The sequence below is a fragment of the Streptomyces sp. NPDC094034 genome (assembly GCF_040303865.1).
In the GTDB taxonomy this organism is placed as follows: domain Bacteria; phylum Actinomycetota; class Actinomycetes; order Streptomycetales; family Streptomycetaceae; genus Streptomyces.
On the sequence record NZ_JBEOUD010000020.1, the window covers coordinates 1 to 55594 of the forward strand.

56 protein-coding genes (1 of these 56 cut by a window edge) are annotated in these 55594 nt (G+C 70.6%); 38 read left to right on the forward strand and 18 right to left on the reverse strand.

The genetic code is table 11. The features are described 5' to 3' along the window. Both ABTZ59_RS19170 and ABTZ59_RS19175 read right to left on the reverse strand, forming a co-directional pair. Nucleotides 1-926: cytochrome P450 family protein (locus tag ABTZ59_RS19170; protein ID WP_351402834.1), on the reverse strand; the 926-nt coding region annotated here is incomplete at its 3' end. Nucleotides 927-1135: 209 nt separating this feature from the next. Then, the gene (locus ABTZ59_RS19175; protein ID WP_351402839.1) at nt 1136-5200 is read right to left on the reverse strand and encodes a bifunctional nitrate reductase/sulfite reductase flavoprotein subunit alpha; all 4065 of its coding nucleotides are present in this window, start codon (nt 5198-5200) and stop codon (nt 1136-1138) included. A 723-nt stretch (nt 5201-5923) separates the two neighbouring features. Between ABTZ59_RS19175 and ABTZ59_RS19180 the strand changes: the two genes are divergently transcribed. From ABTZ59_RS19180 to ABTZ59_RS19225, 10 genes are all read left to right on the forward strand, one after another. Then, the gene (locus tag ABTZ59_RS19180) at nt 5924-7066 is read left to right on the forward strand and encodes a type III polyketide synthase (protein WP_351402843.1); all 1143 of its coding nucleotides are present in this window, start codon (nt 5924-5926) and stop codon (nt 7064-7066) included. A gap of 138 nt (nt 7067-7204) precedes the next feature. Continuing rightward, on the forward strand, nt 7205-7792 hold the full coding sequence (locus ABTZ59_RS19185) for a cupin domain-containing protein (RefSeq protein WP_249950386.1): 588 nt from the start codon (nt 7205-7207) through the stop codon (nt 7790-7792). A gap of 37 nt (nt 7793-7829) precedes the next feature. Beyond that, nucleotides 7830-8432, forward strand: a complete 603-nt coding sequence (locus ABTZ59_RS19190; protein WP_351402853.1) for a hypothetical protein — start codon at nt 7830-7832, stop codon at nt 8430-8432. After that, on the forward strand, nt 8429-9511 hold the full coding sequence (locus tag ABTZ59_RS19195; protein ID WP_351402860.1) for a PrsW family intramembrane metalloprotease: 1083 nt from the start codon (nt 8429-8431) through the stop codon (nt 9509-9511). The genes ABTZ59_RS19190 and ABTZ59_RS19195 overlap by 4 nt, the downstream gene beginning before the upstream one ends. Further along, entirely contained in the window at nt 9508-10146 is a 639-nt protein-coding gene (locus tag ABTZ59_RS19200) for a ScbR family autoregulator-binding transcription factor (RefSeq protein WP_351402872.1), read from the forward strand. The genes ABTZ59_RS19195 and ABTZ59_RS19200 overlap by 4 nt, the downstream gene beginning before the upstream one ends. A gap of 317 nt (nt 10147-10463) precedes the next feature. Next, nucleotides 10464-11249 (forward strand): SDR family NAD(P)-dependent oxidoreductase, encoded by a 786-nt coding sequence (locus ABTZ59_RS19205; protein WP_351402885.1) that lies wholly within the window; start codon nt 10464-10466, stop codon nt 11247-11249. Nucleotides 11250-11339: 90 nt separating this feature from the next. Continuing rightward, complete coding sequence (locus ABTZ59_RS19210) at nt 11340-12179, forward strand: NAD(P)H-binding protein (RefSeq protein WP_351402892.1); 840 nt, start codon at nt 11340-11342, stop codon at nt 12177-12179. 87 nt (nt 12180-12266) lie between these two features. Next, on the forward strand, nt 12267-12920 hold the full coding sequence (locus ABTZ59_RS19215; RefSeq protein ID WP_351402897.1) for a hemerythrin domain-containing protein: 654 nt from the start codon (nt 12267-12269) through the stop codon (nt 12918-12920). Between the two features lie 70 nt (nt 12921-12990). Then, the gene (locus tag ABTZ59_RS19220; RefSeq protein ID WP_351402901.1) at nt 12991-13512 is read left to right on the forward strand and encodes an anthrone oxygenase family protein; all 522 of its coding nucleotides are present in this window, start codon (nt 12991-12993) and stop codon (nt 13510-13512) included. Nucleotides 13513-13645: 133 nt separating this feature from the next. Further along, nucleotides 13646-14638, forward strand: coding sequence for an AraC family transcriptional regulator (locus tag ABTZ59_RS19225; protein WP_351402911.1), 993 nt, complete (start codon nt 13646-13648; stop codon nt 14636-14638). 112 nt (nt 14639-14750) lie between these two features. Here ABTZ59_RS19225 and ABTZ59_RS19230 read toward each other — a convergent pair whose 3' ends face one another. From ABTZ59_RS19230 to ABTZ59_RS19255, 6 genes are all read right to left on the reverse strand, one after another. Further along, complete coding sequence (locus ABTZ59_RS19230; protein WP_351402928.1) at nt 14751-15479, reverse strand: 4'-phosphopantetheinyl transferase family protein; 729 nt, start codon at nt 15477-15479, stop codon at nt 14751-14753. A gap of 4 nt (nt 15480-15483) precedes the next feature. Then, nucleotides 15484-16332 (reverse strand): alpha/beta fold hydrolase, encoded by an 849-nt coding sequence (locus ABTZ59_RS19235; RefSeq protein WP_351402938.1) that lies wholly within the window; start codon nt 16330-16332, stop codon nt 15484-15486. Next, nucleotides 16329-16817, reverse strand: coding sequence for an SRPBCC family protein (locus tag ABTZ59_RS19240; RefSeq protein WP_351402945.1), 489 nt, complete (start codon nt 16815-16817; stop codon nt 16329-16331). Before ABTZ59_RS19240 ends, ABTZ59_RS19235 begins: the two co-directional genes overlap by 4 nt. 86 nt (nt 16818-16903) lie before the next feature. Further along, the gene (locus ABTZ59_RS19245) at nt 16904-18409 is read right to left on the reverse strand and encodes an FAD-binding protein (RefSeq protein WP_351402953.1); all 1506 of its coding nucleotides are present in this window, start codon (nt 18407-18409) and stop codon (nt 16904-16906) included. A 20-nt stretch (nt 18410-18429) separates the two neighbouring features. Further along, entirely contained in the window at nt 18430-19998 is a 1569-nt protein-coding gene (locus ABTZ59_RS19250; protein WP_351402958.1) for a flavin-containing monooxygenase, read from the reverse strand. A 10-nt stretch (nt 19999-20008) separates the two neighbouring features. Beyond that, nucleotides 20009-20893 carry a class I SAM-dependent methyltransferase gene (locus tag ABTZ59_RS19255; RefSeq protein WP_351402966.1) on the reverse strand — a complete coding sequence of 295 codons (885 nt, stop codon included), beginning with the start codon at nt 20891-20893 and terminating at the stop codon, nt 20009-20011. 189 nt (nt 20894-21082) lie between these two features. On the opposite strand from ABTZ59_RS19255, the gene ABTZ59_RS19260 reads away from it, so the two are divergent. The 3 genes from ABTZ59_RS19260 to ABTZ59_RS19270 are packed head-to-tail and all read left to right on the forward strand — an operon-like array spanning nt 21083 to nt 23093. Beyond that, nucleotides 21083-21343 carry a hypothetical protein gene (locus ABTZ59_RS19260; RefSeq protein WP_030355857.1) on the forward strand — a complete coding sequence of 87 codons (261 nt, stop codon included), beginning with the start codon at nt 21083-21085 and terminating at the stop codon, nt 21341-21343. 11 nt (nt 21344-21354) lie between these two features. Continuing rightward, nucleotides 21355-22341, forward strand: a complete 987-nt coding sequence (locus ABTZ59_RS19265; protein ID WP_249950401.1) for a 3-oxoacyl-ACP synthase III family protein — start codon at nt 21355-21357, stop codon at nt 22339-22341. After that, entirely contained in the window at nt 22338-23093 is a 756-nt protein-coding gene (locus tag ABTZ59_RS19270) for an SDR family NAD(P)-dependent oxidoreductase (protein WP_249950402.1), read from the forward strand. Before ABTZ59_RS19265 ends, ABTZ59_RS19270 begins: the two co-directional genes overlap by 4 nt. 70 nt (nt 23094-23163) lie before the next feature. Here ABTZ59_RS19270 and ABTZ59_RS19275 read toward each other — a convergent pair whose 3' ends face one another. After that, entirely contained in the window at nt 23164-24090 is a 927-nt protein-coding gene (locus ABTZ59_RS19275; RefSeq protein WP_351402980.1) for an AfsR/SARP family transcriptional regulator, read from the reverse strand. A 392-nt stretch (nt 24091-24482) separates the two neighbouring features. Here ABTZ59_RS19275 and ABTZ59_RS19280 point away from each other — a divergent pair, with 392 nt between their 5' ends. From ABTZ59_RS19280 to ABTZ59_RS19345, 14 genes are all read left to right on the forward strand, one after another. Beyond that, entirely contained in the window at nt 24483-25700 is a 1218-nt protein-coding gene (locus ABTZ59_RS19280) for an aminotransferase class I/II-fold pyridoxal phosphate-dependent enzyme (protein WP_351402992.1), read from the forward strand. A gap of 113 nt (nt 25701-25813) precedes the next feature. Beyond that, the gene (locus tag ABTZ59_RS19285) at nt 25814-27064 is read left to right on the forward strand and encodes a beta-ketoacyl-[acyl-carrier-protein] synthase family protein (protein WP_351403000.1); all 1251 of its coding nucleotides are present in this window, start codon (nt 25814-25816) and stop codon (nt 27062-27064) included. After that, nucleotides 27061-27993, forward strand: coding sequence for a MaoC/PaaZ C-terminal domain-containing protein (locus tag ABTZ59_RS19290; RefSeq protein ID WP_351403011.1), 933 nt, complete (start codon nt 27061-27063; stop codon nt 27991-27993). Before ABTZ59_RS19285 ends, ABTZ59_RS19290 begins: the two co-directional genes overlap by 4 nt. After that, nucleotides 27983-29515 (forward strand): AMP-binding protein, encoded by a 1533-nt coding sequence (locus tag ABTZ59_RS19295; RefSeq protein WP_351403020.1) that lies wholly within the window; start codon nt 27983-27985, stop codon nt 29513-29515. The genes ABTZ59_RS19290 and ABTZ59_RS19295 overlap by 11 nt, the downstream gene beginning before the upstream one ends. Continuing rightward, entirely contained in the window at nt 29512-29775 is a 264-nt protein-coding gene (locus tag ABTZ59_RS19300; RefSeq protein WP_351403024.1) for an acyl carrier protein, read from the forward strand. Before ABTZ59_RS19295 ends, ABTZ59_RS19300 begins: the two co-directional genes overlap by 4 nt. A gap of 2 nt (nt 29776-29777) precedes the next feature. Further along, nucleotides 29778-30845 carry an anthranilate phosphoribosyltransferase gene (locus ABTZ59_RS19305; protein ID WP_351403027.1) on the forward strand — a complete coding sequence of 356 codons (1068 nt, stop codon included), beginning with the start codon at nt 29778-29780 and terminating at the stop codon, nt 30843-30845. Continuing rightward, complete coding sequence (gene trpA, locus ABTZ59_RS19310; protein ID WP_351403036.1) at nt 30838-31677, forward strand: tryptophan synthase subunit alpha; 840 nt, start codon at nt 30838-30840, stop codon at nt 31675-31677. The genes ABTZ59_RS19305 and trpA overlap by 8 nt, the downstream gene beginning before the upstream one ends. 2 nt (nt 31678-31679) lie before the next feature. After that, the gene (locus ABTZ59_RS19315) at nt 31680-32054 is read left to right on the forward strand and encodes an ectoine synthase (RefSeq protein ID WP_249950410.1); all 375 of its coding nucleotides are present in this window, start codon (nt 31680-31682) and stop codon (nt 32052-32054) included. A gap of 56 nt (nt 32055-32110) precedes the next feature. Further along, nucleotides 32111-33256 (forward strand): acyl-CoA dehydrogenase family protein, encoded by a 1146-nt coding sequence (locus ABTZ59_RS19320; RefSeq protein ID WP_351403765.1) that lies wholly within the window; start codon nt 32111-32113, stop codon nt 33254-33256. Then, a complete protein-coding gene (locus ABTZ59_RS19325; RefSeq protein ID WP_351403044.1) occupies nt 33253-33999 on the forward strand; it encodes a phosphoribosylanthranilate isomerase in 747 nt (248 codons plus the stop codon). The genes ABTZ59_RS19320 and ABTZ59_RS19325 overlap by 4 nt, the downstream gene beginning before the upstream one ends. Continuing rightward, nucleotides 33996-34715 carry a beta/alpha barrel domain-containing protein gene (locus ABTZ59_RS19330; RefSeq protein WP_351403050.1) on the forward strand — a complete coding sequence of 240 codons (720 nt, stop codon included), beginning with the start codon at nt 33996-33998 and terminating at the stop codon, nt 34713-34715. Before ABTZ59_RS19325 ends, ABTZ59_RS19330 begins: the two co-directional genes overlap by 4 nt. Beyond that, entirely contained in the window at nt 34712-35623 is a 912-nt protein-coding gene (locus ABTZ59_RS19335; protein WP_351403058.1) for an alpha/beta hydrolase, read from the forward strand. Before ABTZ59_RS19330 ends, ABTZ59_RS19335 begins: the two co-directional genes overlap by 4 nt. A 158-nt stretch (nt 35624-35781) precedes the next feature. Continuing rightward, nucleotides 35782-36726 (forward strand): methylenetetrahydrofolate reductase [NAD(P)H], encoded by a 945-nt coding sequence (metF, locus tag ABTZ59_RS19340; RefSeq protein WP_503003140.1) that lies wholly within the window; start codon nt 35782-35784, stop codon nt 36724-36726. 227 nt (nt 36727-36953) lie between these two features. After that, nucleotides 36954-37562, forward strand: a complete 609-nt coding sequence (locus ABTZ59_RS19345; RefSeq protein ID WP_351403063.1) for an anthrone oxygenase family protein — start codon at nt 36954-36956, stop codon at nt 37560-37562. 77 nt (nt 37563-37639) lie between these two features. Here the strand turns inward: ABTZ59_RS19345 and ABTZ59_RS19350 are convergent, their stop codons facing one another. The 3 genes from ABTZ59_RS19350 to rpmF form a co-directional block, all read right to left on the reverse strand. After that, the gene (locus tag ABTZ59_RS19350) at nt 37640-38032 is read right to left on the reverse strand and encodes an SCO5389 family protein (RefSeq protein ID WP_351403070.1); all 393 of its coding nucleotides are present in this window, start codon (nt 38030-38032) and stop codon (nt 37640-37642) included. A 74-nt stretch (nt 38033-38106) separates the two neighbouring features. Beyond that, on the reverse strand, nt 38107-39060 hold the full coding sequence (locus ABTZ59_RS19355; RefSeq protein WP_351403075.1) for an ATP-binding protein: 954 nt from the start codon (nt 39058-39060) through the stop codon (nt 38107-38109). Nucleotides 39061-39063: 3 nt separating this feature from the next. After that, the gene (rpmF, locus tag ABTZ59_RS19360; RefSeq protein ID WP_351403079.1) at nt 39064-39234 is read right to left on the reverse strand and encodes a 50S ribosomal protein L32; all 171 of its coding nucleotides are present in this window, start codon (nt 39232-39234) and stop codon (nt 39064-39066) included. Nucleotides 39235-39362: 128 nt separating this feature from the next. Between rpmF and ABTZ59_RS19365 the strand changes: the two genes are divergently transcribed. Continuing rightward, the gene (locus ABTZ59_RS19365; RefSeq protein WP_351403083.1) at nt 39363-39659 is read left to right on the forward strand and encodes a hypothetical protein; all 297 of its coding nucleotides are present in this window, start codon (nt 39363-39365) and stop codon (nt 39657-39659) included. A 93-nt stretch (nt 39660-39752) separates the two neighbouring features. Here the strand turns inward: ABTZ59_RS19365 and ABTZ59_RS19370 are convergent, their stop codons facing one another. After that, nucleotides 39753-41318 carry an MDR family MFS transporter gene (locus ABTZ59_RS19370; protein WP_503003176.1) on the reverse strand — a complete coding sequence of 522 codons (1566 nt, stop codon included), beginning with the start codon at nt 41316-41318 and terminating at the stop codon, nt 39753-39755. 103 nt (nt 41319-41421) lie between these two features. Continuing rightward, the gene (locus ABTZ59_RS19375) at nt 41422-42132 is read right to left on the reverse strand and encodes a TetR/AcrR family transcriptional regulator (RefSeq protein WP_503003143.1); all 711 of its coding nucleotides are present in this window, start codon (nt 42130-42132) and stop codon (nt 41422-41424) included. 46 nt (nt 42133-42178) lie between these two features. On the opposite strand from ABTZ59_RS19375, the gene ABTZ59_RS19380 reads away from it, so the two are divergent. From ABTZ59_RS19380 to ABTZ59_RS19390, 3 genes are all read left to right on the forward strand, one after another. Next, entirely contained in the window at nt 42179-43171 is a 993-nt protein-coding gene (locus ABTZ59_RS19380; protein ID WP_351403117.1) for an aldo/keto reductase, read from the forward strand. Between the two features lie 274 nt (nt 43172-43445). Beyond that, nucleotides 43446-43649 carry a cold-shock protein gene (locus tag ABTZ59_RS19385; protein WP_041994569.1) on the forward strand — a complete coding sequence of 68 codons (204 nt, stop codon included), beginning with the start codon at nt 43446-43448 and terminating at the stop codon, nt 43647-43649. A 199-nt stretch (nt 43650-43848) separates the two neighbouring features. Further along, nucleotides 43849-44274, forward strand: coding sequence for a pyridoxamine 5'-phosphate oxidase family protein (locus ABTZ59_RS19390; RefSeq protein WP_351403133.1), 426 nt, complete (start codon nt 43849-43851; stop codon nt 44272-44274). 21 nt (nt 44275-44295) lie between these two features. On the opposite strand, the gene ABTZ59_RS19395 is transcribed toward ABTZ59_RS19390, so the two are convergent. Further along, complete coding sequence (locus ABTZ59_RS19395; protein ID WP_351403138.1) at nt 44296-44931, reverse strand: histidine phosphatase family protein; 636 nt, start codon at nt 44929-44931, stop codon at nt 44296-44298. A 261-nt stretch (nt 44932-45192) separates the two neighbouring features. Here ABTZ59_RS19395 and ABTZ59_RS19400 point away from each other — a divergent pair, with 261 nt between their 5' ends. Continuing rightward, nucleotides 45193-45456 (forward strand): type B 50S ribosomal protein L31, encoded by a 264-nt coding sequence (locus tag ABTZ59_RS19400; RefSeq protein ID WP_351403152.1) that lies wholly within the window; start codon nt 45193-45195, stop codon nt 45454-45456. A gap of 124 nt (nt 45457-45580) precedes the next feature. On the opposite strand, the gene ABTZ59_RS19405 is transcribed toward ABTZ59_RS19400, so the two are convergent. Further along, nucleotides 45581-46039: a MarR family winged helix-turn-helix transcriptional regulator gene (locus ABTZ59_RS19405; RefSeq protein WP_351403176.1), complete on the reverse strand. Its 459-nt coding sequence runs from the start codon at nt 46037-46039 to the stop codon at nt 45581-45583. Between the two features lie 162 nt (nt 46040-46201). Here ABTZ59_RS19405 and ABTZ59_RS19410 point away from each other — a divergent pair, with 162 nt between their 5' ends. Next, a complete protein-coding gene (locus ABTZ59_RS19410; protein WP_351403188.1) occupies nt 46202-47422 on the forward strand; it encodes an MFS transporter in 1221 nt (406 codons plus the stop codon). A gap of 172 nt (nt 47423-47594) precedes the next feature. Next, nucleotides 47595-48419, forward strand: coding sequence for an aldo/keto reductase (locus ABTZ59_RS19415; protein ID WP_351403196.1), 825 nt, complete (start codon nt 47595-47597; stop codon nt 48417-48419). A gap of 6 nt (nt 48420-48425) precedes the next feature. Here ABTZ59_RS19415 and ABTZ59_RS19420 read toward each other — a convergent pair whose 3' ends face one another. Both ABTZ59_RS19420 and ABTZ59_RS19425 read right to left on the reverse strand, forming a co-directional pair. After that, entirely contained in the window at nt 48426-49298 is an 873-nt protein-coding gene (locus ABTZ59_RS19420) for a ThuA domain-containing protein (protein ID WP_351403200.1), read from the reverse strand. A 222-nt stretch (nt 49299-49520) separates the two neighbouring features. Next, entirely contained in the window at nt 49521-50228 is a 708-nt protein-coding gene (locus tag ABTZ59_RS19425) for a FadR/GntR family transcriptional regulator (RefSeq protein ID WP_351403205.1), read from the reverse strand. Nucleotides 50229-50439: 211 nt separating this feature from the next. On the opposite strand from ABTZ59_RS19425, the gene ABTZ59_RS19430 reads away from it, so the two are divergent. The 4 genes from ABTZ59_RS19430 to ABTZ59_RS19445 all read left to right on the forward strand — a co-directional run. After that, entirely contained in the window at nt 50440-51735 is a 1296-nt protein-coding gene (locus ABTZ59_RS19430; protein WP_351403211.1) for an SLC13 family permease, read from the forward strand. 62 nt (nt 51736-51797) lie between these two features. Beyond that, a complete protein-coding gene (locus tag ABTZ59_RS19435; protein WP_351403215.1) occupies nt 51798-53258 on the forward strand; it encodes an acyl-CoA synthetase in 1461 nt (486 codons plus the stop codon). Next, a complete protein-coding gene (locus ABTZ59_RS19440) occupies nt 53251-54663 on the forward strand; it encodes a carboxyl transferase domain-containing protein (protein ID WP_351403223.1) in 1413 nt (470 codons plus the stop codon). Before ABTZ59_RS19435 ends, ABTZ59_RS19440 begins: the two co-directional genes overlap by 8 nt. 95 nt (nt 54664-54758) lie before the next feature. Next, nucleotides 54759-55594, forward strand: partial view of a DUF2510 domain-containing protein gene (locus tag ABTZ59_RS19445; RefSeq protein ID WP_351403228.1) — the 5' portion only. 196 nt of this gene lie beyond the right edge of the window; the window shows 836 of its 1032 coding nt (coding positions 1-836); it begins with the start codon at nt 54759-54761; the stop codon falls past the right edge of the window.

A 55594-nucleotide genomic window follows, 5' to 3' on the forward strand; every position in this document is an offset into this window, starting at 1 on the left:
CGCAGTGCGTAGCGGGCGGGCATGTTGTTCATGGGCGGGTCGCGCCAGAGGGCTTCGTCGAGGGCGTCGTCCACACCGAGCCGGCCGCCGTGCATACGGGCGGCGAAACGCGGATCGGTGAGCATCAGCCGCAGCGTCAGCGATGTCCAGGCGTTGACGCCCTCGGTACCCGAAGAGATCATCACCGCCATCGACTGGATGCGTTCCGACTCGTTGCGCAGATTGGGGTGGTTGATGAACGCCGTCGTCAGATCGTCGGTCGGGCACTCCTGGCGACGGCGCAACGCGTCGACCAGGATCTCCTCGAAGTGGCGGTTGCCGTCCTGTGAGTCGTCGGCGCTGCCGAACAGCGCGATGAGCGCCCGCAGCAGCTCCTGGCCCTCCGCGCTGTCCAGGCCGAACAGGGACGCGATGGAGAGCAACGGCACGATCGTGGCGTAGTCGTTCACCAGATCCGCCCGGCCCCGCTGGGAGAAGCGCGCGATCAACTCCGTACACACCGACTGGACCTGGCGGCGCGCCCGGCGCTGGTCGATCCGCGCCACACCGTCGTCCAGCGGCTGGCGCAGCCGACGGTGCTCGGGGCCGTCCGCGCCGATGACATTGGCACGCCAGGCCATCATCGGCAGCAGCCCCGAATGCGGCGGAACCACCCCCTCGTTGAGATCGCGCCAGTTGCGCGCGTCGCGGGAGAAGACCTGTTCCTGCCGGGTGATCGTCAGCAACTCCCGGTATCCCATGACGAGCCAGGCCGGTACGCCCGGTTCCAGCTCGACGCGGGCGACATTGCCCCACTGTTCGCGCAGTCTGCGGTAGACCTCGCGGGGTTCGGACGCGCCGGTCGCGGCCGACAGGGGAAGCACTTCCGCACCCGGAGAGTGGGCCGGACACTCCGGCTGCGGGGAGAGCGGGGAGGGATGGTTCATGAGGCGGTCTCCTTGGCACGCACCGCGCCGGCGTGCGGCGCGCATTCGACAAGGCTGATCAGGGCGTCCACCGACGGAGCATGTCCACGCATGTGAGGCATCACCAAAGTCGTTTCCTCCGCTGGGCAAACGACCCACTCGGCAAGGAGGACACGGGCATCGGCCGGCGCGCGGGCGCTCGATGTCCGCCCGCGGCGGCGAACCGGGTGTCAGTACACGTCGCGGACGTAGCGCCGGTCGGCGGCGAGCTGCTGGACGTACGCCCCGGCCGTCTCCTCGTCCAGCCCGCCATGGGCGGCGGCGATGTCGCGCAGCGCGCGGTCGACATCCTTGGCCATACGGGAGGCGTCGCCGCAGACATAGAAATGGGCGCCCTCCTGGAGCCAGGCCCAGAGCCGGGCGCCGTGCTCGCGCATACGGTCCTGCACGTAGACCTTGACGCGCTGGTCGCGGGAGAAGGCGGTGTCCAGCCGGGTCAGTGTGCCGTCCGTGCGCAACGCGTCGAGTTCGTCCCGGTAGTAGAAGTCGGTGGCGCGGCGCTGCTCGCCGAAGAAGAGCCAGTTGGGGGCCCGATGACCACGGGCCCGCCGTTCTTCGAGGAAACCGAGGAAGGGCGCGACGCCGGTGCCGGGTCCCACCATCACCATGGGGGTGGCGGGGTCGGCGGGCGGGCGGAAGCGGGCGGCGCGTCGCACATACACCGGTACGGCGCTGCCGGCCGGGGCGTCCGCCAGGAACCCGGAGGCGACGCCCTTGCGCGCGCGGCCCTGACGGTTCTCGTACCGGACCACGGAGACCGTCAGCCGGAGGTGTCCGGGGTCGGTCAACGGGCTGGACGAGATGGAGTAGAGACGCGGCCGAAGGCGCCCGAGGACCGTCGTCCACTCCGCCGCGGTGGCCCGGACAGGGTGTTCGGCGAGGACATCGACCGCCTGTCTGCCCCAAGTCCACTGCGCCAGCTCACCCTTGTTGTCCGGGCGCAGGAGCTTTCTGAGGGTCCGGTCGCGACCGCGCTCGGCGACGAGGCGGAGCAGAGCGGGGGTGATCGACGTGATGTCCAGATGGCGGTGCAGGGCGTCGTGCAGCGGCACCGGACCGGCTCCGGGCACCTCCACGGTGACCGTGGGATCGAGACCGGTGACATCCAGCCATTCCGCCACCAGACCGGGGCAGTTCAGCGGTCGCACACCGAGGGCGTCCCCGGCCTCGTAGGGGAGGAGAGGGGTGGCGCGGTCGCAGGAGTCATATGTGTCGAAGGTGAACTCGCGTACCTCCTTCGCTGAACCGGGAAGGCTCAGCAGGCGGTTGCCGGTCAACCGCGCGAGAGCCGGGGACGCCTCGCGGGGGCGGCTGTCGGCGGGAAGGGGACCGGGGACCGGGGCGGTGGCGCGTACGGCGGGCGCGCCGTCCGGCGCGGTGGCCGGTTCCCCTTCCGCCGGGGCACGCAGAGCGGCGGCCATCTGATCGAGCCACTGACCCGCGGATCGCTCGTACTCCGGCTCGCAGTCGGTGCGCGGGGCCAGCCGGACCGCGCCCAACTCGTAGAACCGCTCGTCGAGTCGTCGGCCGTGGCCGCAGAAATCGGCGTACGAGGAGTCGCCGAGGGCGAGGACGGCGTAGCGCACACCGTCCAGCCGCGGCAGGCCGGGCGCGCCGAGGGTCTGCCAGAACCGGGCGCCGTTGTCGGGCGCCTCGCCATCACCGAAGGTGCTGGTGACGAGGAGCAGATCGGCGGCGCGCGGCAGCGCCTCGGGTGTGATGTCGTCCATGGCGAGGAGTCTCGGGGCCCGGCCGTCGTCGGTCAGTCGCCGTGCGGCGGACGCGGCGATCTCCTCGGCGTTGCCGGTCTGTGAGGCCCACAGGACGACGATCTCGCGGCCGGGCCCGGAGTGTCCGGGCGTCATGTCTCCGAGCGCGGCGCCGGGGTCCGCGAGCACGCCGGACGCGGACGTGGACGCGGGCAGGGGTACGGACGCGGGCGCGGGCGACGACAGGGGTACGGGCGCGGGCCTGTCGTCCCGGTGCGAGGACCGCGCCGCGAGCCTGACGAGGGATACCGCGCTCACTTTGAACTCGGGCTGGAACGAGACCGGATCGACCGCGTCGTTGGTGACCGCGTTGACGCTCAGATCCGCGCCGAACAGATCGTTCCAGTGGAAGGGCGCGAAGCACTCCCCCTGCCGGACCCGGTCGGTCACGACGGCGGGCAGCACCGCCCGGCCCCGCCGGGACGCCACCTCGACCGAGTCGCCTTCCTCGACCCCCAGCACCCGCGCGTCCTGAGGATGGATCTCCACGAAGGGGCCGGGCGCGAGCCGGTTGAGCTTGGCGACCTTCCCGGTCTTGGTGAGCGTGTGCCACTGGTGCTGGAGACGGCCGGTGTTGAGGATGAACGGAAACGCGGTGTCCGGCAGCTCGGCCGCCGGAAGATGCGGGCGCGGGAAGAACACGGCGCGGCCGGAGGCCGTGGGGAAGGCCAGCCGGGGCCTGGTGCCGTCCGCCCGTTCGATCAGCGTCTGGCTGACACCGTCGTTGAGATAACGGACCGGGTTGCGGTCAGGTCCGGCCGGGGACGCGCTGGGCCACTGCACAGGGGTACGGCGCAGCCGCTCATAGGTCACCCCGCGCAGGTCGTAGCCGGTCCTCGGGTTCCAGGCGCGGGTGATCTCGTCGAAGATCTCCTCGGCGCAGCTGTAGCCGAACGCGTCCTCGTACCCCATTTCGCAGGCGATCCGGGCGATGATCCGCCAGTCCGGCCAGGCGTCGCCCGGCGGGTCGGCCGCTCGCGCGCCGAGCGTCAGCGTGCGCTCCGAGTTGACGAATACACCGTCGGCCTCCGACCACAGCGCGGCCGGGAGGACGACATCGGCGTGCGCGTTGGTCTCGGTGTGGGTGAAGACGTCCTGGGTGACGACGAGTTCCGCGGCCGCCAGCCCCTGGACGACGGTCGTGCGGTTGGCCACGGACGCGACGGGGTTGGTGCAGATGATCCAGCACGCCTTGATGTCCCCGTCGGCCATCCGCCGGAACATCTCCACGGTGCCCTCGGCGGACCGGTCCGCGCCGGACCCGTCCTCGCCCGGCCGTCGCGCGCCCGACACGTCCGCCCGCAGGGCGCCGGGCTCGATGCCCCACAGCTTCTCGACGAAGGTCCGCTCCTCGGCCACGAGAAGCGAACGCTGCCCCGGCAGTCCCGGACCCAGATAGCCCATCTCCCGGCCGCCCATGGCGTTGGGCTGACCCGTCAGAGAGAACGGACCGCTCCCCGGGCGGCAGATGGCGCCGGTCGCCAGATGCAGATTGACCAGCGCGTTGGTGTTCCAGGTGCCGTGTGTGCTCTGGTTCAGGCCCATGGTCCAGCAGCTCATCCACTCGCTCGCGCCGCCGATCCACTCGGCGGCCCGGCGCAGGTCCTCCTCCGGCACACCGGTGATCTCCGCGACCGTGGCGGGCGGATAGTCCTGGAGGAAGGCGGGCATCGCCTCCCAGCCCTCGGTGTGCTCGGCGATGAACCCCGGGTCGGTGTGGCCGTTGTCGACCAGCAGCCGCAGCAGCCCATTGAGCAGCGCCAGATCCGTCCCCGGTCTGACCGGCAGGAACAGATCGGCCTTGGCCGCGGTGGCGGTGCGGCGCGGGTCGACCACGATCAGCTTCGCGCCCGCCCTGACCCGCTCCATGAGCCGCAGGAAGAGGACCGGGTGGCAGTCGGCCATGTTGGAGCCGATGACGAGGAAGACATCGGCGTGGTCGAAGTCCTGATAGGAACCGGGGGGTCCGTCCGCGCCGAGCGACAGTTTGTAGCCGCTGCCCGCGCTCGCCATGCACAGCCGGGAGTTGGACTCGATCCAACGGGTACGCACGAACCCCTTCGCCAGCTTGTTGGCCAGATACTGGGCCTCCAGGGTCATTTGCCCGGAGACATAGAGGGCCAGCGCGTCCGGGCCGTGTTCGTCGACGATCGCGCGCAACCCGCGCGCGGTCTCCTTGATCGCCGTATCCATCGCCGACGGCGCGAGTTCGCCGCCGCGGTCCTGCCGTACCAGCGCACTCGTCAGCCGCCCGGGGGCGGCGAGCATGTCGGCGCTCGTCGCGCCCTTGGTGCAGAGCCGGCCCGCGTTGGCGGGGTGCGCGGTGTCACCGGCCGCCCTGACCACGGATCTGCGGCCGTGGGCGTCCGTCGCGACATCGAGGACGAGCCCGCAGCCGACACCGCAGTACGAGCAGACGGTGCGCACCTTGGCGACGGCGTCGGCCCGCTGATCCGGTGCGGTCACGTGCGTGCCCCTTCGTGGTCGGACGGTCGGGCCCTGACTGTACGTAGCGCTCGTTACCCGGATGTCACGCCGGGTGATCGCGCCCGGTTACGCCCGCCACACAACCGTCAGGACAGGGGCGTGAGGAGCCACACGTCCGACGGTGTTCGCGAGAGCCGTCCGCCGGATTCCCCGGCCCGCGAGGGAACTTGCGGATCCGCGGTGGACGAACGGCCGTGGCACGTCCCCGCCCCCGCGGCACGTCCCGGCCCCCGCGGTACGTGCTCAGGCGCTCCTACGACGGGACGGCGGACTCCGCTCTTCGCACGACCCGAACGGGCGTACGCTCGACGGCTTCCTGGACAGGGTTCGCCGGACGCGAGGGCGCCGCCCGAACCCACGCTCGTGGCGGCCGACGACCACGACGACAGGACTGACAATCAGTGACGTGTCGGGGCATGTCGCGGCCACCCCGGGAGCACAGTGAGTCACCGATCAGGTGGGCCGCCGGGGGTGCCCCGCATCGGGCGGGTGTCACCCGGATGGACGAGGCGGCCCGGCCCCCCGGGTCACGTTCCGTAGTCACCGCGCGAGCCCCGAAGGTTCTTCGGATCCCGCGCCTTACCCTTCAGGGCAGCCGTCGCCGCCTCCTTCCGCCTCCCCCTCCCGGGTTGCGGGGCGGGGGACCACCGGTGAGTGTGGGCCGCAGTTCACAGCGAACACGGATGAAGGAGAGAGAGCGTCGTGGCGACTCTGTGTAAACCCGCGGTCTCGGTTCCCCAGTATGTGATCACCATGGAGGACACACTCGCTCTCGCGCGCTCGCTGCACGCGGACCATCCTCAACTGCCCCTGGCACTGCGGCTGATCCGGAACACCGGAGTGGCCAAACGGCATATCGTCCAGCCGATCGAGGACACGCTCCGGCATCCCGGCTTCGAAGACCGGAACATGCTGTACGAGGCGGAGGCGAAGGCACGCGTCCCCGAGGTGGTCGAGCGCGCCCTCGACCACGCCGAGCTGCGCCCCGCGGACATCGACATGATCGTCTATGTTTCCTGCACCGGCTTCATGATGCCGTCGCTGACCGCCTGGCTGATCAACACCATGGGTTTCCCCGGCCACACCAGGCAGCTCCCGATCGCCCAACTCGGCTGCGCCGCCGGTGGCGCGGCCATCAACAGGGCGCACGACTTCTGCCGCTCGTACCCCGGCGCCAACGTACTCATCGTCGCCTGCGAGTTCTGCTCGCTCTGCTACCAGCCGACCGACCTCGGGGTCGGATCGCTGCTGTCCAACGGGCTGTTCGGCGACGCGGTCGCCGCCGCCGTCGTACGCGGGGAGGGCGGCACCGGGATCGCGCTGGAGCGCAACGGCTCCCACCTCGTGCCCGACACCATCGACTGGATCGCCTACAGCGTCCGGGCCACCGGCTTCCACTTCCTGCTGGACAAGCGGGTACCCACCACCATGGAGCCGCTGGCGCCCGCCCTGCGGACCATCGCCGACCAGCACGGCTGGGACGCCACCGGACTCGACTTCTACATCATCCACGCGGGCGGCCCGCGCATCCTGGACGACCTCAGCCACTTCCTCGAAGTGCCGCCGGAAGCATTCCGGTTCAGCCGGGGCACGCTCACCGAGTACGGCAACATCGCCAGCGCCGTCGTCCTCGACGCGGTGCGCCGGCTCTTCGACGAGGGCGGCGTGGCCGACGGCGCGCGCGGTATCGTCGCCGGCTTCGGGCCCGGCATCACCGCCGAGATGGCACTGGGGCGCTGGACGACCACCGGCGCCTCCTTCGACACCGCGATGACCGGAGGCGGGCTGCTGGAAAGACTGGAGCGCGAAAGCGGGCCGTCGCCCGTGAGCGAACCGGTGAGATGACGACGGCGGCGAGCGCCGACCCCACGGGCGCGCGGACCGGCGTCACCCGAACGGCCCCGGGCCCCCGCACCGCCGTACGACCGCCCCGCGCCACCGCACCGCCGCACGACCACCACCCCCACCGTCACGGAGCGCCGCATGACCCAGCTGACCCAGGCCGAGGGGCTCATCGTCCCTCCGGGCGGGGGCACCACCATCCTCACCGAGGCGCAGCAGGTGACCTTCAAGGTCACCGGCGAGCACTCCCGGGTCTCCTCCAGCTTCGAGGTCGTCGTACCGCCCGGCTTCGACGTCGGCGCCCACCGCCACACCCACAGCGAGGAGCTGTTCTACATCCTCGACGGTGAGCTGGACGTGCTGGCCTTCGAACCGCGGGTGCTCAGCGAGGACTGGCGGCACTGGGAGTCCGCGTCGGGGCTGAAGTCGGTACGCGCCACACCGGGTACGGTCATCGTCGTGCCGCCCGGCTGCCCGCACGCGTTCGCCAACCGGGGCGACGGCCCGGCCAAGATGTTCTTCCAGTCGTCCCCGCCCGCCGACCACGAGCGATACTTCGAGGAACTGCTCGACATCCTCAAGGACGGCGGGACGCCCGATCCCGCCGCCATCGCCGATCTCCGGCTGCGCTATGACATCGAGCAGCTCACCCCGCTGCGCCACGATGCCCAGGGCCGTCCCGGCGGGGACGTGGGCGCCGGTTCCGGGGCCACTCGTATGAGTCACTGACGCTGCGTGAACGCGGCAGCTGACTGACCGTAGGGAGATGGACTCCGCAACGGACATCAGGCGCCCATCGCGGCGAACCTCCCGGCGGGCCCGGTCGTCGGTCATCGGCGTCCTGCTCGTCATGGCCGCTCTGACCGCGGGCTGGCCACTGATCGGCCGGGCGCTGAACGATCACGAGCGGCTGCCGGACGGGACGCTGCTGGAGCTGGGGCCCGATGACGACATCGCGGTGCTGCGGGTGACCGGTGCGGGCTGGGCGCTCAGCAAGGCGGAGAGCGATCCGGACTCGATGTACGTACTGACCCGTGACGGCGTCGATCTGGTCGCCGGGTATGTCGCCCTCACCGCGCCCCGTGAGGTCGAGGAGCTGTGGGAGGGCCTGCGCAAGGTCCAGTCGGTCGGTGACGAGAACGCCCGGCTCGGCGCTCCGCGCCCGGTCACCAGCGCCGGGGGCGCGGCGGGCGAGACGGGCACACTGACCCGTGGCGGGCGTACGGGCACGGCCTCCGTGTGGCTGGCGCCCGACAAGTCCTACGCGGTCGAGATCACCGTACTGGCCGGGCCGGACGCGGAGCCGCGCGTCTCGGCGGACGCCGCGGCGACGGTCCGTTCCATCGCCTTTCCCCGGGAGGCGCCATGACGGCGGCCGTCGCCTCCGCGTACACCGGACTGCGCGGCTCCGTCCGACGACGGCCGGTGGGCTGGCTGTGCGGTGTCCTGTGCGCTCTCGGTCTCGCGCTGCTCGTCCTCGAATTCGCCCCGGCCATCCGGGTGTTCCCCGGCTCGGCGCTGCTGGCCTTCGTGCTGCTGCTGGTCACGCTGGGGATCGGGGTGGCCGTCCTGGGGCGCGTACGACCGTTCCAGGCGCCGCCGCGCGGCTGGGCCTGGAGCGGGGTCGCCTGGGGGGCCACCGCGGCGACGGGCTGCGCGATCGTGGCCAACGGCGGGCTCCAGGGGATCTGGTTCAAGGCGGCCGGTATCGACTTCGGCTCGCGGTGGGGCGCCGCCCTCACCGCGCCGCTCAACGAGGAACTGCTCAAGGTGTCCGGCGTCGCGCTGATCGCCCTCGGAGCACGGCAGTTGGTGCGCGGCCCGCTCGACGGCTTCTTCCTCGGCGCCTTCACCGGACTCGGCTTCCAGGTCATGGAGAACTGGACCTACGCGATGAACTCCATCCTCAGCGGTGGGGGAGTGAACGCCGACAACGACGTCTTCCAGTCCTTCGTCACCCGGGTCGGGCTGACGGGTCTCGGCTCGCACTGGGCGATGACCGCCGTCGCGGGGACGGGCGTCGGCATCCTGCTCGCCCACACCGAGCGGCCGGTGCGCCGACGGCTCGTACCGGCGGCACTCTGTCTGCTGACCGCCATGGCGATGCACTGGTTCTTCGACTCCCCCCTGCTCGGCTCCACCGCGGGACTCGCCGTCAAGGTGGCCGTCAACTTCTTTGTCGCCGTGGGGTTCTATGTCGTCCTGCGGCGCCGCGCGCGGCGCCGGGCCCGCGCCTTCCTGCTCTCGCCCGAGTCCCCGTTCTCCATCGATCTGCTCACGCGCGGCTCGCGCAGGCGAGCCCTGCGCCGGCTACCCCTGGCACGCCGCCCGGTCGCGGGCCTGCGGGCCGCCCGCCATCTCGCGGTGGTCGAGGAGTACGCGGCCGGAACACACGGACCGGCCGGTTCGGCAGGTGCCCTCGACAGCGAACGAAGGGGAAGCCGGTGACAGCCGGAACACGCGCGGCGATCCTGGAAGCGGCGGCCTCCGTCTTCGAGCGGTACGGCTACGACGCCGCGACGGTCACGGAGATCATGGCACGCTCCGGGACGACCAAGGGCGCCCTGCACTCCCACTTCTCGTCCAAGGAGGAGTTGGCCCGGGGTGTGCTGCGCGAGCTGACCGGGGATCTCGCCGTGGAACCGGCGGACTCCCCCGTCCAGGAACTGGTCGACATGACGATGGCCGTCGCGTACCGCTCGCTGCACGACCCGATCGTCAGGGCCGGTCTCCGGCTGGCCCTGGAGCCGGGGTCGGTCGACTTCTCCGAGGTCAGCCCCTTCCCGGCGTGGGCGGGGCTGAGCGAGGACCTGCTGCTGCGGGCGGATGAGCGGGGCGAACTGCTGCCGCATGTCGTGCCCCGGGAGACGGCCGAACTGGTGGTCAGCGCCTGGGCGGGGATCGAGCTCCGCGCCCGCGCCGTGGCAGGCGGCCGTGATGTGGAACGCCGGATGTCGGTGATGTGGGCGCATCTGCTGCCCAGCGTGGTGATCCCGCGCCTGCTGCTCGAACTGGACGTGGCACCCGACCGTGGCGCGCGCGTCGAGGCCGTCCGCGCTCTTCGGTCGTCAAGCGGCTCCTGAGTCCCAGCGGCTCCCGAGTCCTGAGGGAGCGTGCGCCGTGCGCACCCGACGATCGGGGCACGGAGTTTCCCCATTGTTCGCACGGCGTTGCTCCACCGCGCTTTTCGACGGTTGTCGTGCACCCCAATTCCTCCGCCGTGCCCGGTAAAGGGAGGCGTGGGAGATGTGCTCGACGGTTACTCAAGAATTCAAGAAGCGCGGCCCGCGCGGGACTAACATTCCTGGCGTCGAAGAGTCATTCGGCGGGGATTCGACGAGGTGTGGAGGAAAGCCGTGGAGATTCAGGTTCTGGGGTCACTGCGAACCAGGAAAGACCGATGAAGGCCCCGAGAAATCCGGTGGCCCTGATCACGGGCGCGACACGGGGGATCGGGCTCGGGGTGGCACGGGAGCTCGGTGGCCGGGGGCACCGGGTCTTCATCTGCGCGCGCACGGCGCAGGAGGTCAAGCAGACGGTCGAGGATCTACGCGCGGAGGGGATGGAGGCCGAGGGCGCGGTCGCCGACGTCCGGGACCGCGCGTCGGTGTCCGCGCTGGTGGCGAGCGTCGTCGGGCAGTTCGGCCCGCTCAACATCCTGGTCAACAACGCGGGCAGGGGCGGCGGCGGGCCCACCGCGGAGATAGCCGACGAGCTCTGGTACGACGTGATGGACACCAACCTCAACGGAGTGTTCCTGCTGACCCGCGAGGCACTGGCCAACGGCGGCCTGCTGGAGTCGGGCTACGGACGCATCATCAACATCGCCTCGACCGCCGGGAAGCAGGGTGTCCTGATGGGCGCCCCCTACTCCGCCTCCAAGCATGGCGTCGTCGGCTTCACCAGGTCCCTCGGCAAGGAGCTGGCGCCCCTCGGCATCACCGTGAACGCGGTCTGCCCGGGGTACGTGGAGACCCCGACGGCCGAGCGGGTCCGCCAGGGATACGCCGCGGCCTGGGGTACCACCGAGGACTTCGTCCAGGAGCAGTTCGAGGCGAAGATCCCGCTCGGCCGCTACTCCACCCCGGAGGAGGTGGCGGGTCTGGTCGGCTATCTCACGACGGTCAGCGCCGCCTCGATCACCGCGCAGGCGATCAACGTCTGCGGCGGCATGGGCTACTCCTGAGCGTTTCCGCGAGGCGACCGTAGACGTACGCGTATGGAACTGAGCTTCGTGGCTATGTTCCGTCTCACCGGAGTGGACTTGACTGTACGCATGACACAGACCACGCAGAACGCCCAGGCAGAGACGAAGACGACGCTCGTCATCGGTGGCACCGGCAAGACCGGACGGAAGGTCGCCGAGCGACTCGCCGGCAAGGGCCTTCCGGTACGCATCGGTTCGCGCACCGCCGAACGTCCCTTCGTGTGGGAGGACCGGGCGACCTGGGAGGGCGCGCTGGAGGGCATCTCGGCCGTCTACATCACCTACTACCCCGACCTCGGTTTCCCCGGGGCCGCCGAGGTCGTCGGCGAGTTCTCCGCGTTCGCCGTCGCCCACGGCGCCCGCCGTCTGGTGCTGCTCTCCGGCCGCGGCGAGGAGGGCGCCCAGGTCGCCGAGGAGAAGATGAAGGAGTCCGGCGCCGACTGGACCGTGGTCCGGGCCAGCTGGTTCAACCAGAACTTCAACGAGAGCTTCTTCCTCGACCCCGTACTCGCCGGGGAGCTGGCGCTGCCGACCGGTGACGCCGTCGAGCCCTTCGTGGACACCGACGACATCGCCGATGTGGCCGTCGCCGCGCTGACCGGGGACCAGCACATCGGCAAGACCTATGAACTGTCCGGCCCCCGGCTGCTCAGCTTCCAGGACGTCGCCGCCGAGCTGTCCAAGGCCACCGGCCGGGACATCAGCTACATCCCGGTCTCGATCGACGACTACCGCGCCGCGCTGGCGGAGCACGGGCAGCCGGTCGAGTTCGCCGACCTGTTCGGGCTGATCCTCGACGGCCGCAACGCGTTCCTGGTGCACGGAGTGGAGGAAGCCCTCGGCCGCAAGCCCCGTGACTTCTCCGACTTCGCCCGGGAGGCCGCCGCCAGCGGCGTCTGGAACGTCTGATCCCGCACGGCGAACGGCCGGGCGTCACCGGTACGCGGACGACTCCGCGCCGATGGCGCCCGGCGCACCATCGGCGAGGAGGCCGCCATGAGTACCCCCATGTCCAGCGAGTACGGACTCGCGTCCCTGCCCGGTCACTTCCATGGATTCGCGCTGATGCACATCGCGATGCGCCGGGACGCCCGCCGGCTGCTCGCCGCCGCGCCCGCCCTGACTCCGGCGGGGCTCGGCGCCGCCGCCGCGTGGTGGCGGCAGTTGCGCGGCATCATCGACTGGCACCACCACAGCGAGGACGAGGTGCTCTGGCCGGGACTGCTGAGCAGGGCACCGCAGTTCACCGACGAGGCGCGGCGGCTCGGTGACGACCACGCGGTGCTCGACCGTGCCATGGAAGCGGTCACGGCCGCACTGCGGCCCGGCGCGAACCCCGCCGCCGTCGCCCCCGCGGCCACCCGCTTCGAGTCCGTGCTCCGCGATCATCTGCGGGACGAGGAAGCCGTCTCGTTCCCCGTCTTCGCCCGGCTCTCCCCGGACGAATACCTCGCCGTCGAACGGAAGGTGATCGCCAGTGCCCCGTTCACCGTCATGACGCGTCTCCAGCCCTGGATGTTCGACGGCGCGGACAAGCGGTCGGTGGCGCATGTCGCCGCCACCATCCCGCCGCCCGTGCGGCTGATCGGCGCTACGGTGCTGCGCCGACGGTACGAACGGACCCTCACCGGCGTGACCCGCCCCCGCTGACCCGCCGCCGTTGCAACGCCCCTGTTGCCCCGCCCGCCCTGTGACCGCCCGACCGGATGAGGAAGCCCCGATGCGGACCGCTCAAGCAGTCGCCGGCCCCGTGCTCACCGCCGCCACCATCGGCACCGGGCTGATGGCGGGGCTCTACTACGCCTTCGACGTCTCGGTCATGCCGGGACTCGCCGACGCCGACGACCGTACGTTCGTCACCGTGATGAGCACCATCAACCAGATCATCGACAACAGCGCCCTGTTCGGCCTGCTCTTCGTCGGGGTGTTTCTCGCCACGGGCGTCGCCGCCGTACTCCAACGTCGCCTGGGCAGGTCGGACGCCGCACGCTGGACCCGGACCGCCTTCGCCCTCTACGCCCTGTCCGTCGGGATCACCGTGTGCGTCAACGTTCCGCTGAACAGGATGCTGGCCCGCGCCGTATCAATGGGCGGCACCACCGACCTGGGCGTGGTACGCGGCCGCTTCGAACGGCCGTGGACCTCGGCCAACATCGTCAGGACCCTGGCCTGCACGGCGGCCCTCGGCGCCCTCGGCCGCGCCCTGGTCCTGCACGGCAGGGGAGGGGCCCAGCCGCTCTGACGTCCCCCGGCCCACCCGGAACCGCGCCCGCCCTCTCAACTCGTTCCCCCGCGGGGAGGGCGGGCGCGCCTCACCCTGAGACGGATTCACAGGAAACGGTGATCCGGCATACGGCATCGTCTAAGGTGATGACATGGACACACTGACCGGTCTGCTCGAAGGTCCGAAGGCCCGCGGCGCGTTCCTGCTCAAGTCGGTCTTCAGCCCGCCGTGGTCCCTGCGGGTCGAGGACCGGGCGCCCATCTCCGTCGTCACGATGGTCCGCGGCGACGCCTGGGTACTCCCCGACTACGGTCGACCGGCGCGGCTCTGCCCCGGAGACGTCGCCGTGATGCGCGGTCCCGACGCGTACACCATCGCGGACCGGCCCGACACCCCCGTCCAGATCGTCGTGGGCCCCGAACAACGCTGCAACACCACGGAGGGCGAGGACGTCACCGACACGATGGCCCTGGGCGTACGGACCTGGGGCGACGACAGCCGGGCCGGCTCCTCGGTCATGCTCAGCGGTACGTACCAGGCCCCCAGCGAGATCGGCCGCCGACTGCTGGCGGCGCTTCCCGTACTGCTCGTGCGCCCGGCGGAAGTGGGCGACAACCCGCTGGTACGCATCCTCGCGGACGAGATCGGCAAGGACGAAATCGGCCAGGAGCTGGTCCTCGACCGGCTGCTCGACCTGCTCCTCGTCAGTGTCCTGCGCACCTGGCTCGCGATCCCCGAGTCCGGCGCGCCCGCCTGGTACCGCGCGCAGAGCGACCCGGTGGTCGGCCCGGCGCTGCGGCTGCTGCACGAACAGCCGGGCAAGGCGTGGACGGTGGCCTCGCTCGCGGACAACGTCGGCGTCTCCCGCGCGGGTCTGGCCCGGCACTTCACGACGCTCGTCGGCGAGCCGCCGATGGCGTACCTCACGGAGTGGCGGCTCACCCTCGCGGCGGACCTGCTGCGCGAGCCGGACGCGACGGTGGCGACGGTGGCGCGACGGGTGGGGTACAGCGGGGCGTTCGCGCTGAGCGCGGCCTTCAAGCGGGTGCGGGGGCTGAGTCCGCAGGAGTTCCGGAAGGGCGGGCGGGGAGAGCCGGTGGAGCGTCAGGGGGCGGTGAGGCAGACGGTGGTCCTGGACCGTTGAGCCGGTGGCGCCGTCCGGCGGGGGGCGTGCAGGGGGGCGCGTCCGGGACGTAGAGCGTGATGTGTGGCGCGCGAACGCCCGAACCAACGAACGGCCAGAACCGCGCCGTCAATCACGCGATCCCGGGTGCGAGCCCCGGAGCGCCCCCCGGCGACAACCCGCTCCCGGCCACGCCCCCGTGCTCCACCGGAGGCGTACCGCACCCGCACCCCGCCAGGACACCCACCATCGTCAGGACGAGATCCGCTCGCTGTAGCCAGCGCCCCTCGAACCGCAAAGCCGTCGCCGGGCGCAGCGTTGCCGTGAACGTGCCTGTCGGGGCGAGGCGGACCTCCGCATCCCCGAAGCCGAGCCACATCCCCGTGGCCGGGAACCACGCCTTGTAGACCGACTCCTTCGCGGAGAACAGCAGGCGGTCCCAGCACACCCCGGGCGCCTGCGCGCCCAGCCGTTCCAGCGCGGCGCGTTCCGTGGCGGAGGAGATCAGGCCCAGTACCCCGCGCGGCAGCGGCCCCGCCGGCTCCGCGTCGATGCCCAGCGCGGACACGTCGCTCGCTCTGGCCGCCACCGCCGCTCGATAGCCGTCGCAGTGGGTGATGCTGCCGACCACCCCGTCGGGCCACCGGGGCGCACCGCCCGCGCCCGGCAGGATGGGCGCGGGCGGCAGGCCCAGTTCGGCCAGGGCGCGGCGCGCGCAGGCGCGGGCCGTGGCGAACTGCGCGCGCCTGCGCTGCCGTCGGCCCGCCATCAGCGCCGCCTCCTCGGGGAACAGCGGCGCGGGCGCCAGATCGTCGAACGCTTCGGCCGATCTGACGCCCGGGGGCAGAATCTCCTCGATCACGGTCTCAGCGAGGGCGGTCGATGAGGCCCGACACCGCGCGTACGATCTCCGCCGGCCGCTCCAGCGGCAGCATATGACCGGCGCCGGGGAGGCGTTCGAACCGCGCGTCGGGCAGCGCCTTGGCCAGCGCGTCGCCGAGCTCCGGCTTCACGACCCGGTCGTGCTCGCCCGCGAGTACCACGGCGGGCACCTCGACGGTGGCCAGGGCGGCGCGCAGATCCATGCCGCGGGATGAGGCGAAGCAGTCGGCGCGTACCCGCGGGGAAGCCGCCGCGAACATCTGGCGGTTGACTTCGAGGGCGTACGGGTCGACCCCTCTGCCCATCGTCTGGGCCAGCAGCCGTCGGCCGAGGGCCGGCCGCCGCAGGGCCCGGGAGAACAGCGCGCTGCCCATCATGCGCACCTCGCTGTCCGGGGTGTCCTGGTCGTGCGCGGCGGTGCCCAGCAGGACGAGACCGCGCAGCCGGTGCGCGGCGGCCGGGTCGGCGGTGACGTACGACAGGGCCGCGAAGCCGCCGCCGGAGTGTCCGACCAGGAGCGCGTCGCGCGAACCGGTCTCGCCCAGCACCGCCGCCAGGTCCGCGCCGAACCGGCGGATGGCGACCGGCTCCTTGCCCAGGCCCGACGCGCCGTGCCCGCGCTGGTCGTACAGCACCACCCGGTGGCCGGAGCGGATCAGCCGGTCGGCGACCGTACCCCAGACCCGGCGGCCCGCGGCCCAGCCGTGCGAGAGTACGACGGTCGCGCCGGTCGGTGCCCGCAGCGGGGCGAGGACGGTGACGGCGAGCGCGGCGCCGTCATCCGTGCGTACTGTCGTCTCCTCGGTGCGGGAGAGGGACACCGTGGGGTTCACCGCGTCCTCCCGGCCAGCGGTCGGGTCAGCAGCGTGTTGAGCGCGACGAAGGCCGCCAGCGTCGCCTTCGAGTGCTCGGCGCCGATGTCGGCGACCTTGGACAGGAGCTTCAGTTTGCCGTGCGGGCGCCCCTGGAAGTGCATGGTGACGCGAGTGCGGTGGCCGTCGTCCAGCGGCTCCAGGCGGAAGTCGGCCGGGCCGCGGAAGACTCCGTCGACATACTCGACGGTCAGTCGGCGGCCCGGCACGACGGCCACCGTACGGGCGGTGAAGCGGAGCTTGAGCCCGCCCTTGTCGACGCCCTTGGTGTGAACCGTCACGCCGACCTCGCCGCCCACCTCGTCGGGCGTGCCGGAGACGGTCGCGAAGGTGTTGGCGGGCACCCACCAGCGGGCGGCGCCGCGGAACTCGGCGATGAGCGCGTCCCAGACGACGTCCGCGGGGGCGTCGACCACCGCCTCGTCGATGATGTCGTAGCCGTTCATGCCAGTCTCCCTGTGTGGGGCGGCGGATGGGAAGGCCGGGAAGCGGGGCCCGGGGAGGGGCCCCGCTCCGGGGCGGCCGGGCCGGATCAGGCGAAGAAGCCCTGACCGGGCGTGAGGATGCCGGCCGGGTCGTAACGCCGCTTGGCGTTGCAGAGGTCGGAGTAGCGGTTGCCGAAGTGCTTCTTCCAGTCCGCGGGCGTCATCCGCGGGATGGCACCGACCAGATAGCGCTTGGCGCCGAGCGCCACGGCCTTGTCGTACAGCCGCCGGTTCTGCTCCAGCATCCCCGCGATGTCCGGCTCACCGGGGTGCGGGAAGCGCAGCAGGTCGAAGAGGTAGCCCACCGAGTCGTTCGGCTGCACCGCCATCGGACGCTTGAGCTTCGAGGTGCGGTACGGGTACGTCAGCACGAAGCCGATGCCCAGGTCGTTCGCGGTCAGGTCGGCCTCGACGATCTGGAGGAACTGCTTCACCTTGGCGGCCGGCAGGAACAGGCTCAGCCAGGGCTTGGGCTGGTCCCAGTAGTCCGCCTCCTTGTAGTACTCGACATAGGCGTCGAACCGGTAGACGTAGTCGAGGAACGCCATGTCGTCGATGACGGCCTCGGCGCGGACGTCCCGCAGCCCCGCGATCAGCGGATCCCGGGCGGGAGCGGTGCCGGTGTAGGTCGCACCCAGCTCCATCTTGTAACGCCAGCCCGAGTCGTCCGGCCTGCGCTGGAGCTCCCCGGCCTGGACCTCGAACCGGCCCTCCGCCAGGACCTTCTCCGCGTCGGCGAGGTAGGTCGCCGCGTCGTTGTAGACGAGGTTGAAGACGACCACCCGCTCCTTGGGCGGGACGATCTTCACCGTGGCGCGGACGATGATGCCCACCTGGCCGCCGCCGGCCAGCGCGGCGTTGAACAGGTCGGGGCGGACCGAGGGGGAGGCGGTGAGGAGCTGCCCGGCACCCGTGACGATGTCGATCGACTCGATGGTGTCGACCGCCAGGCCGTACTTGCCGACCGTGCCGCCGATGCCACCGACACTGATCGTGCCGCCGATCGACAGATGCATGTAGTCGGGCATGGCCGGCGGCATCTTGCCCTTGGTCAGGGCCGCTTCGGTGAGCTGGTGCCAGGTGACACCCGCCTCGACCACGGCCGTGTTCGCACCGATGCCGACGATCTTCGACAGACCGCGCGAGTCGATCGAGATACCGCCCGGGACCGCCGCCTGGCCGTAGTTGGAGTGTGACTCCAGATCGTCACCGGTGCCGCTGCGCCCGTTCGCGGCGATCTTCAGATTGTTGGACCGGGCGAAGTTGACCATCTTGACGATGTCATTGATGGAGCCGGGCACCAGCACGGCCCAGGGAGTGATGTCCGACACCAGATTGCCGAAATCCTTGCTGAACTGCACAAGGTCGGCCGCCGAGGTCGTGAGCGTGCCGTCCAGCGCCGGTACGGGCGACACCTTGCCGCCGCCCTGACCGCGGCTCGCCTCGGCCGCGGTGGCCCACGTCTGCGTGGCCACGTTCCAGCCCACGACGGTCGCGGCGGTCGCGGCCATGGAGCCCAGGACTCTGCGCCGGGAAGGGGTGTTGGTGCTCATCTGGTCCGTTCTCCCGTTCGTCATGCGTGGTTGACGGCCGGTCGCCCGGCGCCCACGGTGGTGGCGAGCTGGTACTCACCCAGGTCGAAGTGCTTGGTGCCGTTGCGGAACCGCCAGGTGTACGTGGGCCAGATCGACGGGTTGCGCCCGGCGCTGTCCAGGTACCAGCTCTTGCAGCCGCCGGCGCTCCAGACCGCGCGCGCCTGGCGCTTGTCGAGCGTGGCGTTGTACGCCCGCTGCGCCTCCGGCCGTACCTCGACGCTGGACAGCCCGCGCTTGTCCATCTGCTTGAGCGCGTCCATGACGTAGGCGATCTGGGACTCGATCATCACGGTCTGCGAGGAGTGCCCCAGCGTCGTGTTCGGGCCGAGCAGCATGAAGAGATTGGGGAAACCGGCGATGGTGGTGCCGCGGTGCGCGGACATCCCCTCGCTCCAGGCATCCCGGAGCTGGACCCCGTCCCGGCCCCAGATCCGCCGTGCGATCGGACGGTCCGTGGCGAGGAAGCCGGTACCCATGATGATGGTGTCCACCTCGCGCTCCCGGCCGTCCTTGGTGACGATGGACGTGGCCCGGATCTGGTCGATGGAGTCGCTGACGATGTCGACGTTCGGCTGCTGGATCGCCGGGTACCAGGTGTTCGAGAACAGCAGCCGCTTGCAGGCCACGACATAGTCGGGGGTGAGCCGCTCCCGCAGCGCCGGGTCCTCGACGCTCTTCTTGAGATGGTCCGAGGCCATCTTCTGGACCTTCTCGGCGACCTTGGGCCGGGCGAAGGCGAAGGCCAGGACCTCCCGGCCCCACATGTTGAAGTTGCGCCGGAAGCCCTGGTAGCCGGGGAAGCCGCGCAGCATCTTCGTGTGGAAGGCGCTGTTCTCCTTGTCGTTCTTGGGGCCCACCCACGGAGGCGTGCGCTGGTAGAGGTCGAGGTGCCCGACCTCGGGCTGGATCTTCGGCACGAACTGGATGGCCGAGGCTCCCGTACCGATCACGGCGACGCGCCTGCCGGTCAGATCGTGGTCGTGGTCCCAGCGCGCCGAGTGGAAGACCTTCCCCTCGAAGTCACCGAGCCCCGGCAGATCGGGGACGGCCGGCTCACTGAGATAGCCGGCGCCCGTGACCAGGACCTGGGCGGTGTACTCGCCGCCCGAGGTCTCGATGTGCCAGCACCGGGTGTTCTCGTCCCAGCGGGCCGCGATCAGCTCGTGGTTGAAGCGGATGTGCGGGCGCACCCCGAAGCGGTCGGCGCAGTCCCGCAGATACGCGAACACCTCGTCGCGCTTGGCGAAGGTGCTCTTCCACTCCGGGTTGCGGGCGAAGGAGAAGGAGTAGAGATGGGCCTGGACGTCACAGGCGCACCCGGGGTAGTCGTTGTCGCGCCAGGTACCGCCCACCTCCTCGGCCCGTTCGAAGACCAGGAAGTCGTCGATGCCCCGCTGGAGCAGCCGGATGGCCGTTCCCAGGCCGGAGAAACCGGTGCCGATGACCGCGACCCGCAGATGACGGGTCGGTCCCCGGCCCGCCGGGCGCTCCGGCTCCGTACCGTTGCTCACCCCGTCTTCGCGGGCGGGTTCGAGAATGCTCGTCACGGCGGCCTCCTCAGCCCCTGCGCGCGATGGTGACGCGGAAGTTGTTGAAGAACTTGTCTTCGAGCGTGTAGGCGAAGATGTCGAGGTAGCGCTCGAAGCGGGCCACGACCTCCTCGCCCTCCAGGGCGACCGCCGTCGCACGGTCCTCGGCCAGCCGCTTCAGCCAGGCGCGGCACGCCATCGCGAAGGACTCCCGCTCGTTGACGATCTCCACGACCTCGAACTGGCCCTCGGCCGCGGCGGTCAGCTCGTGGAGATGCGGGATGTGCATCCCCTCGAACTCGGAGCGCTGGAGGAACTTCAGATCGGCGAGCAGCTCCCGGTTCATGGGCTGGGCCTCGGCCGTCATCGTGTGCAGGACGAACTTCGCGCCCGGGTTCAGCGCCTTGTACACCTGGGAGAAGAAGAAGCGGTAGCGCTTGGTGCGCTCACGCGGCGGCAGGTTGGAGGAGACGAAGTGCTCCAGCGCGTTGATGCAGAACGCCGCGTCGTACTTCTCGTCCGTCGCGTGGTCCGCCCAGCTCTCCACCCGCGTGGTGATCCGCGGGTTGTCCAGGCCGGCGATGAACGCCTCCTGGGTGCGGCTCAGCGTGAGTCCGACCGCCTCCTCCACCCCGTGCACGGTGGTGAGCCGGTTGAGCATGGTGCCCCAGCCGCAGCCGATGTCCAGCACCCGGCGGGCGCCCTGCGCCCCGGCCAGCTCGGCGAACATGTCGAGCTTGCGCTCCTGTGCCTCGTCCAGTGTCGCGACGAGATCCTCGTCCTGCTCCCAGTAGCCGCCGGAGTACATCATGGTCGGGCCCAGCAGGAGCCGGTAGAAATCGTTGCTGACCTCGTAGTGGTGTCTGACCGCGTCGACCTCGGGGTCCACCGACCTGGGTGCGACCGTTGTCATCCTCGACCTCTTTCCTGATCCTGTCGCTGCGCCGCTCGTACCGACCGTGTGATGCGGTCACGAGATAACCGCGTGGCTCGCAACAGATGTGCAAGACGGCCACGCGTCACCGGTGTTGCGTCCGGATTGCGCGCGCCGCGCTTCCATGCCTCTCGACACCGGATGCACCGCGAGAGAGGACCGAAGCTCATGACGCTCCCCACCATCGAAGAACTGGCGAGCCAGCTGGAGGCCGTGTCGGGCGCGCAGGAGGTCAGCCCCGACGCACCGCTCCAGCACATCGCGGACGTCGACTCGCTGGACCTGATGGAGTGGCTGTACGGGTTCCAGAACCAGTACCCGCACATCCCCGCCGACGAGTCGCTGTTCGCGGATCTCGATGACACGACCACGCTGCGGCATGTGTACGAGCGGATCGTCGCGCTCGTCCCGCAGCCGGCGCAGGCGTAGCGAGAGCGCCCGTGAACGGCTTCGACATCACCGGGTGGGGCATGGCCGTACCCGAGCGCAAGGTCACCAGCGTGGAGCTCGCGGAGCGGTTCGGTGTCGACGAGAACTGGATCGTCAGCCGCTGTGGCATCCGGGAGCGCCGCGCCGTGGGGCCGGGACAGACGACCGCCTCGCTGGCTGTCGAGGCCGGCCGGCGCGCGCTGGAGAAGGCGGGCCTGAGCGGTGGCGACATCGCCCATCTGATCGTCGCCACCGCCACGCCCGAGCAGCCCTCACCGGCCACGTCCGCTTTCGTCCACCACGATCTGGGCATCGCGGGCAGCGCGCACGACGTCAACTCGGAGTGCGCGGGCTTTGTCTACGGTCTGGTGTCGGCGATGGCGCTGATCGCCATCGATCCCCGGCCCATCCTGCTGATCGGCTCCGACACCCATACCCTGACGGCCAACCCCGCCGACCGCGATCTGTCGATCCTGGTCGGCGACGGGGCCGGTGCGGTCGTGCTCCAGCCTGGCCCGGAGAACCGGGTGAAGGCATGGAACCTCGGCGCGGACGGCTCGTGCACCGGCAGTCTGAAGGTGCTGGCGGGCGGCAGCAGGATGCCGACCACCGAGGAGACGGTCCGCGAGGGGCTGCACTTCGCCAAGATCAACGGCAACGAGATCTATCTCAACGCCGTGCGCTACACGGTCCGTACGGTCCGGGAGACGCTGGAGAGCGCCAAGGTCGACGCCGCCGATGTCGACCACATCATCCCGCACCAGGCCAATATCCGGATCATCAACTCCATCCTCAGCCACACCGGTCTGCGGCCGGAGGCGCTGGTCACCAACCTGGAGCGGTACGGCAACACCGCGTCGGCGTCCATCCCGATCGCGCTCACCGAGGCGTTGGAGGACGGCCGGATCCGCCCCGGCGACCAGGTGCTGCTGGCCGGCTTCGGCGCGGGAATGACCTGGGGATCGATGCTCCTTGAGTGGGGCGGGGAGAGGAAATGAGCCGTAACAGCGAGCCGGGCACCCGTCCCGAGCGGCCGGTCGCCCTCGTCACAGGGGCGTCCGGCGGGCTCGGGCAGGCGCTGGCACTCGAACTCGACGCGCTCGGCTGCCGGGTCGCCGTCCACTACAACAGCTCGGAGGCGGCGGCCCACGCCGTACGGGAGAAGCTGAGCAACGACTCGGCCGTCGTCACCGGCGATGTCGGCTCCTGGGACGCCGTCACCGCGATGTACGCCGAGATCGGTGAGCGGCTCGGCCCGGTCGACGTGCTCGTCAACAACGGCGCCATCCGCAAGGACGCGCTGATGGCGATGCAGTCGCCGACGGACTGGCAGCAGGTCATCCAGACCAATCTGATCGGTTCGTTCCACACCGCGCGGGTGTCCGTTCCGTACATGCTCAGGCAGCGGTGGGGCCGGATCATCAATGTGGTGTCGCCCTCCGGGCTGATCGCGACGGCGGGTCAGACGGCCTACTCCGCCTCGAAGGCTGGTCTTATCGGCCTCACCCGCACCCTGGCCGCTGAGTGCGGCAGACGCGGGGTGACGGTGAACGCGCTCTCCCCGGGGTTCATGATCACGGGAATGACGGAGAACCTGCCGGGACACGTCATCGAGGGGATGGAGGGCAAGGCACCCATTCCGCGCTTCGTCACGGTCGAGGAGGTGGCGCGCAGCGCCGCCCTGTTCCTTGACCAGGACTGTATGACGGGCCAGGTCATCAGCATCGACAGCGGCGTCTCGATCACCTGAGAACGGCTTGTACGCACAGAGAGGCGGCCCGGCGTATCTCGCCGGGCCGCCCGCGTATGTTCCCCCGCCGTCAGGCCACACGCCGGTCGGGTACCGGGGGCGCGGGGTGGGTGAGGCAGCCGCCCGCCGCCAATAAGCAGGGTCCCGGCGGCGCCGGCCGCGGGCACGGCGCCTCGAACATCCCCATCAGCAGCGGGTCGAGACGCGGCGCGGCGCCGTTGTCGGGCGTCGGTCTTCGGGGGGTGTCGGGGCCCCGCAGCAGCTCCAGATAGGCGGCCTGGCTCTCCGGCGCCGGGTCGATCCCCAGCTCCTCGGCGAGCACCTCCCTCAGCTGCTGATACGTGCGCAGCGCCTCGGCCCGGTTGCCGGCCGTACGGTGCGCGGCCATCCGGCACCGGTAGGCGCTCTCCCGGAACGGCGCCCGCCGTACGGCCTCCTCGGCGTACCGCAGCGCGTGATGCTCGTCGCCCAGGGCCGCCGAGGCGAGACTCGCGGTCTCCAGCGCCGACAGCCGCAGCTCGTCGAGCCATTCCCGTACGCCGTTGACCCACTCGCCCTCGTGGGCGGGCAGGAACGACCCGCGTAGATTCGACACGGCCGCGGCGGCGAGCTGCTGGGCGACGGCGAACGAGCCCGTGGCGTACGCCTCGGCCGCCTCCCTCGCCGCCGCCTCCGCGCACTCGACGTCGACGGCCGCGTCGTCCGGCAGCCGCAGCAGATAGCGGCCGCCCTGGGCGACCAGTGGTGTGACCCCGGGCCGCTGCTGGGGGAACGTGACGAACGTACGGACCCGGCTGACAACACTGCGCAGGGCCGAGGCCCAGGTGTCCGGCAGTCCGTCGGGCCAGACGGTGTCGGCGAGTTGATCGCGACTGGTGCCGCCGGACCGTTCGAGGATCAGCCTGGCGAACGCGACTTGAGCCTGAGCGCTGGACAGATGCTGTGGCGGAACCCCTTCGGGTTCGATCGTGACAAGGCCAGCGAGTCTGATGAGCAAGCTGTACTCCCCGATGCGGTCGGCCCTGGGCCGGTTGCACCGACGGCGGCTGCCGCCGGCGAGGGTGTCGACATCACGCCAGGGGGCCCCGCCACAGTGGTCCTTGTGAAGGAGTCCGGGACACTCTGTGCATGCCCCCTGCACAGAAATTGGACGATATCAATCGGCCATCTCGGTGTGTCAATAGTGGCCGGGGATCATTCCCCTGGATTTCTCTGGAGACCTTCATTCCGCTTGCGTAAAGCTGACGCGATGTTCTTGCGCTCCCTCCTTTTCCCATTTCAGTGCCGTGTTGCGCGCGGCTTGCGCGGCTGTCGTTGAATTGCGTCGGCACTCTGAGTCCAGGTTGAGCGGACTCCGGTAATTGTCCGAAACGTGGTGAGGAGACGTACGTGAACACATCCGGGGGCTGGGATCGTCTCGCGCCGAAACTGGCCGCGACACACCGCCGCGTGCGGGCCCTGGAGTGGGAGCCCGCCCGCCGCAACAGCTTTGTGACGTACACGGTCGAGCGCGACACCGCCTACGCCGACCTCGACGGCGAGCGCCTCCTGATGATGTCGGGCTACAGCTATCTGGGCCTGGCGGGCGACGAGCGCGTGGTCGCCGCCGCCAAGGCAGCCGTCGATCTGTACGGCACCGGCAACCACGGAGTGCGGGCGCTGGCGGGCTCGATCCCGCTGCACGAGGAACTGGAGGCGGAGGTCGCCCGGTTCGCCGGCCGCCAGGAGGCACTGGTGTTCGGCTCCGGGTACGCCGCCAACGTCGGCACGGTCGGCGCGCTGGTCGGCGCCGGGGACACCGTACTGATCGACAAGTACGACCACGCCAGCATCGTGGACGGCTGCCGGCTCAGCGGCGCCACCGTCACCCGCTTCCGGCACAACGACGTCGGCCATCTCGACCGCAGGCTCGCCGCCGCGAGCCCGGACGGGATCCGGCTCGTCATCGTCGACAGCGTCTACTCCATGGACGGCGACATCGCGCCGCTGCCGGAGCTGCGCCGGGTGTGCGACGCCCACAACGCGCTGCTGATGGTGGACGAGGCCCACGCGCTCGGTGTCATCGGCGCCACCGGCAAGGGCATCGAGGAGCACTTCGACTACACCGCGCGGGTCGACGTCAAGCTGGGCACGCTCTCCAAGGCCATCCCCTCGATGGGCGGCTGGGTGGCGGGACCGAGCGAGCTGATCGGCCATCTCAAGTACGCGGCACGGCCGTTCCTCTTCTCCGCGGCCCTCGGCCCTGCCCAGTCGGGCGCGGCGCTCGAATCGCTGCGGATCCTGGAGCGCGAGCCCGAGCGGGTCCGCCATATCCAGCAGGAGTCCGCGCGCTTCCGCCAGATGCTGAACGACGGCGGGATGCGCACCGGCGACAGCGAGACCGCCGTCGTCCCCGTCATCGCCGGCTCCGACGACGCCGCGTACGACTACGCCACGGCCTGCCGCGCGGCGGGGGTCATCGGACTGCCGGTGGTCACCCCGGCCGTCCCCAACGACCTGGCCAGGCTGCGGATCGCCATCACCGCACGCCACACCAAGAGCGACATCGACTTCGCCGCGGAGGCCTTCCTCAAGGCGGCCCGGGTGTGCGGGCTCATCCCGGACTGACGGCCGGTCAGCCCGCCCCCTCACCGCCGTCCTTCGCCCCTCCGCCCGCCGCTTTCGCCCCTCCGCCCTTTGCCCTCCGCCCTCCGACGTTCGTACGGGATACGGGATCCGAGATGCCAACCTCACCGAGGCACGCACCGCCACAAGAGCCTGTCGCGATCACCGGCATGGGTGTCGTCACCCCGGCCGGCTGCACCCCTGACGATCTGTGGACCGCGCTGCGAGCGGGCAGGTCCACCGCCGCCGCGCTGACCCATCTCGACCTGGCGCGCCACCGGGTGCGCATCGGCTGCCGGGTCACCGGGCTCGACTCCCTCGGTTTCGTGCCCGCCAAGGACGCCCGCAGGATGGACCCGTTCGCGCTGTACGGGACGACCGCCGCCCTCGCCGCGCACCAGGACGCGGGCGGGCCCACCGCCGATCCCGGCCGTACGGCGATCGTCGTCGGCAACGCCGTCGGCGGCCGGGCCACCAGCGACCAGGAGTCCCGGCACTTCACCGAGTCGGGACCGCACCGGGTCAACCCGTTGATGCCACTGATGACGATGCCCAACGCGGCGGCGGCCCAGATCTCGATGCGGCTCGGCTGGCAGGGCCCCGCCCTGACCATCGCCACCACCTGCGCCAGCGGCGCCGACGCCGTCGGCCACGCGCTCACACTGCTGCGAACCCACCGGGCGGATGTCGTCCTGGCCGGCGGCTGCGAGTCGACCCTCACCCCCGTCACCCTCGCCGGATTCGGCAACCTCAACGCCGTATCGCTGCGCAACGACGACCCGGAGCACGCGTCCAGGCCGTTCGACGCCGACCGCGACGGCTTCGTGATGGGGGAGGGCGCCGGGTTCGTCGTCCTCGAACGCCTCGACGACGCGCGGGCGCGCGGCGCCCGTACGTACGCGACCGTGGCCGGTTACGCCGCCACCTCCGACGCGTACCACCTGGCCATGCCGTTGCCGGACGGCGGCGCCGCCGTCGGCGCCATGTCGGGAGCCATCGCCGACGCGGGTCTGACCCCCTCCGACATCGTCCATGTCAACGCGCACGGCACCTCGACCCCGCACAACGACCGGGCCGAAGCACTCGCGCTGGCCAAGGTGTTCGGCACGGACGGGCCGCCGGTGACCGCGAGCAAGAGCGTCATCGGCCATCTCATCGGGGCCGCGGGCGCCGTCGAACTGATCGCCACCGTGCAGGCGATGGGCCGGTGCGAGGTCCCTCCCACCGCCAACCACGAACAACTGGAGCCAGGTATGGAAATCGATGTGGTCCATGGCGCCCCGCGAGCCGTCGCGTCCGGTCCCGCGCTCTCCAACTCCTTCGGCTTCGGCGGCCACAACTCCAGCCTGGTGGTGGCCCCGATATGACCACCGCCCCCGCCCCGACGGCGACGCGTACCGTCACCGCGGAAGAGATCGCGGCCTACCGGGGCGCCGTCCGCGCCGCGCTGCCCGCCGCGCGTGACCAACTCGCCTCGCCCGTCCACGCGTTCGTCCTCGCCCACGCCGTCGCCGAACGTACGGTGGCCGCGCTGACCGCCGACGAGCCCGGCCCCGTGTCGGTCGTCCACCTCGGTCAGGACATCCGCTGCCGGCGGCTCGTACGCCCCGGTGAACAGGTCACCGTACGGCTGGATGTGCTCGGCGCCCGCCGTGAACCGCGCGGGACACGGGTCGCGCTGCGCTCCCGGCTGACCGGCGACGGCGCGAACCTCACGGACCACATGGGCTCCACGGATCCCATGAGCTCCATGGATTCCACGGGCTCCACGGACCCGGGTGGTGGTGCCGAGCCGTTCGCCGAACTGGTCACCAGCGCCCTGCTCGTGGGCGCGACCGCCCTCGAACCCTTCGGGGAGATCTCCGGCGGCGCCGCCGTCCCCGCGCCCGCCGGAGCGGCCGAGCCCGCCACCGTCATCCACGAGCCGACCGTGGAGTGGATCCGCCGCTACGCGCTGGCCTCCGGCGACGAGAACCCCATCCATCTCGACGCCGACGCGGCCCGCGCCGCCGGTTTCACCTCCGTCATCGCACACGGGATGAGCGTGCTGGCCCTGGCCGTGGAGGAGATCACCGACCGGTACGCGGACGGAGACGCCGCCCGGATACGGGGGATCGGCGGACGCTTCTCGGCGCCCGTCACACCCGGAGAGCCGCTCCGGTTCGACCTTCAGCCGGACACGGCCCGCCGCGTGGTGCGCTTCGGCTGCCGCACCCCCGCGGGACCCGCCGTCAAGAGCGGCTGGGTCGAACTGACCGAACACCCGGGAAGAGCGGGAGGCGGACATGACGACTGACGGCCTCGGCCTGGTGGGCGGATTCCTCTCCCAGGTCCGTGCACGGCCCGACGCCACCGCCCTGGTGTGGAACGGCGAGGAGACCACCTACCGCGAGCTGTACGAATGGGCCGGACGCGAGCGCGACCGGCTGCCCCGGCTGGGGCTCACCCCCGGCGAGCCCGTCGGTGTCCTGGCCACCAAATCGCCCGCGGCCATCGCGCTGGTGCTGGCCTGTCTGCTGGCCAGACGCCCCTTCCTGCTGCCGTCGCCCGCGCTCGCCGACTCCCTGCTCGCGGATCTCTTCGCGCAGGCGGGCTGCCGCCGGGTGATCACGGCCGACGGCACGGACGCCGCGGTGACGCCGAACCCCGAGGTCACCGCGCAGCCGCTGGCACCCCGCGAGGCCGCCGAGGTGTCGTTCATGCTCACCACCTCCGGCTCCACCAGCCTGCCCAAGATCGTCCCCCTGGGCCGGGGCGCCGTGAACCGGTTCGTCGCCTGGGCCGCCCCCGCCTTCGGCATCGGGCCCGGCGTCACCGTACTCAACTACGCGCCGCTCAACTTCGACCTGTGCCTCCTGGACATCTGGACGACCCTCGCGCACGGCGGCCGGGTGGTCCTGGTGGATCCCGCACTCGCCGCCCGGGGCGCGCATCTGCTCGACCTTCTCGTCCGCCATGACGTACGGGTGGTCCAGGCGGTGCCGATGTTCTACGGGCTGGTGCTCGACGAGGCCGAGCGGCGCGGGGTGACGCTCCCCGGGGTCGGCCAGGTGATGTTCAGCGGCGATGTCATACCCGACCGCACCTTCGCCGCCCTGCCCCGGCTGTTTCCCGGGGCGCGGATCCACAACATCTACGGCTGCACCGAGACCAACGACAGCTTCGTCCATGAGGTCGACACCGGCGCCACCGAATTCCCGCCGGTGCCGATCGGCCGCCCGCTGCCGGGAGTCGAGGCCCTGATCCTCACCCCGGACGGCGCGGCCGTCGAGGGACCGGGCTCCGGCGAACTGTATGTCTCCACCCCCTTCCAGTCGGCCGGCTATCTCGACCGGACCCGGCACGCCGACAAGTTCACCGGCCACCCGCTGGGACGCGACGACCGGCGCTGGTTCCGCACCGGCGATCTGGTACGTCGCGACGCCGACGGCAGGCTCCATCTCACCGGCCGCTCCGACCACCAGGTCAAGGTCCGCGGGGTCGCCGTGAACACCGCGGAGATCGAACGGATACTGCTCGACCACCCCGCCGTACGCGAAGCGGGGGTGGCCGCCGTACCCGACCCGGTCGAGGGCCGCCGGCTCATCGCCGCCGTACAGAGCGAACCGGGCAGCGGACTCAACTCCCTGACGTTGCGTCAGCACTGCGCGAGACGGCTGCCCAGGGCGGCCGTTCCCGCCACGCTGCGGATCGTCGACGCGCCGCTGCCGAAGACCGCCACGGGAAAGGTCGACCGCAAGGCGCTCGACCGACTCGACGGGCTGTCCACCGTCTCCACCGTCACATCAGCCACAACCGCCCAGGGAAGGACGTCATGAGCCACACCGGCACCATCAAGCAGTTCGTCATCGAGGAGTTCCTGCCGGACATCACCGCCCAGGAGCTGGCGGACGACCACGATCTGCTCTCGGACGGTGTCATCGACAGCCTCGGTGTGCTGAAGCTGATCGCCTGGGTCGAGGACCGCTTCGAGCTGCCCATCGGCGACACCGATCTCGACCCCGACAACTTCCGTAGTGTGGCGGCCATCGACGCGTTCATCGCCGGCGCGCGCCGTCCCGAGGTGGCGGGCGGATAACGGTGCATGACGCACTCACCGGCCTGCTGGAGCGGCGCGCGCCCGTCGGGCGCGATACCTGGCGCTCGTTCTGGGACCAGCTCGGCGACGGCGGCGTCGACCGGGCGGAGGCCCTCGCCCTGCTGGCCTGCCTGGCCACCACGCTGCCCGGCCACGAGACGCTGCGTCCGCTGCTCGACTCGCTCGCCGAGCGGCGGCCCGCCCGGCCGGCGGGCCGCTGGCCGGGAACGGTCAACGTGGTGGGCACCGGCGGCGGACCGAAGACCTTCAACATCTCCACCGCGTCGGCGTTCGTCGCCGCCGCGACCGGGGTGCGGGTCGTCAAGACGGGCTCGCGCGCGTACACCAGCTCGCTCGGCTCCGTCGATCTGCTGGAACGTCTCGGCGTCCGGCTGACCTCCTCCTACGACCAGACCGCCGACACCCTGGACCGGTACGGCATCGCCTTCGCCGGACCGTTCGTCTACCCGGCGCAGCTGACCCGGCTGGCCAGGACCATCGCGCCGACGAGCATGAAACCCTTCGGCCGCTTCCTCAACGCCCTCGGTCCGTTCCTCGCGGACCTGCCCGTCACGGCGCAGGTCACCGGGGTCTCGGCGGGCGCGCCCCTGGCCGAACTCCGCGCGCTCGCCGAGAGCGAGGCGAAGAGCGGGAACAGGCCCGGCCGCACCTTCTGGCTGACCACCAACGACCGCGGCGCCGACGAACTGCTCGGCTTCGCCGACAACACCATCCACACCCCCGGCGGCCATGAACTGCGTCTGACCGCAGGCGAGTTGGTCCCGCCCGACGGAGGCTTCGACGATCTCGGACCCGCCCCCGACCCCGCCTCGGCACCCGCGCACTTCCTGTCCGTCCTCGCGGGCACCGGGGGAGAGGTGGCCACCCGTACGGTCTGCCTCAACGCGGCGGCGCTGGCCGTCGCGAGCGGTCACACCAGTGACTGGACGGGGGCCGTCGCCGCCGCCCTGGAGGCGGTACGCGGCGGAGCCGCCCGCGAACTCGCCGAGCGCGTGAGGACCGGGGCGTCGCGCCCGCCCGGCCGCACGGAGGAGATGACCCATGGCTGACTTCTTCTCCCGCGTCGGACCCGGCGAAGGACCGGGACTGGCCCTCTTCCTCAACGCCGGGGACCCGCCGCTCGATGTCCTCGCCGACCTCGTTCTCATGCTGGACGAGGAGGGCGTCGACTGCCTCGAACTCGCCGTGCCCTTCCCCGACTCCGTCACCGACGGGCCCGTGATCCGCCGCTCCGCCCGCCGAGCCCTCGATCAGGGGGTCGGGCTCGACGATGTCCTCGCCTTCATCGCCGCCGTACGCCCGCGCCTGCGCCGACTGCGGATCGCACTGCTCGCCGACTGGAGCCACACACTCAAGCACCGGGAGCGCGAGCACGGCGGCCCCGCGCGCACACTCCGTGCGATCGCCGGTTCCGGCGCGGACGGACTGCTCGTCCACGCGCTGCCGCCCCGGCTGCGCACCGCACACCACGCGGCGGCCCGCGAGGCCCAACTGCCCGTCGTCACCACCTGTTACCAGCAGAGCCCGCCGTCGACCATGGCCGAGGCCGCGGCCGGGGCGAGCGCCTATCTCTATCTCGTCGCCCACTACGGACGCAGCGGCACCGCCCCCGCCGGCGGACACGCCGCGCTGGCGACCACCGTCGCCGCGCTCCGGGCGCACACGGAATCCCCGATCGCCATCGGCTTCGGGGTCAGGACCAGACAGGACGTGGAGACCGTGGGCGCCTGCGGAGCCGATGCGGTCATCATCGGCTCCGCGGGTGTCGCCCGGATCGAGCGGTCGCTCGCCCAGGAGAGCGACGTCGTCGACGGCTTTCGCGCCTTCGTCAGGTCCGTATCGCCCAACCGTTCCATCACACCTGAGAGAACCGGGAGTTGAACATGTTCGTCCGTGACCTGGAGAGCGTGAAGACGGTCGAGTGGGGCAACGGCCTGAGCCGTCGCTTCATCGTGGCCGCCGACGGCCTCGACTACAGCATCACCGACACTACCGTGCGCGCGGGCACCAAGTCCCGTCTGGAATACCGCAATCACATCGAATCCTGCTACTGCATCGAGGGTTCGGGAGAGGTGATCGAGCTGGACGGCACCTCGCACCCGATCGTGCCCGGCCGTCTCTACTCGCTCAACGAGAACGACGCCCACTACCTCGTGGCCAGCCCGCACGAGGATCTGCGCCTGGTGTGCGTCTTCTCCCCGGCACTCCGGGGCGACGAGGTGCACCAGCTCGACGAGCAGGTCTCCTCGGCGTACTGACCGCACACCGCGGTCCCCCGACCGCCCGTCAACCAACCCTCGTGGAAAGGCTCGCCGTGATCCGCTGGAACGCCGACCAGGCCGAACTGCGCGAAGGTCTGGCCCGGTGGGGTGAGGCGCTCAGCGTCGGCCACATAGAACAGGACGAACAGGCCACGTTCTCCTGGGACAAGTGGAAACTGATCCGGGAGACCGGCATCCTCGGACTGCCCTTCGAAGAGCGCTGGGGCGGCCTCGGCCAGTCCCTGCTCACCACCATGTATCTGCTCGAAGGGCTGGGCGAGCACTGCCGCGATTCCGGGCTGAGCTTCTCGGTCACCACCACCATGGCCAGTACCGGTGTGCCACTCGCGCGATTCGGCACGGACGCGCAGAAGGAGCGGTATCTGACCCGGATCTGCTCGGGCGAGGTGATCGGCGCCCATGCCATCACCGAGGCCGAGGGCGGCTCGGACGCCATGGCGATGACCACCAGAGCGGTACGGGACGGCGACCATTTCGTCCTGCACGGCTCGAAGATCTTCGTCAGCAACGGCCCGGTCGCCGATGTGTTCGTCGTCTACGCGCGTACGCATCCGGACGGCGGCCCACTCGGGGTCACCGCGTTCCTCGTGGACCGGGACACCCCGGGGCTCACGATCGGCACACCGACCAAGAAGATGGGACTGCGCACCTCGCCGCTCAGCGAGTTGTTCTTCGACGAGTGCCGTGTTCCGAGGACCCAGGTCCTCGGCCGGGTCGGCGGCGGATTCATCGTGCTCGACCATGTGATGAAGCGGGAGATCCTCTTCTCCTTCATCGTGAACGTGGGAGAGATGCGGTACCGGCTCGACCGCTGCCTCGACCACGCGAAGACCCGCCGTTCCTTCGGCAGGCCGATCGGCTCGTACCAGTCCGTCGCCAACAAGATCGTCGACATGAGGATCCGGCTGGAGACGGCGGGCAAGTGGCTGTACGACACCGGTGAACGTCTCGCGGCCGGCGAGAACGTCACGGTGGATCTGGCCATCGCCAAACTGGTCACGAGCGAGAGCAATGTGGCGACCAGTCTGATGGCCGTGCAACTCTTCGGCGGGCACGGCTATATGACCGAGTACGGCCTGGAGAAGGACGTGCGCAACGCCGTCGCGGGCACGATCTACTCCGGCACCACGGAAATCCAGTACAACCGCATCGCCTCGATGCTGGGTCTGGGCACATGAGCCCGGAGCCCGCCTCCGGGCACCCGGCGGGAGACTCGGCCGCACCCGAGGCCCGCCGGGTTCTGAAGGTCTGCGGTGCCACCTCCGTCGACGACATCACCACGCTCGCCGCCGCGGGCGCGGACTGTGTCGGCCTGTGGCACGGCATACCCGGCGGCCACGCCGAACTTCCCGCGCGACGTCTGACCGAACTCGTCACGGCCGCCCGCGCCACCGGCCGGCTCGAACCGGTCCTTGTCACCTTCCTCGGCGACCCCGAAGCACTTGCCGGGCTTGCCCGCCGCACCGGTCTGCGCTGGCTGCAACTGCACGCCTACCAGCCACCCGCGGTGGTACGGGCGCTGCGCGCCGCCCTGCCCGACGCGATCCTGGTCAAGGTCCTTCATCTGCGCGGCGGCGGCTGTCCTGAACGTCCGCTGATCGGCGCGTACGAGCGGGCGGGCACCGACCTGTTCCTGCTCGACACGGCCACCGAGGACGGCCGGGTCGGCAGTACGGGACATCAACTCCCCGAGCGTGATGTGCTGGGCCTGCTGCCCCGGCTCACCCGGCCGTTCCTGCTCGCCGGGGGCATCTCCCCGGACAACCGTCCCGCCTACGGGTCCGTCGTCGCCCACCCCGGCTTCCGCGGTATCGATGTCGACACCGCGGCCCGTGACGCACACGGACGTTTCTCGGCGCCCGCCGTCACCGCTCTGGCCCGCGCCTGGCGGACCGGCACGTCCCCTGAGGAGCCCCGATGACCACCCGATTCCTGGAAACCCTGCTGGCCGCCGATCGCCCGCTGGTCATGGAGATCAAACGGCGCGACGCACACGGCCACGACCTGCTCGGCGGCCGGACGCCCGCCGCGATCGTGGCGTCCTACGAAGCGGCGGGCGCGCCCTGTGTCTCGGTGGTGACGGGACGCTGGTTCGGTGGCACCACCGATCTGCTGCGCGAGGTCGCCGCGCTCACCGATCTGCCGCTGCTCCAGAAGGACTTCATCACCCGCAAGGACCAGCTGTCGAACGCCAGGGAACTCGGCGCCGCGGCCGTGCTGCTCACCGCGGCCCTGCTGCCCCGATCCAGTATGCGCACCCTGATCACCGCCGCTCTGCCCCTCGGCCTCACCCCCTTCGTCGAGGTGACGGAAGAGTCCGAACTCGATGGTCTGCCGCACGCCGACGAGTGCGTCGTCGCCGTCAACAACAAGGACATCAAGGCCAGGGAACGCGACCGCGGCGACCTCGACCGCAGCCTCGCCCTGCTGCCCGCGGTCCGGGCCTCGGGCACCCGCTGCCCGGTCAGCGCCAGCGCCATCGACGGCCCGCTCGCCGCCGCGACACTGCTCGACGCGGGGTACGCCGGCCTGCTGGTGGGCACCTCGCTGCTGCGCGCCGACAGCGCGGCCGGCTGGGCCGACCGCCTGGACCGCGCCAGGACCCGCCCCGCCGCTCAGGAGAACCGCCTGCCATGACCGCACCCGTAACCCTTCCCGCCACCGCGGCCTCTCCGGCGCCCGCCGTCCGCGCCGTGACCCTGCACGCGGGTGACATCCCGCTGTCGGGTCTGCTCGCCGAGCCGGACGGCGGCGCGAAGCCCCGCTCCATGATCGTCGCCATCCACGGCCGTGGCATGTGCGCCGACTACTTCAACGGACTGACCGACCCGGCCGACTCACTGCTCACCCTGGGTGCCCGGCTCGGTCATACGGTGCTGGCCCTGGACCGGCCAGGGTACGGCGCCTCCGCCGGCCCACTGCCGGACGGACAGCCCCTCGGCGAGCAGGCGACCACACTGCACCAGGCGCTCGCGAGCTTCGCCCGGCACCACCCCACCGGCTCGGGCTTCTTCGTGGTGGCTCACTCCGACGGCGGCAAGGTGGCGCTGCACATGGCCGCGCAGGACGCGGGCGGCGGGCTGATCGGGCTCGACATCAATGGATGCGGCTGGCGGTACGCGCCCGAGGCGCGGCACTTCCCCGACACCCTCGGCGGTGGCGCGTCCCGGCTCAACTGGGGTCCGCTGCATCTGTATTCACCCGGTACGTTCCGGGCGAGCCGCGCCCTGCTGAGGGCCGTTCCGGCGCGCGAGGCGGCCCAGACGGCGACCTGGCCCGTCCAGTACCCGCGGCTCGCCGGCCGGATCACCAGCCCGGTCAGACTGACCTTCGCGGAACATGAACTCTGGTGGGAGCTCGACGACCAGGCGCTGGCGGCGATGACGGGTCAGCTGACCGCGGCGCCGCTCGTCATGGTGGAGCAGCTGCCCGCCGCCGGGCACAACATCAGCATCGGCCGCGCCGCCCGCGCCTACCATCTGCGGGCGCTGGCCTTCCTGGAGGAATGTCTGCGACGTGCCGGTGGCGCCCCCGACGCATGCTGAACTCCACGCGGAAGAAGGACTGTTGTGCGCGAGCGTCGTCCCGGTGATCAGTACGTGATCAATCCGTGGTCATGGCGGGGGAGCGGAGCGCATCGCGGCTACTGTGTGCGCACCGTATCCATCCACGCACCGAGCGGCTCCAGGAAGGACCCCTCCCCATGGCGGCAGAGACCGCGGACCTCCCGCAGCATCCCAGGCCGGGCCCGCGTGCCCTGATGGCCGACGGGCAGCGCTCGTACTCCTTCGAGTTCTTCCCGCCCAAGACGCCCGCGGGGGAACGCACGCTCTGGAACGCGATCCGCCGGATCGAGGCGCTCGCGCCGTCCTTCGTCTCCGTGACCTATGGCGCCGGCGGCTCCTCGCGCGACCGGACGATCGAGGTCACCAAGCGCATCGCCGCCGAGACCACCCTGCGCCCGGTCGCCCATCTCACGGCGGTCGGCCACTCCGTAGCCGAACTGCGGCACATCATCGGGCAGTACGCGGACGCCGGGATCCGCGACGTGCTCGCGCTGCGTGGCGATCCGCCCGGCGACCCGCGCGGCGAGTGGGTCCGCCATCCCGAGGGCTTCGCCCAGGCCGGCGAACTCGTCTCCCTCATCAGGGAACTGGGCGATTTCACCGTCGGGGTGGCGGCCTTCCCCGAGCGCCATCCGCGCTCGCCCGACTGGGACAGCGACATCCGTCACTTCGTCGCCAAGTGCCGGGCGGGCGCCGACTACGCGATCACGCAGATGTTCTTCGACGTCGAGGACTATCTGCGGCTCCGCGACCGGATCGAGGCCGCGGGCTGTACGACCCCGATCGTCCCCGAGATCATGCCGGCCACCGACGTACGGCAGATCCGCCGCTTCGCCGAACTCAGCGACGCCCGCTTCCCCGACGCGCTGGCCGGGCGGCTCGAAGAGGCTCGCGACCGGCCGGCCGACGGACATCGCATCGGTGTCGAGTACGCCACGGCCATGGCCGAACGACTGCTCGCCGAAGGCGCCCCCGGACTGCACTACATCACCCTCAACCGCTCCACGGCCACGATGGAGATCCACCAGAACCTGGGCGTGGGGGTACGACGGGACCGGCCGCTCGCCGCCACCCGTCCCTGATCCGATGGCCGGCCGGAGCCGGTGAGCTGTCCCCCCGCTTGGACGCTGGAATATGGACCTGAGCTTCATGGCTATGTTCCGTCTCACCGCGCTGTACTTGACTGGTCCCCTGACGCAGTACGTGAGAAAGCCGTGTCACATGTCGGCGGCGGCGTTGGCGACGACACCGTGGCGGTCGCCGGATCACCTCGTAACGGACGGCTTCGACCACCAGACAAGGAAGTCCCATGAGCTTCAACCCGACCGGTACCCCGAACCCCTACGCCGCCTATCCGCCCGCCCCCGCTGCGGCGCCCGTGCGCCGGAGCAAGGCGGTGGGGCCGCTGCTGATGATCGCCACCATCACCATGGGGCTGATGGCCGGTCTCTTCTTCGCGTACGACATCTCGGTGATGCCGGGGCTGGCCAGGACGGACGACCGTACCTATGTCGACGCGATGCAGAACTTCAACGCCCTGATCGACGGCAACGGTCTCTTCGGCATGATCTTCATCGGGGCGCTGCTCGCCGCGGCGGTCGCCGCGTTCCTTGAGCACCGCCAGGGCGGGCGGGGCGCCGCGCTCTGGATCGGGGCGGCGGCAGCGCTCTATCTGGTGGCCCTGATGATCACGTTCAGCGTCAATATTCCGCTCAACAACGAACTGGCCGCCGCCGGTGACCCGGCCAGGATCACGGACTTCTCGATCGTCGAGAAGTTCAAGACCACCTGGGAGACGAGCAACATCGTACGGACCCTGGTCTGCACGGCGGCGCTCGGCTTCCTCGCCCGCGCACTGGTGCTGCACGGCCGTGGCACCGGCGCCGGCAGTGCCACGGCGCGTCCGCACGGCGTCTGAACCGGGGTCGCGACCAGCGGGGCGACGGGGCTCCGGCCCCATCGCCCCGCTTCATCGACCGTTCAGCAGCCCCGAGTTCAGCAGTCCCGGAATTCGGGCGACTGGTTGAGGATCTGCGAGCGCGTCGAGGTGAACCGGGTGTGTGTCGCACCGCCTCGGTCCTCCGGACGGAACACGGCCACCCGGTGGCAGTTCTGGAACGCCAGGCTGACCCCGAAGTGCCGCTCCAGACTGGAGCGGATGGCATCGCTGGCGAGCGCGCGCAGCAGCTGACCGCGTTCGTGCTCGGAGGGCGGCGGTGTCTGGTTGTCGGCGAACACGGCGTCGCCGCGCCGCAGTTCACCGACCAGATCGGCGATGAGGGTGTACGCGTACGGCAGGGAGGTCCGGACGGTGTCCACGAAGTCCTCTTCGCGGACCTGGCCGCTCTCGGCGTCGGCGAGCAGCTTGGGGGAGACATCGAGTGACATGAGTGCCTGTCCTGTCGGTTTGGGGGGCACAGCGGCCCGGTGGGGGAGGAGACGGTGCGAGGGCGCGGCGCGACTCACCGCGCCAGAGCGTCAGGACCGTGCCGGAAACCTGGGTCGACCTGAAGCGCGAGCTGGCTTCCGGTGGCCCGGTCGGCCCACGCGTGCGCGTTGCGCAGATGGAACTCGACGGCGTGGCGCTGGAAGGTGTCCCAGTCCTTCGGCCGCGCGTCGACGGCGGCGCGCAACTGGCGCAGGGTGTGCGCGTTGTGCGGTTCGAGCCCGCCTCCCGTACGGCCCTGCTCCTGTGCCCTTACCCAGGGGGACTGCTCGCAGTACGCGATCAGATCGTCCCCGACATGCTCCTTGAGGAAGAGGAGATCGTCCTCCCCCGTCACCTTGTTGCCGACCACGGCGAGCGCGATCCCGAACTCCCGGGCGTGATCGCGGTACTGGCGGTAGACCGAGACGCCCTTGCGTGTGGGCTCGGCGACCAGGAACGTCAGATCGAAGCGGGTGAACAGACCGGAGGCGAACGCGTCGGCCCCGGCGGTCATATCCACGACGACATATTCGCCCGGCCCGTCGACCAGATGGTTCAGATACAGCTCGACCGCCCCGAGCTTGGAGTGGTAGCAGGCCACTCCGAGATCGCTGTCGTCGAACACCCCGGTCACCATCAGCGGCACGCCGCCCACCGGACGGGCGTGGTGGCTATGCACCGGGTCGTCGCCGAGCACCCGCAGCAGCCGCGAACCGCGCCCCGGCGGAGTGGTCTTGATCATCTCCTCGCGTGAGGCGATCAGCGGATTGTCCCCGCGCAGCCAGTCCTTGATCTCGCCGGTGCGCGCGCTGAGCGGTGGCGCGGTGTGGCTCTCGCCCTCCCCGGGGGAGAGTGCCTCGGCCAGATGCTGGTTGATGTCCGCGTCGATGGCGACCACGGGCGCCCCCTCGGCGGCTAACGACCGGGCGAAGAGGGCCGACAGCGTGGTCTTGCCGCTGCCGCCCTTGCCGACGAACGCTACGCGCACCGTTCAGCCCTCCGGGGTCAGCAGGCCGCGCTGGTACGCCGCGACGAGTCGCTGCGGTACGAGATGAGACGTACCGTCGATCGTGACAGGCACCAGGGTCGGCGTGACGCCCTTCCACTGGGCCCGGCGGTGACGGGTATTGCTGCGGGACATCTTCCGTTTGGGTACGGCCATGGCGAACCTCCAGGGTGCGGAGCACGGATCGTGATGCCGTCGAACGCTACATGCAAATGAACACCGTTACCAAAACCGCCTCTCGTCCACGCGCGTCGCCTCGCGCCCACGAGTGATTGGAGAGAGCCATGACGACCGCACACGCTCCCCATCCGAACCACACGCACCAGCACGGCGCGGGCTGCGGCCATGTGGCCTTCCCGCACGAAGGGCATGTGGACTACGCGCACGACGGACATGTGCACGCGGTCCACGGCGATCATGTGGACGAATGCGAGCCCGGAGCCCACGCCCCGCACAGTGGTCATACGCATCAGCACGGGGAGGGCTGCGGTCATGTGGCGGTGCCTCATGACGGCCATGTGGACTATGTGCACGACGGACACCGTCATGCCGAGCACGAAGGGCACTGGGACGACCACTGACCCCTACGCGTACGGCCCCGGACGCACCTGAGAGGGCGCGGCCGGGGCCGTGGCGTCATGCGGTGATACGTGGGGCTCGGCCCACCGGGGCGGTCAGCCCACCGGGGCGGGCGGAGTGGGCTTGGAGACCCCCTCCGCCTGCTTGCTCTCCTCCGCGAGCCGCTCCATCCCGCTCGTGGTCTTGAGCGGCTTCTCCTTGATGAAGAGCACCGCGACGAGCGCCAGCGCGGCGAACGGCGCGGCGACCAGGAAGAGTTCCGCCGTGGCCACACCGTAGGCGTGCTGCACGATCTCCCGCATCGCGTCGGGAAGCTTCGACAGGTCGGGGACGGCGCCGTGGCCCGCGCCGCCGGACGCCCCCTGGCCGGACTCGCCCAGGCTCTTGGTCATCTCGGCCGCCACCCGGTTGGCGAGCACCGCGCCGAGGACGCTCGTACCGATCGTTCCGCCCATGCTGCGGAAGAACGACAGGACGGACGTGGCCGCGCCCAGTTCGGCGGCCGGTACGTCGTTCTGCGCCACCAGTACCAGGTTCTGCATCAGCAGCCCGACGCCGATACCGAGCACCGCCATGTAGAGGCTGAGCAGACCGAAGCCGGTGTCGGCGTCGATGGTCGCGAGCATGCCCAGACCGGCCGTCATGATCACGCCGCCCGCGATCAGATAGACCTTCCACTTGCCGGTGGCGCTGATGATCTGGCCGGCGACGGTGGAGGACACCAGCAGACCGAGGATCATCGGCAGGCCCATCAGCCCGGCGACGGTCGGGGACTTGCCGAGCGAGATCTGGAAGTACTGCGAGAGGAAGACGGTGCCGCCGAACATGGCCACACCGACCAGCAGGCTCGCGACCGTGGTCAGGGTGACCGTGCGGTTGCGGAAGATGTCCAGCGGAATGACCGGCTCGGGGACCCTGGCCTCCACGAAGACCGCGGCCACCAGCAGCACCACACCCGTGCCCGTCAGGGCGAAGGTCTGCCAGGAAGCCCAGTCGAACCGGTTGCCCGCCAGGGAGGTCCAGATCAGCAGCGCGGAGACGCCCGCCACGATCAGGAACGCGCCCAGGTAGTCGATCTTCACCTCGCGCCGGATCGTGGGCAGTCGCAGCGTGGACTGGAGCATCAGGATCGCGGCCAGCGCGAACGGCACACCGATGAAGAAGCACCAGCGCCAGCCCAGCCACGAGGTGTCCACGAGCACGCCGCCGATCAGCGGCCCGGCGACCGTACCGACCGCGAAGACGGCGCCGAAGATCCCGGAGTACTTGCCCAGCCGCCGGGGCGGGATGACCGCCGCCATGACGATCTGCGCGAGCGCGGTCAGACCGCCCGCGCCGATGCCCTGGACGACACGGCTGAAGATGAGCAGGCCGACGCCCTGGGAGAAGCCGGCCAGCAGGGACCCGACCACGAACATGGCGAGCGACAACTGGAGCAGCAGCTTCTTGTTGTACAGGTCCGACAGCTTGCCCCAGAGGGGCACGGTCGCCGTCATGGCGAGCAGTTCGGAGGTGACCACCCAGGTGTACGACGACTGACTTCCGTCGAGGTCGGCGATGATCCGGGGCAGGGCGTTGGCCACCACTGTGCTGGCCAGGATGGCGACGAACATTCCGGCCATCAACCCCGACATGGCCTGGAGTATCTGGCGGTTGGTCATGGAGGTCGGCGCCTGTTCGGGCGCCTCAATTGCACTCAAGGTGTCCTTCTTCAAGTCCATGGTCGATACGTGGGTGGAAGCGATGGGGGGCGGCTGTGAGCCGTCAGCCGTCAGCCGGAGGTTCGGGCAGACCGGCGGCCAGCTGGGCGAAGACGCGCCGGAAGATGTCCGGGAAGGTGGCTTCCGGGCCCTGCGCGCACCAGTGCTCGACGGCGACCCGTACGGCCGTCGTGCTGACGGCGGCGAGCAGCCGGGGGTAGAGCCCGAGCGCCGAGGTGTCCGGGACATGCGCGCAGGGCCCCGGCCGACGGGATACCCGCTCGCCCTCCGCCGTACGGAACGCGGGTGCGCCGAGCCGTTCCGCGATGGCTTCGGCCAGTTCGAGTTCCTCGGTCATATGGGCGCCCATGCCGCGCACGAGCAGATGCGGGGAGCGTTGCAGCACCGCGGCCCGCAGGTCCCAGATCTCGCGCTGCCCCTCCACCACGTCGGCCAGTTCGGTGGCGAGCGCCTCGGTGACGGCGTCGAGCGCGGTCACCGAGGCCGGTGCTTCGCGCACCGCGCGCCGTACCCGCTCGCCGATGCCCCGGTCGATCATGACGAACGCGTCGTCATGGCTGTCGAAGTAGTTGAAGAATGTACGCGGAGAGACCCCCGCGGCTTCGCTGATCGCCTCGACGGTGACATTCTCGGCGCCGTGCTCGACGGCGAGCCGCACCGCCGCCTCGGCCAGCGCCGCTCGCGTGGCCTGCTTCTTGCGCTCGCGGAGACCCGGCGTCGCACCCTCACTTCTCACATCTTGCAGGGTATGCAAAAGTGCATGATCCGCAAAATTTATTCCTCGGCGCCCGCCTCGTAACATGATCCGTATGGAGCAACGCGCACTGGGTAAAACAGGACGAAACGTATCCGTCGTAGGTCTGGGAACCTGGCAGCTGGGCGCCGACTGGGGCGAGGTGGCCGAATCGGACGCTTTCGCCGTCCTGGACGCGGCCGTGGAATCGGGCGTCACCTTCTTCGACACCGCGGACGTGTACGGCGACGGCCGCAGCGAGCAGCTCATCGGCCGCTATCTGAAGGGCCGCCCGGACGCCGGGGTGTTCGTCGCGACGAAGATGGGCCGACGGGCCGACCAGGTCCCGGAGAACTACATTCTGGACAACTTCCGCGCCTGGAACGACCGCTCACGGGCCAATCTCGGCGTGGACACCCTGGATCTCGTACAGCTGCACTGCCCGCCCACGCCCGTCTACACGTCCGACGCGGTCTTCGACGCGCTCGACACCCTGGTGGCGGAAGAGCGGATCGCCGCCTACGGCGTGAGCGTCGAGACCTGTACCGAGGCGCTCGCGGCCCTCGCGCGCCCCGGTGTGGCCAGTGTCCAGATCATCCTCAACCCCTTCCGGCTCAAGCCGCTGGAGGAGGTACTGCCCGCCGCCCGGGCGGCGGGGGTCGGCATCATCGCGCGCGTACCCCTCGCCTCCGGCCTGCTGACCGGGAAGTACACCGCGGACACGGTCTTCGCCGCCGACGACCACCGCTCGTACAACCGGCACGGCGAGGCCTTCGACCAGGGCGAGACCTTCTCCGGCATCGAGTACGGGACAGGACTGGAGGCCGCCGCGGAGTTCGCCGGACTGGCACCCGAGGGCGCCACCCCGGCCGCCACCGCGCTGCGCTGGATCGTTCAGCAGCCCGGCGTCAGCAGCGTCATCCCCGGTGCCCGCTCCGTCGAGCAGGCGCGCGCCAACAGCGGGGCGGCGGCCCTCCCGCCGCTGTCGCCGTCGACCCTGGCGGCGGTCCAGGAGCTCTACGACCGCCGGCTGCGCGCCTCGGTCCATCCCCGCTGGTAGCGCCCATGCCCCCGGGGGCCTGCTGGCGAACGGGTGATCGTGGGCCGTTCGCGCTCCGATTACACGGCACAGGCGCAAGAGTTGGTCGTTTCTGTGGCTGTATCGCTTCGCGCCATGTAGCGTCTTGATCAGCTGTCGTGGTTCCGAAGTACCGCTCGCCCGTGACGTGCCGTCACGGGCGTTTGTGCTGTTCAGCGTCTCTGCGGACCAAGGCGATCACCTCCGGTTCCCGTACGGTGCGGGAATCTTGCGTCCCTTGAAACGGAGACTCAGCATGGCCAGTGGAACAGTGAAGTGGTTCAACTCGGAAAAGGGCTTCGGCTTTATCGCCCAGGACGGCGGTGGCCCCGACGTGTTCGCGCACTACTCGAACATCGCCACGTCCGGCTTCCGTGAGCTCCAGGAGGGCCAGAAGGTCACCTTCGACGTCACGCAGGGCCAGAAGGGCCCGCAGGCGGAGAACATCCTTCCCTCGTAACACACCGCTGTCCCAAGGGCTCTGAGCAGCCCCGGTGGTCGGCACGGAACAAGAGGGCGTCGGCCCGGCGGAGCTTCTTTCCGCCGGACCGGCGCCTTTGTCGTTACTCCGCGGGTGAAACGGGGGAGGGCTTGACCGTGCCGGACGACCGTCGCGCGACGGAAGCGGAGGGGCCGGCCCGAGGGACGGAGGAGTTTCGGTGGCACTGACCCGACAAGAGCGCGAGCTGTTCCTGGCCGAGCCGCGTATCGCCGCGCTCGCGGTGGCGGCGGCGGAGGGGCGGGCTCCGCTCACGGTGCCGATCTGGTACCAGTACCGGCCGGGCGAGGACATCTGGATCATGACCGGACGGGACTCGCGCAAGGGCCGGCTCATCGCCGCGGCGGGCCGCTTCACCCTGATGGTCGAACGCACCGAACCCACGGTCCGCTATGTCTCGGTCGAGGGTTCGGTGACCGCGACGGAGCCGGCCACCCGCGAGGCGCTCCACGAGATCGCGTCCCGCTATGTCGCCGCGGACAAGGTCGACGCCTATGTCGACTTCGCCTCGTCCGAGCACGGCGAACAGGTCGTCGTCCGGATGCGGCCCGAGCACTGGCTCTCGGCCGACCTCGGACAGCTCTGAGGACCGCTGGGCCGGGCGCGGTCAGGCCACGTTCTCCTTCTCCCGTGCGGCGCGCAGCACGCTCTCGGGGATCGCGAGATTCCAGGCGGTGATCACCGGCCGGTCGTGCTCCGTGCCGAGGCGGGAGACGGTCCCGGTGGCGAGAAGGAACAGGGCTCCCGAGGCCGGGGGCAGCCCGAGATAGCGCGCGGTGAGCACCCGCAGGAAGTGGCCGTGCGAGACCAGGGCGACATCGTCACCCGAGCGCAGCCCCTCCAGGGCCTCGGTGAGCACCCGGTCGGCGCGCTGCCCGACATCAGCGGGGCTCTCGCCGGGCCGGCCGTCGGGACCGGGGACGGTGCCGTCGGTCCACAGCTCCCAGCCGGGGCGCGTGCGATGGATCTCGGCCGTGGTGATGCCCTCGTAGCCCCCGTAGTCCCACTCGCGCAGATCCGGCGCGGCGCGGACCGCGTCGAGACCCGCCAGCCGTGCGGTGCGGCGGGCCCGAGCCATCGGGCTGACGAGTGTGAGGCCGATCCGGCGCTCGCCGAGAAGGGGCGCCAGGGAACGGGCCTCGCTCTCGCCGCGCTCGGTCAGCGGCAGGTCGGTGTAACTGGTGTGCTGCCCGGACAGGGACCAGGCGGTCTCTCCGTGCCGTACCAGGATCAACTCACCCATGGGTGCCGCCCACTTTCCTGTTCTCCGCACTCCGCCACCGGAGCCGTCGCCGGCGGTCGTCGGCCCGGACGGCCCGCCCGTGCCGTGGGGAGAACTCGGCGGGCCGCGAGCGCATTCCTCGGCGGGCCGCGGGGAGCCCGTCACGCCCAGTGTCCCCTGTCGCGGCGCCCGGGACATCGCGGGGAATGCCGAGAGGGCTCGTCGTGTTACCTGGATGTGCGACTTGATGGAAACGATATCCATCATGAGGAGGGAGTTCCTATGAAGCCTCGTATCCACCCCGTCTCCCGTCCGGTCGTCTTCCGGGACCGCGCGGCGGGTACCGCGTTCCTGACGCGCTCGACCGCGGACTCGACGCGGCGAGTGGAGTGGGAGGACGGCAACACGTACCCCGTCATTGATGTGGAGGTCTCCTCCGCGAGTCACCCCTTCTACACCGGGACCGGCCGTGTGTTCGACACCGCCGGCCGGGTGGAACGGTTCGAGCGCCGCTACGGCGCCTCCGGCGGCACGAAGAAGAGCTGACGCCCCAGAGCCGGTCCGCGTATGTGGCGCGGGTGCACGACCTGTGTGAGAAGAGCCGGACGAAAACCCGACCAGGGTTTCCGTCCGGCTCTCTGTTTGCCGGGGCGGGCGTCCCTGGGGCGGGTCAGCCGGCGGTCCGGGGGGTCTTCACGGTCCTGACCAGGGCGGCCAGCTCGGGGACCTTCGCCGCCTCGTCGAGCGCTTCCCGCAGCGCCGCGTCATTGGTGGGGCGTGCCTCGGCCAGCAGCCGCAGCCCCGCCTCGCTGACATTGGTGTAGATCCCGCGGCGGTCGGTCGGGCACAGATAGCGGGTGAGCAGTCCGCGGTCCTCCAGCCTGTTGACCAGCCGCGTGGTGGCGCTCTGGCTGAGGACGACCGCGTCGGCGACCTGCTTCATCTGGAGATGGCCGCCCTCGCCGTCGTGCTGACGGCTGAGGACATCGAGCAGGGAGTACTCACGGACGCTCAGACCGTGCCCGGCCTGCAACGCGCGCTCGATATGCCCCTCGATCCTGCCGTGCAGCAGCGAGAGGGCGCACCAGCCCTGGGCGAGCCCGGTGAGCGCGGTGTCCGTGGCGGTCATGGCTTCCTCCAGCGGGAGATGAGGGCGGGTGGCGGCGGGACGCGTTCCCGTACCCCAGGATAGGGCACATTCGCAATATAGCGCGCTTGCAATTAATCGGCGTCTGCAAGTATTGTCAACGCTTGTAACGCGCTCACGCAAACGTTCTGGAAGGTCATATCCATGCCACTCGCCCTCCTCGCCCTGGCCATCGGGGCATTCGGGATCGGCACCACCGAATTCGTGATCATGGGGCTGCTCCCCGAGGTGGCCGCCGACTACGGCGCCACCATCCCCACCGCCGGACTGCTGGTCACCGGCTATGCCCTCGGAGTCGTGCTGGGCGCCCCGCTGATGACCGTCCTCGGCACCCGGATCCCCCGCAAGCGGATGCTGATGGTGCTGATGGGGCTGTTCGTGGTGGGCAATGTGCTCTCCGCGCTCGCCCCGAGCTTCGGACTCATGCTCACCGGGCGCGTTGTCGCGTCGCTCGCCCATGGAGCCTTCTTCGGCATCGGATCCGTCGTCGCCGCCGGTCTCGTCGCCCCGGAGAAGAAGGCCGGCGCCATCGCCATGATGTTCACCGGGCTGACCGTCGCCAACGTCGTCGGCGTGCCGTTCGGCACCTACCTCGGCCAGAGCGCCGGCTGGCGGGCCACCTTCCTCGTGGTCGCCGGACTCGGGGTCCTCGGCCTCGCGGGCATCGCGAGGCTCGTACCGGAGCAGCCACGGCCCAAGGGCGTGCGAGTACGACATGAGCTCGCCGCCTTCCGCAACGCGCAGGTGCTGCTCGCCATGGCGATGACCGTCCTCGGCTTCGGCGGGGTCTTCGCCGCGATCACCTACATCACACCGATGATGACCGAGACCGCGGGCTTCGCCGACTCCTCGGTCACCTGGCTGCTGGTGCTCTTCGGCGCCGGCATGGTCGCCGGGAATCTGATCGGCGGCAGGTTCGCCGACCGCCGACTGATGCCGCTGCTGTATGTGTCCCTGGGCTCACTCGCCGTGGTGCTCGCCCTCTTCACCTTCACCGCGCACAACAAGATCGCGGCGGCCGTCACCCTCACACTGATCGGCGCCCTGGGCTTCGCCACCGTACCGCCGCTCCAGAAGCGGGTCCTCGACCAGGCGTCCGCCGCGCCCACGCTGGCCTCCGCCGTCAATATCGGCGCTTTCAACCTCGGCAACGCGCTGGCCGCCTGGCTCGGCGGCATCGTCATCGCCGCCGGGCTCGGCTACACGGCGCCGAACTGGGTCGGCGCCGCGCTGGCCGGCTCCGCCCTCGTCCTGGCGATCGTCTCCAGCGCCCTGGAGCGCCGTACACCGACCACAGCGGAGACGGTCACCGAGGCGGCTGACCCACGGCGGCCCGAGCGAGTCACCACCGCCGCGTCGCACTGAGCGAACTCTCCCGTACGGGCGCGCCATGGACCGCCACAGCGCGCGGTGCCGACGGCGTCGTTACGTTGGAAGTCGGTGTGCCCCGCTTTCCGCCCATGCCCGGCATCGCCCCCCCCGCATCGCCCACCCCCGCAGTGCCCCCCCCAGTGAATCCGCGAAGAAGAGGAACGCCATGAATTCCGTCCCCAACGCCGTACTCAACAACGGCGTCAGGATGCCGCGGCTCGGCTTCGGTGTCTTTCAGATCGGCGACGAGGAAACCACCGGCGCGGTCCGCACCGCGCTGGAGATCGGCTACCGCAGTATCGACACCGCCGCCGTGTACCGCAACGAGAACGGTGTCGGCCGCGCCATCGCCTCCTCAGGACTGCCCCGCGACGAGCTCTTCATCACCACCAAGCTCGGAAACGACGACCAGGGGTACGACTCGACGCTCGCCGCGTTCGACGCGAGCCTCGCCAAACTCGGCCTCGAACGGGTGGATCTGTATCTCATCCACTGGCCCACCCCGGCACGCGACCGCTATCTCGACACCTGGCGCGCGATGGAGAAGCTGCTCGCCGACGGCAGGACCCGCGCCATCGGTGTGTCCAACTTCCAGCCCGCCCATCTCCAACGTCTGCTGGACGAGACCGGGATCGTCCCCGCCGTGAACCAGATCGAGCTGCACCCCGGTCTCCAGCAGGAGGAGTTGCGGGACTTCCACGCCCAGCACGGCATCGTGACCGAGGCGTGGAGCCCGCTGGCACAGGGTGCCCTCCTCCAGGAGGAGGCGGTCACCGAGATCGCGGGGCGGCACGAGAAGACGCCCGCGCAGGTGGTGCTGCGCTGGCATCTTCAGCTCGGGAACATCGTCATCCCCAAGTCGGTCACCCCCGCGCGGATCCGCGAGAACATCGACCTCTTCGACTTCGAGCTCTCCGCCGGTGACATGGCCGCGCTCGGCACGCTCGACCGCGGTCTGCGTACCGGACCGGATCCCGACACCCTCAACTGACCACCCTCAACTGAGCGGGGCCGGTGCGGGAGCCCCGGCCGTCACACCGCCCAGCCACTTCAGTCCGTCGATGACGAACCGGTTCTGGACCTCGTTGCCGAACGTCCACGACAGTGTGGTGCCCGACCCGTAGTCCATGGCGTTGTGGCCGAAGTTGGTGTACAGCATCCGGTAGTTCATGTTGGACCACACGATCGGGTAATACCCGCTGTACCAGGACTGGTTGGGGTCCGTGCCCAGTGGGAAGCTCACCGGATCGACCGAGGCCAGGATGTCGATAGCGGGGTTCTTCCTGAGGTCGTTCGTCCAGCTGTACCACTCGCTCACGGCCGAGGTGAAGGTCGCGGGCAGCCTGCTGGTCGAGGGATGGGTACGGTTCTCGGTCCGCAGCACGGCGGTGGTCGGGCCCCAGGTGTTGGACTTGAACCCACCGCTGCCCAGGAACTCGTTGTGATACCAGGGCCACTTCTGGGCCTCTGTGGTGAACGCGGAGACATGGAAGCCCAGCCAGGCTCCACCGGCCCGCATGTACTGCTCGAACCCGGTGCGTTGCGCCGCCGTCTGCGGCAAGTCGTCCAGGAACAGCACCACTTGGTAGTCCCGCGGGGTGGTGCTGGTCAGGCGATTCCAGTTGTTGGTCGACTCGTAGGAGAAGTTGTTGGCGGCGGCGGTCCTGGGGAACCACTCGTTCGCTTCCTGGACGAAGCTGATGTGGGCGGCGTCCCAGGTGCCGTTGTAGAAGGCGAGCACCTTGAAGGCGGGCGCGGTGGGTGACTGCGCCCGTCCGACGCCGGGCACCGCGACCAGTCCGAGCAGCAGGGCGAGCAGTACGAGCAGGCGCGACGAGCCGTGCGCCGTAGGGGACTTGAGCATGGTCATTGTGACGATCCTTCCCGCGCCCGTTCGCTGAACGGAGGCGCATGGAATGTGGGGGATGTCGCGCACATGACAGTAGGAAGCGCTTGCTGGTCGATTTAAGAAGTGAAGCAACGCCATGTCAAGGCTTTGGTATGGACCAGCGGCCGGCCGCCCGTGGTGCCAGGGATGACGGTGGTGTCAGGGATGACGGTGGTGTCGGGGGTGACGGTGGTGTCGGGGGCGTCAGGCGTTCTCGTCCGGGTTCCACTCCAGCAGGCGGACCTTCGCCACGGTCCGCACATGGCGCCGCATCGCGGCCGCGGCGGCCTTGCCCCGCCCGCCCTCGATCGCGTCGAGGATCGCGCGGTGCTGCGCCAACGACCGCTTGGGACGGCCGGGCTGGCGCAGGGACTCGTTGCGGCTCTCGGCGATCTGCTCCGTGATGGAATTCATGAACTCGGCGAGCAGCGCGCTGTGGGCGGCGGCGGTCACCGCGGTGTGGAAGAGCCGGTCGCCCTCCACTCCGTAGCCGCCCGCCTCGATCTCGTCGGACATCTGGTGCAGCGCGTCGTGCAGCGCCGCCAGATCCAGTTCGGTGCGCCGCTCGGCGGCGAGTTCGGCGAGCTTGGTCTCCAGCGCCTCGCGCGCCTCCAGCACATCGGGCAACCGCCGCTTGCGCTCCACGAGTCGCTCGACGGGCTCGGGATCGAGGCCTGCCCGGGTCAGATAGGTGCCGCCGCCGTGCCGTACCTCGACCAGACCCTGGACCTCCAGGACGACGATCGCCTGCTTGACGGAGGCGCGGCTCACCCCCAGCCGCTGTGCCAACTCCCGCTCGGGGGGCAGTCGATCGCCCGCTCCGAGGTCGCCCTCGCTGACATAGCTGCGCAGTCGGTCGAGGACCTGCTCGTACAAACGCGGCCGGGCCATCGGCCGCAGTGCGTCGGACATCCGGACCCCCCATCGCTGCCCACTGTCTCGCGATCCTGTGCGCGCCCAGCCTAACACCGAGCGGTCAAGTGGCTGAGCCAATTCCTGTCCTATCCCTTGACGCTCGCCCCGGCCGGCCGTCAATGTGGTCCAGCCACTTGGCCAGTCGTCCAGTCAGCCAGTCGGCCAATTCCCCGCTGATTCAAGGGACCCAGGGACGGGAGCCCGCGCAATGTCCGCCGAACTGATCTCGATCCTCGTACTCGCGGTCGTCTTCGTGATCGCCACCACCCGCTCGATCAATATGGGCGCGCTCGCCTTCGCCGCCGCGTTCGGCGTCGGAGGACTGGTCGCCGGTCTCGACGCCGACGGTATCTTCGCGGGCTTTCCCGGCGATCTGTTCGTGGTGCTCGTCGGCGTCACCTATCTCTTCGCGATCGCCCGCGCCAACGGCACCACCGACTGGCTGGTCCATGCCGCGATACGGCTGGTCCGCGGCCGGATCGCGCTGATCCCCTGGGTGATGTTCGCGATAACCGGCGCGCTGACCGCCATCGGGGCCGTCTCCCCGGCCGCCGTCGCGATCGTCGCGCCGATCGCGCTCAGTTTCGCCGCCCAGTACGGGATCAGCCCGCTGCTGATGGGCGCCATGGTCGTGCACGGTGCCCAGGGTGGCGGCTTCTCGCCGATCAGCATCTACGGTTCGATCGTCAACGGCATCGTGGAGCGGGAGAACCTGCCGGGCAGCGAGCTCACCCTCTTCCTCGGCTCGCTCGTGGCCAATCTCGTCATCGCCGGGGTCGTGTTCGTACTCTTCGGCGGACTCAAGCTCTCCGGCAGGCGCGGCGAGCCCGGTGGTGCGGAGTCCGCGCGCGAGGGCGAGGAGCGCGAGGGCGAGCGGGAGCCGGAGGGGCAGCGGGGAAGTGTCCGGCTCACCCCCGCCATCGGTGCCACTCTCGCCGCGCTGGTCGCGCTCGTCGTCGCCGTCCTCGGCTTCGACCTCGACGCCGGGCTGTCCTCGCTGACCCTCGCCGTACTGCTCAGCACTGTCTGGCCGGACACCAGCCGCAGGGCCGTGGGCGAGATCGCCTGGCCGACGGTCCTGCTGATCTGCGGTGTCCTCACCTATGTCGGTGTCATGGAGGAGATGGGCACGATCGACTACGCAGGGAACGCCGTCGGGGACATCGGGATCCCGCTCCTCGCCGCCGTACTGCTCTGCTACATCGGCGCGATCGTCTCCGCGTTCGCCTCGTCCGTCGGCATCATGGGCGCGCTCATCCCGCTCGCCGTGCCGTTCCTCGCCCAGGGCGAGATCGGGGCGATCGGCATGATCACGGCGCTCGCCATCTCGGCGACGGTCGTCGACGTCAGTCCGTTCTCCACCAATGGCGCGCTGGTGCTGGCCGCCGCGCCCGATGTGGACCGTGAGCGTTTCTTCCGGCAGCTCATGGTGTACGGAGGGATGGTGGTGGCGGTGGTACCCGCCGTGGTCTGGCTGGTACTCGTGGTGCCAGGCTTCGGGTGAGCGCCGCGGCCGCAACGACCGCGATGCTCGGCCAAACTCGTCAACAGCAAGGAGAACGACGCGTGTCCCCTCTCTTCCCGGCCCTCGCCGCGCGTTCGGATCGCCCCGCACTCCGCTTCGGCGACCACGCTCTCACCTATGCCGAACTGGCGGACGCGGCCGGTGCCCTGGCGGCGCGTATCGCCGGTGAACGGCGGATCGCGGTCTGGGCCACCCCCACGCTCGGCACGGCCGTGGGGGTGGTGGGCGCGCTGCTGGCCGGGGTCCCCGCCGTCCCCGTCAACCCCAAGAGCGGCGAGCGCGAGCTGGCGCACATCGTCGCGGACAGCGCGCCCACCCTGGTCGTCGCCGAGCCGGATGCCATCCTTCCGCCCGCGCTGGCCGGGCTGGCACGCATGGACGCGACAGCCGGCGGCGGGGACGACGCGGCCACGGAACACCCGCGGACCGACGCCTTCCCCGAGCTCTCCCCGGAGGCGCCCGCTCTGATCGTGTACACCTCCGGCACCACCGGACCGCCCAAGGGCGCCGTCGTACCGCGCCGCGCCATCGCCACGAACCTGGACGCGCTGGAGGACGCCTGGCAGTGGACCGCCGACGACGTACTCGTCCACGCACTGCCGCTCTTCCATGTCCATGGGCTGATCCTCGGTATCCTCGGCCCGCTGCGCCGCGGCGGGTTCGTCCGCCATCTGGGCAGGTTCGACACCGAGGGCGTCACGCGCGAACTGTCCTCGGGCGCCACGATGCTCTTCGGCGTACCGACGATGTACCACCGCATCGCCGAGGCGCTCGCCACCGATCCGGCGCTCGCGAAGGCGCTGGCCGGGGCGCGCCTGCTGGTGTCGGGCTCCGCCGCGCTGCCCGTGCACGACCATGAACGGATCGCCGCGGCGACCGGCCGGCGGGTCCTCGAACGGTACGGCATGACGGAGACCCTGATGAACACCAGCGTGCGGGCGGACGGCGAGCCGCGCGCCGGGACCGTCGGGGTACCACTGGGCGGTGTCGAACTGCGGCTCGTCGACGAGTCGGGTGTCGCGTTCGAGGCGTACGACGGCGAGACGGTCGGCGAGATCCAGGTACGCGGCCCGAATCTCTTCACGGAGTATCTGAACCGGCCCGACGCCACCGAAGCCGCCTTCACCGACGGCTGGTTCCGCACCGGGGACATGGCGATCCGCGACCCCGACGGCTATGTCCGTATCGTCGGCCGCAAGGCCACCGACCTGATCAAGAGCGGTGGGTACAAGATCGGCGCGGGGGAGATCGAGAACGTTCTGCTGGAGCATCCCGGGGTACGGGAGGCCGCGGTGACCGGCGAGCCCGACGCGGACCTCGGCGAGCGGATCGTCGCCTGGATCGTCCCGGCCCATGCCGAAGCGCCGCCGTCCGCACAGGAGTTGGCCGATCATGTGGCGGCGCAGCTCGCCGCGCACAAGCGGCCACGCACCGTACGGTATCTGGACGCCCTGCCCCGCAATGACATGGGCAAGATCATGAAGCGCGCGCTCCATGGCTGAGCGGCCGAACGCGCGCGAGGCCATCGCCACCGTCGTCGACGAGGGCGCCTTCACCGAACTGCCCGCACCCCAGGGCGTGTCCGCGCCGGACGGGCCGCTGGGATGGGAGGGGTACGACGCCTCGCGCGCCCGCGCCGAGGAACGTACCGGGGAGAAGGAGTCCGTCGTCTGCGGCACCGCACGGATCGGCGCGGTCGAAGCGGTGCTGATCTCCTTCGAGTTCGGCTTCCTCGGCGGCTCCCTGGGGGAGCGCACCGGCGATCTGCTCGAAGCCGCGTACACCCTGGCGCGGGAGCGGGGGCTGCCGGTCGTCTCGCTCATCGCGACCGGGGGCAGCCGGATGCAGGAAGGGATGCGCGCGCTGCTCCAACTCCAGCGCGTGGCACGACAGTCCGCCCTGACCCGGGAAGCGGGACTGCCGCAGCTGGCGGTTGTGCGCGACCCGACGACCGGCGGTGGCTGGGCCACGCTCGGAGCGGGCGCCGATGTCGTACTGGCGCTGCCGGGCGCCCAGATCGGTTTCGCGGGCTCGCGCGTGCGCCCCGCGGACGCCGATCCGTACGCCTACACGGCCGAGGCGCAGCTCGCCGCGGGCCATATCGACGCGGTGGTGGTCCGGCACGAGCTGCGCGCCACCGTCGGCCGCTGGCTGAACCTGCTCATGGGAGGCGTACGGGACGCCGCGCCGTGCGCCGCCCCGCCTCCGGACGGGCTGGGCAGCGCGGGGCTCCCGGCCACCGGATGGGAGGCCGTACTTCAGGCTCGTGTCCCTCAACGTCCCCGGGCCGCCGCGTACTTGGACGCCTACTTCGCCCACCGCGAGGCGATCGGCGGAGACCGCTGCGGTGGTACCGACCCCGGGATGCTGTGCGGATTCGGCCGACGCGAAGGGCGGACGGTCGCATACGCGGCGCAGTGCGGCACCGCCACGCTCCCGGCCGGCTATCGCACGGCCGCCCGGCTGGTGCGGCTCGCGGGCCGGCTGGGTATCCCCGTACTGACGCTGGTGGACACGCCCGGTGCGGCCAATGACGCGGAGGCGGAGAGGGCGGGAGCGGGCAGCGCCATCGCGGACCTGTTCGCGGCCATGGCCACCTCCCCGGTCCCCGTCACCACGCTGCTGATCGGCGAAGGCGGCTCCGGCGGTGCGCTGGCCCTGTCGGCGCCGGACAACACCTGGGCCACGCCGGACAGTTACTTCTCCGTCATCGCGCCGGAACTGGCGGCGGCGATCCTCAAACGCGCCCCGGATGAGGCCCGGGTGACGGCCGACCAGCTCCGGCTGCGCCCTCAGGATCTGGTGTCCCTGGGGGTGGTACGAGGGATCGTGCCGGGGCCGGGGCCGGGGCCGGGGCCGGGGCCGGGGCCGGGGCCGGGGCGGGGGCCACGGCCGGGAGAGGCGTGAGGCGTGAGGCGTGAGGCGGTACGGTACGGCCCACGACGGGGGATTCTCATGGCCCTCTCACAAGCTTTTCAGACAATGTGCTTAAGGTGAGGGCTGTGACGTACACAACTCCGCCCGGCTGGCATCCCGACCCGGGGCACACAGGTGAAGGACCACGCCAGGAACGCTGGTGGGACGGTTCCGCGTGGACCGACGAAGTCCGCGCCGCCCCGCCCGCCGAGTGGGATCCGCCCGCCTCGGTGCCCCCTCCGGCGGCGCCCCCCGCCGCCGGGCTCTCCCCCGAATCACCCCACCCGATATCGCCGTATCCGATACCGCCGTACCCCTCGACACCGCCGCCCGGCACACGGCGCGGCGGGCGGCGGATGGCGATCGGCGCCATCGCCGCGGTCGTCGCGGTGGCCATCGCGGGAGGTTTCTATCTGCTCGGGCGCGACAGCGGTGGCGACAACGAGGCGGGCCAGGCGGGCTCCGGCCCGTCCGCCGCCCCCTCGCGGCCCGGCCAGCAGAGCCCGGCGCCCGACGGCCCGCGAGACGGCGGCCCCGGCGGTGAGAACGGCGGGCCCCAGCAGCAGCCGCAGACGGAGGACGGCTATGCCACCGACGCGGCCAGCGGGATCAGCATTCCGGTACCGGACGGCTGGACCGGTGAATCCGGGACCATCGGGGCCGGGGTGACGACCGGGAAGTACGAGTGCCCCGGGGACACCTCGCAGAGCTGTGTGCGCGGCGGGGTGTTCTCCGCTCCCGCGGCCGCCCTGAAGGTCGACGCCACCACGGCCAAGGCGGCGGCCGAGAAGGACATCGAGGTCAACGCCGAGGAATCCTACGGCGGCACGATCTACGGAGACATCTCCTCGCACCAGCAGCTGAAGTCGGAAGAGGTCACCGTCGCCGGGCAGAAGGGCTATCTGGTGCGGTGGAAGGTCGT

Excerpts from the sequence above, each read along its gene's own strand:
- ABTZ59_RS19210 (WP_351402892.1), top strand. The coding sequence starts at position 11,340 with ATGACACAGACCACGCAGAACGCCCAGGCAGAGACGAAGACGACGCTC.
- ABTZ59_RS19440 (WP_351403223.1), top strand. The coding sequence starts at position 53,251 with ATGGCTGAGCGGCCGAACGCGCGCGAGGCCATCGCCACCGTCGTCGAC.
- ABTZ59_RS19365 (WP_351403083.1), top strand. The coding sequence starts at position 39,363 with ATGACGACCGCACACGCTCCCCATCCGAACCACACGCACCAGCACGGC.
- ABTZ59_RS19330 (WP_351403050.1), top strand. The coding sequence starts at position 33,996 with ATGACCACCCGATTCCTGGAAACCCTGCTGGCCGCCGATCGCCCGCTG.
- ABTZ59_RS19415 (WP_351403196.1), top strand. The coding sequence starts at position 47,595 with ATGAATTCCGTCCCCAACGCCGTACTCAACAACGGCGTCAGGATGCCG.
- ABTZ59_RS19270 (WP_249950402.1), top strand. The coding sequence starts at position 22,338 with ATGAGCCGTAACAGCGAGCCGGGCACCCGTCCCGAGCGGCCGGTCGCC.
- ABTZ59_RS19400 (WP_351403152.1), top strand. The coding sequence starts at position 45,193 with ATGAAGCCTCGTATCCACCCCGTCTCCCGTCCGGTCGTCTTCCGGGAC.
- ABTZ59_RS19345 (WP_351403063.1), top strand. The coding sequence starts at position 36,954 with ATGAGCTTCAACCCGACCGGTACCCCGAACCCCTACGCCGCCTATCCG.
- ABTZ59_RS19225 (WP_351402911.1), top strand. The coding sequence starts at position 13,646 with ATGGACACACTGACCGGTCTGCTCGAAGGTCCGAAGGCCCGCGGCGCG.
- ABTZ59_RS19380 (WP_351403117.1), top strand. The coding sequence starts at position 42,179 with ATGATCCGTATGGAGCAACGCGCACTGGGTAAAACAGGACGAAACGTA.
- ABTZ59_RS19350 (WP_351403070.1), bottom strand. The coding sequence starts at position 38,032 with ATGTCACTCGATGTCTCCCCCAAGCTGCTCGCCGACGCCGAGAGCGGC.
- ABTZ59_RS19430 (WP_351403211.1), top strand. The coding sequence starts at position 50,440 with ATGTCCGCCGAACTGATCTCGATCCTCGTACTCGCGGTCGTCTTCGTG.
- ABTZ59_RS19300 (WP_351403024.1), top strand. The coding sequence starts at position 29,512 with ATGAGCCACACCGGCACCATCAAGCAGTTCGTCATCGAGGAGTTCCTG.
- ABTZ59_RS19395 (WP_351403138.1), bottom strand. The coding sequence starts at position 44,931 with ATGGGTGAGTTGATCCTGGTACGGCACGGAGAGACCGCCTGGTCCCTG.
- ABTZ59_RS19260 (WP_030355857.1), top strand. The coding sequence starts at position 21,083 with ATGACGCTCCCCACCATCGAAGAACTGGCGAGCCAGCTGGAGGCCGTG.
- ABTZ59_RS19410 (WP_351403188.1), top strand. The coding sequence starts at position 46,202 with ATGCCACTCGCCCTCCTCGCCCTGGCCATCGGGGCATTCGGGATCGGC.
- ABTZ59_RS19405 (WP_351403176.1), bottom strand. The coding sequence starts at position 46,039 with ATGACCGCCACGGACACCGCGCTCACCGGGCTCGCCCAGGGCTGGTGC.
- ABTZ59_RS19290 (WP_351403011.1), top strand. The coding sequence starts at position 27,061 with ATGACCACCGCCCCCGCCCCGACGGCGACGCGTACCGTCACCGCGGAA.
- trpA (WP_351403036.1), top strand. The coding sequence starts at position 30,838 with ATGGCTGACTTCTTCTCCCGCGTCGGACCCGGCGAAGGACCGGGACTG.
- ABTZ59_RS19325 (WP_351403044.1), top strand. The coding sequence starts at position 33,253 with ATGAGCCCGGAGCCCGCCTCCGGGCACCCGGCGGGAGACTCGGCCGCA.
- ABTZ59_RS19385 (WP_041994569.1), top strand. The coding sequence starts at position 43,446 with ATGGCCAGTGGAACAGTGAAGTGGTTCAACTCGGAAAAGGGCTTCGGC.
- ABTZ59_RS19245 (WP_351402953.1), bottom strand. The coding sequence starts at position 18,409 with ATGAGCACCAACACCCCTTCCCGGCGCAGAGTCCTGGGCTCCATGGCC.
- ABTZ59_RS19295 (WP_351403020.1), top strand. The coding sequence starts at position 27,983 with ATGACGACTGACGGCCTCGGCCTGGTGGGCGGATTCCTCTCCCAGGTC.
- rpmF (WP_351403079.1), bottom strand. The coding sequence starts at position 39,234 with ATGGCCGTACCCAAACGGAAGATGTCCCGCAGCAATACCCGTCACCGC.
- ABTZ59_RS19185 (WP_249950386.1), top strand. The coding sequence starts at position 7,205 with ATGACCCAGCTGACCCAGGCCGAGGGGCTCATCGTCCCTCCGGGCGGG.
- ABTZ59_RS19220 (WP_351402901.1), top strand. The coding sequence starts at position 12,991 with ATGCGGACCGCTCAAGCAGTCGCCGGCCCCGTGCTCACCGCCGCCACC.
- ABTZ59_RS19285 (WP_351403000.1), top strand. The coding sequence starts at position 25,814 with ATGCCAACCTCACCGAGGCACGCACCGCCACAAGAGCCTGTCGCGATC.
- ABTZ59_RS19315 (WP_249950410.1), top strand. The coding sequence starts at position 31,680 with ATGTTCGTCCGTGACCTGGAGAGCGTGAAGACGGTCGAGTGGGGCAAC.
- ABTZ59_RS19195 (WP_351402860.1), top strand. The coding sequence starts at position 8,429 with ATGACGGCGGCCGTCGCCTCCGCGTACACCGGACTGCGCGGCTCCGTC.
- ABTZ59_RS19215 (WP_351402897.1), top strand. The coding sequence starts at position 12,267 with ATGAGTACCCCCATGTCCAGCGAGTACGGACTCGCGTCCCTGCCCGGT.
- ABTZ59_RS19205 (WP_351402885.1), top strand. The coding sequence starts at position 10,464 with ATGAAGGCCCCGAGAAATCCGGTGGCCCTGATCACGGGCGCGACACGG.
- ABTZ59_RS19255 (WP_351402966.1), bottom strand. The coding sequence starts at position 20,893 with ATGACAACGGTCGCACCCAGGTCGGTGGACCCCGAGGTCGACGCGGTC.
- ABTZ59_RS19425 (WP_351403205.1), bottom strand. The coding sequence starts at position 50,228 with ATGTCCGACGCACTGCGGCCGATGGCCCGGCCGCGTTTGTACGAGCAG.
- ABTZ59_RS19240 (WP_351402945.1), bottom strand. The coding sequence starts at position 16,817 with ATGAACGGCTACGACATCATCGACGAGGCGGTGGTCGACGCCCCCGCG.
- metF (WP_503003140.1), top strand. The coding sequence starts at position 35,782 with ATGGCGGCAGAGACCGCGGACCTCCCGCAGCATCCCAGGCCGGGCCCG.
- ABTZ59_RS19370 (WP_503003176.1), bottom strand. The coding sequence starts at position 41,318 with ATGACCAACCGCCAGATACTCCAGGCCATGTCGGGGTTGATGGCCGGA.
- ABTZ59_RS19420 (WP_351403200.1), bottom strand. The coding sequence starts at position 49,298 with ATGACCATGCTCAAGTCCCCTACGGCGCACGGCTCGTCGCGCCTGCTC.
- ABTZ59_RS19190 (WP_351402853.1), top strand. The coding sequence starts at position 7,830 with ATGGACTCCGCAACGGACATCAGGCGCCCATCGCGGCGAACCTCCCGG.
- ABTZ59_RS19335 (WP_351403058.1), top strand. The coding sequence starts at position 34,712 with ATGACCGCACCCGTAACCCTTCCCGCCACCGCGGCCTCTCCGGCGCCC.